Source organism: Pseudomonas sp. SMSB3 (assembly GCF_052041965.1).
Taxonomy (GTDB): domain Bacteria; phylum Pseudomonadota; class Gammaproteobacteria; order Pseudomonadales; family Pseudomonadaceae; genus Aquipseudomonas.
On sequence record NZ_JBKGGV010000010.1, the window covers coordinates 113,013 to 169,717 of the forward strand.

Genomic DNA, 56,705 nt, shown 5'->3' on the forward strand with positions numbered 1-56,705 from the left:
GTCGGCATACTGCTTGCCCCAGAACCCGGTCCAGGTCATGCCGCTGAGCAGCATCAGCAACAGCAGGGCCGAGCCCCAGAAACCGCTCACTGCATGCAGGTCACGCCAGAACAGCCGGCCCCGGGCCGCCAGGCGTGGCCATACGACTCCGGCGCCGCTGCGCCCGCGTGGCCACCACAGGTACAGCCCCGACACCACCAGCACGATGCCCCAACCGGCGGCCAGCTCCACCAGCCGATCGCCGACGCTGCCGACCATCAGTTCACCGTGCAGCGCGCGGGCGATGGCTTGCAGGTTCTGCTTGCCGTCCTGCTCGCCGAGCATTTTGCCGCTGTAGGGGTCGATGAACACATTCAGCTCACGGCCTGCGTCATGCACGACGAATTGCGCGCTGCGCTCGGCGTTGAGCGGCGGCAGGTACTGGCCGACATGGCCCTGCGGGTAGGCCTGGCGCACATTGGCCAGCAGCGTGTCGGCGCTTTGCCGGTGATCGCCGGCCTCGACCACCATCAGGTCGCGATACAGCAGCGGATCGAGCTGTGGCTTGAACAGGTAGATGATGCCGGTAAGTGCCAGCAGGATCATGAACGGGGCGACGAACAGCCCCGCGTAGAAATGCCAGCGCCAGGCCAGGTTGTAGAAGGAAACGCGTGTTCCACTCATGGGAACCTCCTTTGGACCCACATGAGGGCGCGGCCGCAACCGCGCCCATCGTTATTGTCAGAAGCTGAAATCGACTTTCGTCCACAGGGTCCGGCCTGGCTCGTTGACCGCCTGAGGGTCGCTGGCCGGATAGCCGAACCCGGCGTTGCCGGCCAGGTTCAGGTGCTCGGCGTAGGTCTTGTCGAACAGGTTGTCGACACCGGCGCTGAGCTTGAGGTTGCGGTTGATCTTGTAGGCGGCGTTGAGCGAGAACACGCCGAAGCCTGCGTTCTGGCCGAAGTCCTTGCCGACCACATTGCCCTGGTTCTGGCTGATGCGGTGCTGCGCCGCCACCAGGCGCCACAATGCGCCAGCGCTCCACTGCTCGCGCTGATAGGTCAGGCCCAGGCGGGTCTCCAACGGCGGCATCTGCGCCAGGGCGCGACCGTCGCTGCTGTTCTTGCCCCAGGCGTAGGCCATGGTCGCGTCGGCTTTCCAGCGCTCGCTCAGGGCGTAGGCTGCGCCCACCTCGCCACCCATGATGCGGGCGTCGATGTTGCGCGCTTGCGATGTGCTCATGCCCATCAGTGCGCTGCGGTAGTCGAACAGGATGTAGTCGCGGATCTGCCCGACATAACCCGAGGCCCAGGCCTCCAGACGCTCGCTGCGGTAGTGCAGACCAACGTCGAGCTGGGTGGTCTTCTCCGGCTTGATGCTGTCGAAGGCGTTGAGCGAACCTGCCGGTCCCCGGGTGGGGGAAAACAGCTCCCAGTAGTCCGGGAAGCGCTGGGCATGGCCCAGGCCCACGTAGGCGGTGGCGGGCACTGCCGCGAGATCGTGCTCGTAGCGCACGAAGCCGCTGGGCAGGGTGTCGGCGCGGGTATTGTCGCGGGTCAGGCTGCTGGCGCGGTAGTCCTTGGCCGACGCGCGATCAACGCGGGCGCCGGCGATCAGCCGGTCAACGCCTGTGGCGTACCAGGTGGCCTCGGCGAAGGCGCCGTAGTCGTGAAATGCGGCATCCTTGGTCCAGGGCAGGTGCTTGTAGGTGTCGATGCCCATGGCGCTGCGCGCACGGTGTTGATTGGTCTGTGCATCGAGGCCGCCGATCAGCTGCACGTCGGCCCAGCGCCAGGTCGCCTTGATGCGCCCGCCCATGGTGCGGCGTTCGACGGCGGCGGCCATGGGCCCGGCCATCATGCCGGTGCCCGAGGGCGTGCGCAGGCTGTAGTTGTCCATCACATGGTCGGCGTAGTTGTAGTAAACCTGCGCCTCGACCTTGTCGAGAACCTCGCCGAGGTTGGACTTTTCGACCCGCAGCCCCAGGCTTTCGCGCTTGAACTGCGCGCCGTCCATGCCGCGCCCGGCATAGCGGGCTTCACCGTCGCCCTTGCCTGCGCTGAGTTCGACCAAGGTGTCCTGGTCGGGCGTCCAGCCCAGCGCTACGTCGCCGTTCCACTTTTCCCAGCGCGAGGGCACGCTGTCACCGTGGCCGTCGTGGTAGTCGTCCGCGCGCGACTGGTTGCCGACAAATCGCGCGTAGCCCTGGCTGTTGCCAGCTGCGGCGTCCAGCACCTTGTCGAAACGGCCATTGGAGCCGGCCAGCAGACTGGCGTTGACCCGGCTGCCGAGGGTGCCGAAGGATTCCGGTTCGCGCTCGAACAGAACCGTCCCGGCCGACCCGCCCGGGCCCCAGATGACGCTCTGCGGGCCTTTGATCACGGTCAGGCGGTCATAGGTTTCCGGTGCGATGTAGGACGTCGGCGCATCCATGCGGTTGGGGCAGGCGCCGAGCATCAGCCCGCCATTGGTAAGGATGTTCAAGCGTGAGCCGAACATGCCCCGCAGCACCGGGTCGCCGTTGGTGCCACCGGCACGGATCGCGGCAAAACCCGGGATGGTTTTCAGGTAGTCGGCGCCATCACTGGCCGGTACGGGTTGGCGCGGTTCCTTGGGGTTGGTCACCACGGTCAGCGGAGAGCTTGGCGCGATGGCGGTGACGACGGTGGGGCTCAATTCAGCCTCTGGGTGAACATGGCCCGTTGGCGCGGCCACGGCCAGTGGGGCCAACAGCGATCCGCACAGCGCCGTGAGCGCAGCGCCTCGGTTGGATTTGGACACAAGGGTACAGCCGGACATAGTGATTCCAGTCGATCAGTCAGGAATGAACGCGAAGCCGTGTGGCTTCGAGCGTTAGCGATTGGCTCAAACGCTGATCGAAGAGGGCGGCGCGCGGCTGCGCGCCCCTGGAAATACGGCCTGTCGGGCATGGCCCTGGCGTGTCGGTCGACCGTTGAGGGTGGGCGGGACGCTGCTGGCCAGCGCGAGGGGGCTGTGGGTCTGCGGCAGGGCGGGGCAGTTGAACAGCAAGCTGCAATAGCCGCATTTTTCCCACATCACATGCAACTGGCCATCGTCGCCATGGCTTTGCTGCATGGCGCCTGAGGCGTGGTGGGCCTCGGGCATGGACATCGACATTGGCATGGACATGCCGGCGTGGTGATCCATCGGCATCGACTGAGCGATCAGTGGTCCGATGAAGATCATCCACATGGCGAACAGGCTCAGCCAGCCGCCACCGATGCGCCTGCGTTCAGGGCGGGTGGTTCGGCTGGAGCTGTTGCGAGGCAGGCTCATGCTCGCGAGTGCCGGTCAGCAGCTATCAGTGCGCGTGCTGGTGATCCTGCGTGGGCTGCGCTGGCGCCTGCTGCTGCACGGCAACCTGCACGGTGATGTCGCCGGCCCTTTGGAAATGCAGGGTCAGCGGGAAACGCTGGCCATCGCTGAGCAGGCTGCGGTCCTTGGGCTGCATGAGCATGACGTGATAAGCGCCGGGGGCGAAGGTCAAATCCTTGCCGGCTGGCACCACCACGCTCTGGACCTGTTGCATGCGCATGGCGCCGTCGCTGCCCTGGGCGTGTTCGTGCAGTTGCGCGTCGTCGCTGATCGGACTGTCGACGCTCAAGAGGCGGTCATCGACCTTGCCGTTGTTGTGCACGACGAAGTAGGCCGCGACATTGGGCGCGTTGGGCGGCAGTTGCAGTGACCACGGGTGGGCGATGTGCAGGTCGCCAACGCTGTATTCGTGGGCGCTGGCATAGGCACCGGGCAGCAGCAGGGCGGCCAGGATGAGGGCATGCTTGAACATGGTGAGTCTCCGATCGATTGAGGTTCAGGCTGACAGCTGAAAACTCAAGGCAACGGGAGAGGCGCGGGGGTTGAGCGCAGGCCATAACTGGCGCGGAGTGGGGCGATAATCGATGAGCGCGGCGACCTGCCCGGCGAACAGCGCGGGCGGGGTGTGCAGTTGCGCCGGATAGCCTGGCTGCGCCAGCAGCGGGGCCGCGCCCGAGCAGCACCAGCAGTGCTGCATGTTGGAATGCTGGTCGCCCTGGCTGCCGAGGTCGATCTTGGCCAGGGCCTGGATATCGACCTTGGCCTTGCCGGTCATGCTGGAACAGAACGCCCCCCACAGCAGCTGATCGGCCGGGCCTTTGGGCGCGGCAGAAGACAGCGGCATGGCCAGCAGGTTGAACAGCACTGCAAGGCAGGCTATCCAGGCAAGGTGCCGACGTGGGGGCATGGAGAGATCCGGTCAGGAATCGTGGGCGGTATTGTAAAACGGAGTATAGGGAAAAATGCCGGGGTGCGGTGAAGTGACGCAGATGGCCCCGGCTGCGCCTTACACCTTGCCACGGCCCATCAGGCCACGCACCGTCTCCTGCAGGTCCGCAGGCAGCACCACGACCTTGGCATTGTCGCTGCTGGCGAGGTTTTCCATGGCGCCGATGTAGCGCTCACCGAGCAGGTACATGGCCGGTACCGTCTCGTTGCCCACTGCGTCCTTGACCAGGGAAATGGCACGTGCCGACGCTTGCGCGAGGTTGATCTGCGCCTCGGCGTCGAGCTTGGCCGCCTGCAGACGGGCTTCGGCTTCGAGGATCGCCGCCTGCTTGGCTCCTTCGGCGCGCGTCACGTCGGCTTTTCGTTCACGCTCGGCGGCAGCCTGGCGCTCCATGGCCAGCTGCATGTTCTGCGAAGGCTTGATGTCCTGGATTTCCACCGAGCGTACGGTGACGCCCCAGTCCTCGGTCTGCTCGGACATGGCTTCGCGCAGACGCGCCTTGATCTGCTCGCGACTCGACAGGGCTTCGTCCAGGTCCATGGCGCCGACGATGGCGCGCAGCGAGGTCATGGTCAGGCTGGTGACGGCGAAAGAGAAGTTCTGCACGCCGTACGAGGCCTTCTGCGGATCGACCACCTTGGCGAAGCACAGCGCGTTGGCGACGATCACGGCGTTGTCTTTGGTGATGATTTCCTGCTCCTGGACATCGAGAATGATGTCCTTGGTCGGCAGCCGGTAGGCCACCACGTCCATGTAGGGAATGACGATGTTCAGGCCCGGCTTGAGCGTGTTGTGGTAGCGCCCGAGGCGCTCGACGATCCATTCCTCGCCCTGGGGCACGATACGCACGCCCTTGAACACGGTGATGAGGACGAACACGGCGAGGGCGCCAACGACGATGAGGCTGGTCATGGGAAACTTCCTTTTAAGTTGAGTCGATCAGGCGCGCACGACCCGCGCGGTGTTGCCTTCGACGGCGATCAATCGCACCCGCTCGCCGGCGGGGATGTCGGTGTCGGCGACGCAGGTCCATTCTTCGCTGCCCAGCAACGGCTTCTGGAAACGCACACGGCCTTTCTGGAACTGCGAAACGCTGGCGGTGAGCAGGCCGACTTCACCGATCACGCTGTCTGCGGTCCAGCGCACGTCTGGCTGCTTGGGCTTGAACAGCTTGAACCAGAGCAGCGTGGTCACCGAGGAGAACAGCACCCAACTCAGCACTTGCATGTCCAGCTGCAAGGTCGGCGCGGCCATGGCGATCAGCGCCACCAATACTGCGCCGATACCGAACCAGATGATGAAGAACGTGGGCAGGACCAGTTCGAGCAGAATCAGCGCGATGCCGAAGACCAGCCAGATCCACCATTGCATTTCCATTTGAGCCATACCCTGCGCAGTAGGAGGGGAAGTCTATCCTCGCATCGAGGCTAATGGCCATTTAGATCTGTCTGATCAGAGAGTGTCTTTTGCCGATTTGCGCTGTGGGAAATTTCTACAAGAATCTGGAAACCTGGGTATCAGATCCGCCAATCTTCGTCGATCGGTCAATGGCATATGCGTTCGAGCAAGGCCTGCACGTCATGAAACTCCCGGTCCGCGCTGGGCAGTTCAGGCCGCTTGAGCACCAGCACCGGAACCCGGCGCTCGCGGGCGACCTCGAGCTTGGGCTCGGTCGCCGCGCTGCCACTGTTCTTGCTGACCAGTACATCGATGCCGCGCCGCGCGAACAGGGCTCGCTCGTCGTCCAGGCGAAATGGCCCGCGGGCGCCGATCACTTCACAGCGGGCGTTGCCGGGGCAGGCCTCCAGGGCGCGCAAGGTCCAGAACTGTTCTGGCGGAATTTCCTCAAGGTGTTGCAGCGGCTCGCGCCCGAGGGTGAACAGCGGGCGGCGAAAGGGCTTGAGCGCTTCGATCAAGCCTGGCCAATCCTCTACCTCTCGCCAGTCGTCGCCGGCCTGCGCCTGCCAGGCTGGCCGGCGCAATGCCCAGTACGGTATACCGACGGCGCGTGCCGCGCTGGCGGCATTGCGGCTGATCTGCGCAGCATAAGGGTGGGTGGCGTCGATCAGCAGGCTGATGCCGGCTTCGCCGAGGTAAGTGGCAAGCCCCTCGGCGCCGCCGTAGCCGCCGACCCGTACCGTGCAGGCAAGGTCCTGCGGTACCCGGCCAATGCCGGCCAGGCTGTAGACATGCTCAGGGCCAAGCTGGCGCGCTACCGCCAGCGCTTCGGTGATACCGCCCAGCAGCAGGATGCGCTTCATTGCACACCCGCCGTGCCGACCACGCCACCCTGGCGGTCGATGGCGAACACCTCGACCTGGACCTGGTCCGGCACCACGCTACGGGCGAAGGCCAGGGCATGGCTACAGACGGCGTCGCCCAAGGCAATGCCGGCGGCGTGCGCCAAGGCCAAGGCCTGCTGGCTGGTGTTGGCGGCTACGATGGCCGCTTGCAACTGATCGTCGGCACCGAGCGCTGCGGCCCAGCCGGCCAACTGCGGCAGGTCGATGCTGGAATGACGGCTGTGCAGGTCCATGTGCCCGGCAGCCAGCTTGCTGATCTTGCCGAAGCCACCGCACAGGCTCAGGCGTGCCACCGGCACCTTGCGCAGGTGCTTGAGCACCGCACCGACGAAGTCGCCCATCTCGATCAAGGCGATTTCAGGCAGGCCGTAGACTCGGCGCATGGTGTCTTCGCTGGCGTTGCCGGTGCAGGCGGCGATGTGCCGGTAGCCATTGCTGTGGGCGACATCGATGCCCTGGTGGATGGAGGCGATGTACGCCGCACAGGAGAACGGCCGGACGATGCCGCTGGTGCCCAGAATCGACAAGCCGCCGAGGATGCCCAGGCGCGGGTTCATGGTCTTCAGCGCCAGCTGCTCGCCGCCCTGGACGTTGACCGTGACTTCGAAGCCCCCGGTATAGCCGCAGTCATTGGCCAGCTGCTGCAAATGCTCGCAGATCATGCGTCGCGGGACCGGGTTGATCGCCGGCTCGCCCACCGCCAGCACCAGACCGGGACGGGTCACGGTACCGACGCCTTGGCCCGCAACGAAGCGCACGCCCGCCTGCGCTTGCAGGCGGATCTGACTGTAGAGCAACGCGCCGTGGGTCACGTCCGGGTCATCGCCGGCGTCCTTGAGGGTGCCGGCCTCGGCCATGTCGTGGTCGAGCCGGCAGAATTCCAGACGCATCTGTACCACCTTGCCCTTGGGCAGGGTGATGCTGACCGCGTCATCGCACTGGCCGGTGAGCAGCAGTTTGGCCGCAGCCAGGCTGGTGGCGGTGGCGCAGCTGCCGGTGGTCAGGCCGCTGCGCAGTGGGGCGGGTTGTTCGCGGGTTTCCTCACGCATCGAGCGGTTTCACCACGTCGAGCAAAGTGATCGGCAACGCCTGGCGCCAGGTATCGAAGGCGCCCAGCGGCTGGGCGTGGGCTACATGGATGCGGGTCAGGTCGCCGCCCTGCTGCTGGCGAAACTGCGCCAAGGCCAGTTCGCTCTGCACGGTCACCGCGTTGGCGACCAGGCGTCCGCCGGGGCGCAACCGCTCCCAGCAGTGCGGCAACACCCCTTCAGCGGTCACGCCGCCGCCGATGAAGATGGCGTCTGGGCGTTCCAGGCCGGCCAGCGCCTGCGGCGCCTTGCCGCGCACCAGTTGCAAGCCGGGCACGCCGAGGGCGTCGCGGTTGTATTCGATGAAGGCCTGGCGGCCTGCGTCGGCCTCGATCGCCAGGGCGCGACAGGCCGGATGGGCGCGCATCCACTCGATGCCGATCGAGCCGCATCCGGCGCCCACGTCCCACAGCAGTTCGCCCGGCTGCGGCGCCAGGCGCGCCAGGGTGATGGCGCGCACGTCGCGCTTGGTCAATTGCCCGTCATGGCGAAAGGCGTCGTCGGCCAGGCCCGGCACCCGGGGCAGGCGCAGCGCATGGGGCTCAGCCAGGCATTCGATGGCCAGCACATTGAGCGCGGCGCTGTCGCCGTGGGGCCAGTCGTCGGCGCTGCCGCTCACCTGCCGCTCGGCTGGCCCGCCCAGGTGTTCGAGCACGTGCAGGCGGCTGGGGCCGTAGCCACGCTCGCGCAGCAGTGCAGCGATGGCCGCCGGGCTCTTGCCGTCGTTGCACAGCACCAGCAGGCGCTGGCCGCTGTACAAGTGAGCATTGAGCGCGGCAAGCGGGCGCGCCACCACCGACAGCACCTGCACGTCGTGCAGCGGCCAGCCCAGGCGCGCGGCAGCCAGGCTGCAACAGGACGGCATCGACAGCACCTGCATTTCTGCTGCTGCCACCTGGCGCGCAAGGCTTGCGCCGACGCCATAGAACATCGGGTCGCCGCTGGCCAGCACGCACACCGGTTGGCCACGCAGGGCCAACACCGGGGCGAGGGCGAACGGGGTCGGCCAGTCTTGCCGCTGCGCGCCGATGCAAGGCGGGAGCAGGGCCAGCTGGCGCGGGCTGCCGATGATCAGCGAGGCACCCAGCAGGGCGCGGCGGGCCTGTTTGCCCAGGCCGCCGTAACCGTCTTCGCCGATGCCTACTACTGTCAGCCAGGGGGTCATGTGTGTGCTTCCGCCATAATTTGGGGGCGCCTTGCCTGCGAAACGGGCGACGCGGTCGTGAAAATCGCGCGCGATCATCGTCGATGCGCGACCACCGGCTTTTCATGCTGCCGGACAAAGCAGGCATAATACCGCGCCTTCTACACTCAAGCGCATTTTCAGCGATTGCCGGACACTCCCTTGACCTCAGCCAAGCCCACCGCCGTTCCTCTGCGCCCCTCGGCCTGCCCGGGGTTGTGGCGCATCGTCAGTGCTCGCGACGGTGGCATCTGCCGGGTCAAGCTGCCGGGTGGCGTGCTGCTGGCCGATCAGGCCGAGGCGCTGGCCACGGCGGCCGAGCGCTTCGCCAGCGGTGTGATCGAGGCGACCAACCGGGGCAACCTGCAGATCCGCGGCATCGGCAGCGATCATGCGGCGCTGATCGACAGCTTGCTGGACGCAGGGCTCGGCCCGCGCGATGCCGCCAGCGACGATGTGCGCAACCTGATGCTCAGCCCCCTGGCCGGGCATGATCCGGCGATGTTGCTGGATGTGCGGCCGCTGGCCGGGCAGATTCTCGACCTGCTGCAAGGCACCCCACGCTTTCATCAGCTGTCGGCCAAGTTCGCCGTGCAACTTGATGGCGGCGAGGGCGTGGCGATGCTCGAGCACCCCCACGACCTGTGGCTCTCGCCGCTGCAACTGGACCATTGCGACTGGCTGGCATTCGGCCTGGCCAGCAGCCCGGCCGATGGCCAGGTGCTGGGCGCAGTCCCGCTGGCGCAGGGCCTGGCGTTGGTGCGCGCGGTGCTTGAGCGCTTTCTCGACCTGGCCAGCGCCGAGCAGTCACGTATGCGCCAATTGCTCCACGCAGGCACGGCGCAAGCGTTCATCGCTGGCCTCGGTCTGCCGCTTCGCCGCGATGCGGCGGTGCTGGGCTGGCGCCGAGCGGCTGCCAACCGCCCGTGGCTGGGCGTGGTCGAGCAGCAGCACGGGCTGGCCCTGGGCGTGGCCCCACCGCTGGGCCGGCTGTCGCCAGGCATGCTGCGCGGCGTGGCCAAGGTGGCCAGGCAGTGGGGTGATGGCAGCCTGCGCCTGAGCCCGTGGCAAAGCCTGATGCTGACCAATATAGAGGCGGCCGGCCTACAGCCTGCACGTGCCGAACTGTCTGCCCTGGGCCTGCTGTGCCAGGCCGATGAGCCGCTGGCGCGCCTGGTCGCCTGCACCGGCAGCCAGGGCTGCGCCAAGGGCCTGGCCGACACCAAGGCCGATGCCGTGCAACTGGCCGCAGTACTGGGCGGCGGCGCCCCTGGCAGCGTGCACCTGTCTGGTTGCTCACGCTCTTGCGCCGTGGCGCATGTCGCCGCGGCGACCTTGCTGGCCCGCGCGCCGGGCCGTTACGACCTGTATCTGCGTGACGCGCGTTTTTCGGGCTTCGGTGCCCTGCGCGCCACCGACCTTACCTTGAATGAAGCAGGCGCCATGCTCGCCCTGCCGACGGAGCACCTTGATGATTGACTACATCCGCGATGGTCAGGAGATCTATCGCAATTCCTTCCGCATCATCCGCGAGGAGGCCCGGCTGGAGCGGATCCCTGCCGATCTGGAAAAGCTCGCCGTGCGCGTGATCCATGCCTGCGGCATGGTCGAGGCCATCGATGGCCTGCAGTTCTCCACAGGCGCCGGTCGCGCCGGTCGCGAGGCCTTGGCCAAGGGCGCACCGATCCTGTGTGATGCGCACATGGTCGCCGAAGGCATCACCCGTGCTCGCCTGCCGGCCAACAACCCGGTGATCTGCACCTTGCGCGACCCCAGCGTGCCTGGGCTGGCCAAGGACGCCGGCAATACCCGTTCGGCGGTGGCCCTGGAATTGTGGCGCCCGCACCTGGAGGGCAGCGTGGTGGTCATCGGCAACGCCCCGACCGCGCTGTTCTATCTGTTGGAGATGCTCGATGCCGGTGCACCGAAGCCTGCGTTGATCCTCGGCTTCCCGGTCGGCTTCGTCGGCGCCGCCGAGTCCAAGGCGATGCTGGCGGCCGATAGCCGGGGCGTGCCGTTCGTGATCATGCAGGGCCGCCTGGGCGGTAGCGCGATGGCCGCGGCTGCGGTCAATGCGCTGGCCACGGAGGTGGAATGATGGCGCCGCGTGGACGTCTGCTGGGCCTGGGTGTCGGGCCTGGCGATCCTGAACTGATCACGGTCAAGGCGCTGCGCTTGCTGCGCGAGGCGCCGGTGGTCGCGTATTTCGTGGCCAAGGGCAAACGCGGCAACGCCTTCGGCATCATCGAAGCGCACCTGCAGGCTGAGCAGACGTTGCTGCCGCTGGTCTACCCGGTGACCACCGAGGTGCTCCCCGCGCCGCTGTCCTACGAGCAGGTGATCAGCGATTTCTATGACGAAGCCGCGGTGCAGGTCGCCGAGCACTTGGACGCAGGGCGCGACGTGGCGGTGATCTGCGAAGGCGATCCGTTTTTCTATGGCTCCTACATGTACCTGCATGATCGCCTGGCAGCGGCCTACCAGGCGCAAGTCATCCCCGGCGTATGCTCGATGCTTGGCGGTGCCTCGGTGCTCGGCGCGCCTCTGGTCTATCGCAACCAGAGCCTGTCGGTACTGTCGGGCGTGCTGCCTGCAGCCGAACTCAAGCGCCGCCTGGCCGACGCCGATGCGGCGGTGATCATGAAGCTTGGGCGTAACTTCCCCAAGGTGCGCGAAGTACTGGCCGAACTGGGCCTTGACCAGCGCGCCCTGTACGTCGAGCGGGCGACCATGGCCAACCAGAAGATCGTGTCGCTGGAGCAGGTCGATCCGCAGTCTTCGCCGTACTTTTCGCTGATCATCGTGCCGGGGGAAAAATGGCAGGGTTGAACATGCACAAGGCACCGGCAATCGTCGTGCTCGGTCCCGGTAGCCTCGCCACCGCCCAGCGCATCCAGCAGTGCTACCCGCAGGCGTCGATCCATGGCCTGCACGGGCGGGTCGCAGGTGCCGACCAGCTGTACAGCCAGTTTGGCGAACACCTGCGTGGGTTGTACCAGCAAGCCACGCCAATCATCGCGCTGTGCGCGGCCGGCATCGTCATCCGCAGCCTGGCCTGCGTGCTCGGCGAGAAGGGCGACGAGCCGCCGGTATTGGCGGTCGCCGAAGATGGCAGTGCCGTGGTGCCGCTGCTTGGTGGGCTGTCCGGAGTCAATGTGATGGCCCGCGAACTGGGCGCTGCGCTGGACGTGGCGGCTGCCATCACCACCAGTGGCGAACTGCGTTTTGGCACCTGCCTGTTGAATCCGCCGCAGGGCTACGCGCTGGCGGATCTGGAACAGGGCAAGCGTTTCGTTTCCGATCTGCTGGCAGGTGCAGCGGTGCGTATCGAAGGGGACGCGCCCTGGCTGCAGCAGGCGCAGTTACCGGCCAGCCAGGCGGCACAGCGCACCATTCATGTGGGTCCGCGCGCACGACCGGCGCACCGCGACGAGTTACTGATTCATCCCCGCTCGGTGGTGGTCGGCACGGCAGGCGGCGACCTGGCCAGTATCCGCCAGGCGCTGCAGCAAGCCGGCATTGCCGAGGCGGCACTGGCCTGTGTGCTGGCCGACGAGCAGGCCATGGCCGACAGCGTCCTGCACGAGGCTGCGCAAGCCTTGGCGGTGCCTCTGCGCTTTGCCGCCAAGCCGACGGATGTAGCGGACATGCTCGCCACGGCCTTGCCGACTGCGCAATTGATCGAGCAGACCGGCGTGGCCATCGCCGTGGCAGCGCAACCGGTGCAGGTACACAGCATCGGCCGGCGCCGCGGTCGTCTGGCAGTCGTTGGCTTGGGCCCGGGCGCGGCCGAGTTGATGGTGCCGGCCGTCAAGGCCGAGTTGGCGCGCGCCGATGACGTGCTCGGCTACGAAACCTACGTGCGCATGGCTGGCCCATTCCGTGACGAGCAGGTTTTGCATTGCACCGATAACCGTGAAGAAATGCAGCGCGCCCGCCACGCCTTTGAACTGGCCGCTCAGGGACGCCGGGTGGTGGTGGTGTCTTCCGGGGACCCTGGTGTCTTCGCCATGGCTGCGGCTGTACTGGAGGCGCTGGATGCGTCCAGCGACCCCGCCTGGCATCGCGTCGACCTGGAGATGCTGCCAGGGGTCTCCGCGTCCCTGGCTACCGCTGCGCAGGCTGGCGCACCGCTGGGCCACGATTTCTGCGTGATGTCGCTGTCGGACAACCTCAAACCCTGGTCGATCATCGAAAAGCGTCTCGCCCTGGCCGCGCAAGCTGACCTGGTGCTGGCGTTCTACAACCCGATCTCGCGTTCGCGGCCCCATCAGTTGGGGGTGGCGCTGGACGTGGTACGCCAGTACCGCGAGGGTTCGACCCCGGTGGTCCTTGGCCGCGATATCGGCAGACCCGGGCAGACGCTCAAGGTCGTCAGCTTGGCGCAGTTACGCCCGGACATGGTCGACATGCGCACCATGGTGCTGATTGGCTCCTCCACCACGCGCACCATCGAGCGGGTCGATGGCAGCCAGTGGGTGTACACACCGCGCTGGTACCCACAACCGCGCTAAGCGCTTGGGAACGCCTTCCTGCCAGCTTGCCGCAAGGGCATTGCGTAGGGTGCATGGACCTCGACGAACGGCGTCGGGGTCTACCTGCGAGGAAGCGTTGCATGACTATCGACACCACTTCCGCGGCCAATAAGTCGGCTGCGGTCATCGATCAATCCATCCTGGCCTTTGGCGTCGGCCTGGACCACGACGTTCGCTCCGACATCAAGAACGTCTATCAGTTTGCCTCTCGCGTGGCGTCCAAGCGCTACTCCCAGGAAGGGCAGACCGAAGCGTGGTTCAACCAATTCATCGAAACCATGCGCGACTGTGGCTGGGTCACCCTGCAGCGGGCTTACGAGCGCGAAAGCTCGCAGTCGCAGTCGTTGAAGTTGGGCGCGATCATGTTCAAGGGTATCAAGGTGGTGGGGCAGGCGGTGCTCAGCAACCCACTCACCGACGCCCTGGCGCAGTTGGCCAGCGATGCGCTCGAGGGCCTGGGCAAGGTCACCGAAGCCCAGGACATCTTCCAGCGCAATCTCAAGGAGCGAAAGGCCAGCACCGTTGGGCTGGGCGCCTGCATCCAGAACGATGCCGGCGAGATCTTCCTGGCCGTGAGCGCCGTGGATACCACGCCGTTCGATGACAACAACCTGAACACGGTGCTGTTCGAGTGGAAGAGCTCGGCATCGGCGCTCTATACCGGCAAGGCCTTGTTCGTGTTCAACCGCGATCTGTACGACACCGTACGCGCGACCATTCGCGACAAGCTCACGCAGAACACCATCAGCAAAGTCCTGGACTACGACATTTGAGCCACCTGGGGATGCCTCGGCATCCCTTGCTTTGTTGGTGTGAACAACAGGAGACGCCAGTATGGCCGATGAACGTTTCACCCTGTGGCTGGCAGGCAGTTCGGCACTTTTGATCGATAACGCGCTGACCCTGCAGCAACGTCAAGACGCCCTGGACTGTGTGCTCTACGCGCAATTGCTCGCCAGCAAACGCGCTGGCGAAGCGGCGGCAAATGCCGGGCACTGGTTCGAGCAATTTCGCCAGGGTTTGAGCGACCTGGGGTGGGTCGGTGTAATGAATCACGCCGAGCAATCCACTGTGGATGAACAATCCCCCACGCCGTTGCAGTGCATGGAGCAATGGTTACTCGAGCGCGATGCCTCCCTGGAGGATAGCTTGCCAGGTGTCGCCGGTGCATTAGGCTTGCCCTCTGCGCACAAGCACCTGACGCGCTTCGCGCGCTCGGCGGCCGGGATCGCCAGTGAGCTGGCGGTGGTATCCAGCGCACAGGTAATGGCGTTGTGCAGTGCGGTCGTCGATAGCGGGCCCGTCAGCCAGGAGCGGCGCATGGCGTTTCGCGGCTGGGTGGGCAGCCCTGTCGAGCAGTTGCTGGCGCTCAAGCGCAGCGATCTGCGCGAACTGCTCGAAAGCAAACATGAGCGTGACTACTTCACTTACCTGGGCAAGCTGGGGGCGGGAGGTATGCATGGAAGGAGTTAGTGCCTCGGTAGTGGGTGGCAGCCTGGTATCGTTTCTGCCAGGCATTACCGAACAGCAACGTGATGCCGTGCAACTGGCGGTGCTGCTGAGCGAGCGCATCACCCGGCGCGATCACGCAGACGGTCTGGTCGATGACTGGTACAGCTATTACCGCAAGCGTCTGCAGTACCTGGGCTGGGATGCGCTGGCATCCGAGCAGGTGCACTGGCCCAAACCGCAACGCAAAGCTATTACCGACAAGGCGCTGGAGTCGGTGGGCAAGCTCGCTGGCGAGCAACATGCCCGCAGTCTGGCGGTGGCGTTGCCCAAGTTGATGAGCACCGAGATGCCGTTGAGGCACATGGAACAACGCACCCGCGAACTGGGCCTGTTCCAGCTAGTGCCATGCGCCCCGAGCAAACAAGGCTATGTGGACGTGGTGATCTATCACGAGGCGGGAAATCGGGCGTCGTTCAGCGCAGGTTTTCTGAGCAGCACCCTGGAAAAAACCCAGGTCCGCGCTGAACTGGTGCGCTTCAATGTGCGGTTGTTCCAGCAGGAGTTCGAAGCCAAGGTGCGGCGCAACCTCGAGAGCGTGATGCGCCAGGAAATCTTCGCCCTGGATCTTTAAGGCAGCATGTAGCCTTGGATGCCTGTGAAAATGATCTGCGCCGCCAAGGCGCAGACAAACAGGCCCATCAGTCGACTGACGATCTGCAAGCCCTGGTCGCCCAGCAGCCGCTCGATGCCGTGAGACAGGTACAGCACCACGCCAACGGTGAGACTGGCCAAGGCAATGCTGATGATCGCCAGCAGCTTGTCGGCCACATGCGGCTGACTCACCCCCATCACCAAGAGCGCACCGATGGTCCCTGGGCCGACCGTCAACGGGATGGTCAGCGGCACGATGGTGACGTCCTGCTGTACGTTGTCGACCTGAAAAGCGGCCTTGCCCTGGGCCATGCCCAGCGCCGAGATGAACAGCACGCTGCCCGCGCCGATGCGAAACGCGTCGGCGGTGATTCCGAAGATACCGAAGATCACCCGCCCGAACAGATAGAGCAGCACGCTGGCCACCAGCGCAGCGAATGCGACTTTCCAGGCCAGTTGTTTACGCTCTTTGCTGGAGTAGCCACGCGTCAGGCCAATGAAGCACGACAGCACGAAGAACGGACTGTAGAGCACCAGCATCTTCAGGTAGACACTGAACAGGTCATGCAGCATGGGCGGGGTCCGGTCGGCTCAAATCGCGCCAGTGTAGCAGGGCGCCGAGCCCGCGGCTGCAAGTGCCAGGCTCAGGATGTCGGCGCAGGATTGGCCTGGGCCTGGCGCTGATCGGCCCAGTACTGGATCAATTCACGCAGCTGCGAGAGCTCGACCGGCTTGGCCATATGCCCATCCATCCCGGCGAGCCGTGCGCGTTCCTTGTGTTCGGCGAGAATGTGCGCGGTCAGCGCTACCACTGGCGTACGCTGGCGTCGTTGGGTGGATTCCCAGGCGCGCAACTGCTGGGTGGCAGAGAAGCCATCGAGCACCGGCATTTCGCAGTCCATCAACACCAGGTCGTAGCGCTGGGCTTTCATGGCTTGCAGCGCCTCTTCGCCATTGCTGGCAGTGTCGGGCTGCAGGTTGAGCTTGCCCAGCATGCCGCGGATCACCTTGGTCGAAATACTGTTGTCTTCGGCGACCAGCACCCGGAAGTCGCTGGGCAGCTCGAGCGCAGCCGGAGCGGCTGACAGCGCCGTTGGGATGGCCTGCTCGCGGCCGCGTTGGGCCAGTTCTTCGGCCAGGGTGGTTTTCAGCGTGTAGCCGGCCACCGGTTTGGCCAGGATGCGCTTGATGCCTGCGTTGCGGGCAATGACCTTGCTTGGCGCGTTGCTGATGCCGGTGAGCATGACCACCAGGATGTCGTGGTTCAGGCTCGGGTCTTCCTTGATCTTGGCGGCCAGCTGCATGCCGGTCATGCCGGGCATGTTCTGGTCCAGTAGCACGGCGTCGAAGTAGTCGCGCAGGTGCGCCTTGGTGCGCAGCAGCGCCAGGGCTTCCTTGCCTGAAGGCACCGCGCTGACGTTCATGCCCCACGCGCTGCATTGCTGCACCAGCACCTTGCGACAGGTGTCGTTGTCGTCCACCACCAGCACCCGCGCATCACGCAACGGCCCGTCGAGGTCGGCAGGGGGTTGCTCCAGGCGCGAAGGGTCAAGGGGCAGGGTCAGCCACAGGGTGTTGCCCATGCTGGTGCTGCTCTTGATGCCAAACTCACCTTGCATCAGGCCGATCAACTGCTTGGCGATGATCAGCCCCAGATGCCCGCCGAGCTTGTTGCTGGAGAGGAAGTGATGGCTATGCAGCTCGGCCTGCAGCAGCGCCTCGCGCTCAGCGGCGGGCAGTGGCTCGCCGCTGTCCTGCACGGCGATGCGCAGGCGCGGATTGTCGCCGCGCTGGTCCAGCGCCACGACCAGGAGGATCTCGCCGTGACCGGTGTTTTTCAGGGCGTTCTCCAGCAGGCTCGACAACGCCTGGCGCAGGCGCGTGGGATCGCCGCTGATGACCCGCGGTACCTGTGGCTGGGTGAAACTGATCAATTCGATGTTCTGCTGCTCGGCCTTGGCGCGGAAGATGTTGAGGCAATCTTCGATCAACGCATTGAGGTCGAACTGCACGTCATCGAGCTCGATCTGCCGAGATTCGAGCTTGGAGATGTCGAGAATCTCGTTGATCAGCGTCAGCAGCTCGTTGCCGGCGCTGTGAATGGTCTGCACGTAGTCACGCTGCTTGACCGACAGCGGCGTTCCGAGCAGCAATTCGGTCATGCCTAACACGCCGTTCATCGGCGTGCGGATTTCATGGCTGATCTTGGCCAGAAATTCTGCTTTTGCATTGATTTCCGCATCACTGGCGGCCAATGCGCGGCTGGCGCTGAAGCGCTCTTCGCTCATGCGCCGCAGGCGCTCGCTCACCGCCAGGTTGAGCAGCAGCCCGCTGGTGACCGTCAGGCCGAGCAGGATGCACAGCAGCCAGGGTGTCGAGGTACGGGTCAGGCCCAGCAGTGCCGGCAACAGCACCAAGCCGCCCAGGTTGAAGACCAGCATGGCCAGGGTGAACAGCCGTGCCGGGGCATAGCCCTTGTACCAGTGATAGCAGCTGGTCAGCAGCATGGTCACGCTGCCGATGGCCAACAGCGCGTAGGTCATCAGGTTCAGCGGCAAGGTGTCGACGAACAGCAGCACCAGCCCGCTCACGGCGGCGACCAGCATCTCCCCTTGCAGCAAACGGTTGAGCCGCGGTGCGCTGCAGGCTGCGAAGAAATGCTGGGTGAAATACAAACCCGACAGCCCAGCCAATACCAGGGTCAGGTAGGCCGCCGGGGTTTGCGCACTGTGCCACAGGTGCCACCACGGCCCGCTGAGGTTGAGCAGGATCAAACCGCTGAGCAACATCAGGCTGTGGTAGAGCGCCAGATACAGTGTGGTACCGGAGCGGGTGTAGAGAAAACGGATCAGGTTATGCAGGATGAGCATCACCAGGCCGCCGAACAGCATGCCGAACAGCAGCGGCTGGCTGCGATCGGAGGCAGCCACGGCGGCTGATTCCAAGGTGATCGCCGGGCGCAGTTGGTGCTCAGAGACCAATCGCAGGTAAATGTCCAGCGGTTGCTGGCTGTTGGGCAGGGGCAACACGTGATCGCTGCCGCGCAGCGTGGGGTCGGCCTTGCCGCCTTCACGCCCATGGTGCAGTTGGCGTACCAGGCGTTGGCCATCCAGGGCGTACAAGTCCAGGCGCGACAGGTCCGGGGCGAAGATGCGCAGCAACTGCTCCTGATCGCCCGGCTCCAGACGGTAATGCAACCACAGCGCCTGCTCGGCAGGGGCGGCGTCCAGCTCGCCCAGCGTAGTGGGGCTGAACTGACTGCGATAGCGGTCCGAACGTACGTCGGAGAGTTGCAGATTGGCCTGTTCATCGAGCAGCGCCGACCATCCCACGCCGTCGTCGGCCGAAGCCGCACGCAGGCAGAGCAGGGTCAGCAAGCTGACGATCAGAGCTGTGGCAATCCGAAGCCGACGCACTACGAGATCCCTTCCTAGCCGATGTGCCAGGCACTTACTATGCGCGGCGTGCCAACGCGAAGGCAAGGCCCTTCCGGAGCCCTGTCGACGAGCCGGATGCCGCAGGCACATGGCGCTGCGGCAAAACCGGTGAAATTTACTGCTGGTGCTCACCGCGTTCGCGGGCAATCGCCCGGTAGCCGATGTCGGTGCGATAGAAGCTGCCGTTCCAGCTCACTTGCTTGGCCAGACGGTAGGCTTGCTGCTGGGCATCGGCAACGCTGGCGCCCATGGCAGTGGCGCACAGCACGCGGCCGCCGCTGGTAACCACGTGACCATCCTTGAGCGAAGTGCCGGCATGGAACACCTTGCCTTCGATCGCGGCGGCGGCCTCCAGGCCCTGGATCACATCACCTTTGGTGTAGTCGCCTGGATAGCCACCAGCGGCCAGGACCACACCGAGGCTCGGCCGTGGGTCCCACTGCGCTTCGACCTTGTCCAGTGCCTTGGCGAAGGCGGCCTCGATCAGCAGCACCAGGCTCGACTCCAGGCGCAGCATGACGGGCTGGGTTTCAGGATCGCCGAAACGGCAGTTGAACTCGATGACCTTGGGGTTGCCCGCCTTGTCGATCATCAGGCCTGCATAGAGGAAACCGGTGTAGACGTTGCCTTCTTCGGCCATGCCGCGCACGGTCGGCCAGATCACCTGGTCCATCACGCGCTGGTGCACATCGGCGGTAACGACCGGGGCAGGGGAGTAGGCGCCCATGCCACCGGTGTTCGGCCCAGTGTCCTGATCGCCGACGCGCTTGTGGTCCTGGCTGGTGGCCATTGGCAACACGTTGTGGCCGTCGACCATGACGATGAAGCTGGCTTCCTCGCCGTCCAGGAACTCTTCGATGACCACCCGCGAACCGGCGTCGCCGAAGGCATTGCCGGCCAGCATGTCACGCACGGCAGCCTCGGCTTCTTCGAGAGTCATGGCGACGATCACGCCCTTGCCAGCGGCCAGGCCGTCGGCCTTGATCACGATCGGCGCGCCTTTTTCCTGCAGATAGGCCAGGGCTGGCTCGATTTCGGTGAAATTCTGGTAGTCGGCGGTCGGGATCTTGTGGCGCGCCAGGAAGTCCTTGGTGAAGGCTTTGGAGCCTTCCAATTGCGCAGCGCCCTGGGTTGGACCGAAGCAGTCCAGGCCGCGGCTGCGGAACAGGTCGACCACGCCAATCACCAGCGGCGCTTCCGGGCCGACGATGGTCAGGTCGACGTGCTTCTCGGCGAAGTCTGCCAGTTGTTCCAGGGCGCAGACGTCGATGGCGACGTTCTCGCACTTGGCCTCGGTGGCAGTACCGGCATTGCCCGGTGCCACGAAGACTTTCTCCACCCGTGGGTCCTGGGCGACTTTCCAGGCCAGGGCGTGCTCACGGCCGCCGCTGCCAATGATCAAAACTTTCATGTCAAAACCTCGAATTCTGGTTGGCGCCGATCCCGGTTCTGCTGTGCGAGCGAGGATCGGCGGCCATCTTGATTAGTGGCGGAAGTGGCGCATGCCGGTGAACACCATGGCGATGCCGGCTTCGTCAGCAGCAGCGATCACTTCGGCATCGCGCATCGAACCACCTGGCTGGATCACGGCGCTGATACCCGCCTTGGCAGCGTTGTCGATGCCATCACGGAACGGGAAGAAGGCATCCGAGGCCATCACGGCACCCTGAACCTGCAGGCCAGCGTGCTCAGCCTTGATCGCGGCGATGCGGGCCGAGTTGACGCGGCTCATCTGGCCGGCGCCGACACCGATGGTCTGGCGCTGCTTGGCGTAGACGATGGCGTTGGACTTGACGAACTTGGCCACTTTCCAGGCGAATACCAAGTCGTGGATTTCCTGCTCGGTCGGCGCGCGCTGGGTGACGATCTTCAGGTCATCGGCACCGATCATGCCGATGTCGCGGCTCTGCACCAGCAGCCCGCCATTGACGCGCTTGAAGTCCCACCCGGCGGCACGCTCGGCTGGCCACTCGCCGCACTCCAAAAGACGCACGTTCTGCTTGGCGGCGACCACGTCGCGGGCAGCCTGGGACACTTTCGGGGCGATGATCACCTCGACGAACTGACGCTCGACGATCGCCTTTGCGGTTTCGCCATCGAGCTCGCGGTTGAAGGCGATGATGCCGCCGAAGGCCGATTCGGTGTCGGTGGCATAGGCCAGGTCGTAGGCCTTGCGAATACCGCCTTCCTCTTCCGGTACCACCGCCACGCCGCACGGGTTGGCGTGCTTGACGATCACGCAGGCTGGCTTGACGAAGCTCTTGACGCATTCGAGCGCTGCGTCGGTGTCGGCCACGTTATTGAACGACAGCTCTTTGCCTTGCAGCTGCACGGCGGTGGAGATGCTGGCTTCGCCTTTTTTCGCTTCGACGTAGAACGCCGCGCTCTGGTGCGGGTTCTCGCCGTAGCGCATCTCCTGAGCCTTGACGAACTGGCTGTTGAAGGTACGTGGGAATTCGCTGCGCTCGGCGGTCGACAGGGTGTCTTGGCCTTGATCGATGGTGCCCATGTAGTTGGCGATCATGCCGTCGTAGGCGGCGGTGTGTTCGAACGCCTTGAGCATCAGGTCGAAGCGCTGGGCGTAGGTCAGGCCGCCGGCCTTGAGGCCGGCGAGCACGCTGGCGTAGTCGCCGGCGTTGACCACGATGGCGACATCCTTGTGGTTCTTGGCCGCCGAACGAACCATGGTCGGACCGCCGATGTCGATGTTCTCGATGGCGGTCGGCAGGTCGCAACCTGGCTTGGAAATGGTGGCTTCGAACGGGTACAGGTTCACCGCGACCAGATCGATCGGCTTGATCCCGTGTTCGTTCATGATGGCGTCGTCGGTGCCGCGACGACCGAGGATGCCGCCGTGGATTTTCGGGTGCAGGGTCTTGACCCGGCCGTCCATCATTTCGGCGAAGTCTGTGTAGTCGGCCACTTCCACCGCGTCGACGCCGTTGTCCTTGAGCAGCTTGTAGGTGCCGCCGGTGGACAGGATCTCGACACCGAGCTGTTGCAGCTCACGGGCGAATTCGAGGATACCGGTCTTGTCGGAGACGCTGATCAGGGCGCGGCGGACTGGCAGGCGGGTAGTCTGGTCGGTCATTTCGGATTCCAATAACGCGGTGGAGTCAGCAAAAAAGGCGTCTCTTCGCAGAGGCCGCCTTTTCTGATTGGGATTCTGGCTTTACAACAAGTCGTACTGCTTGAGCTTCTTGCGCAGGGTGCCACGGTTGAGACCGAGCATCTCGCTGGCCTTGGTCTGGTTGCCCTTCACGTAGTTCATCACGCTCTCGAGCAGGGGCGCCTCGACTTCGGAGAGCACCAGGTTGTACACGTCCGTGACGGTCGCGCCTTCCAGGTGTGCGAAGTAGTTGTGCAGCGCCTTCTCGACGCTGTCGCGAAGGGTCTGGCCCTCTTCGCTCGGCGTGTTGAGGTGCTGTTTGAGGTTGGCGTTGTCGCTCACGGGCGTTGTTCCACTCACTAATGTCTCGGTCATCATCGTCATGCGGCCACCCCTTGTCCGTCCTCTGTCTCAAGGCTCTGTCGACGCTCGCTGAAGTACTCGCGAACGTTGGCGCACTGCGCTTGTGTGTCTTCCAAAGCGTTGAACCGGGAGCGAAACTCCTTGCCGCCGGGTCGTGTTGCCAGATACCAGCCCACGTGCTTGCGGGCGATACGCACGCCCATCACATCGCCATAGAAGGCATGCAGCGCGGCCAGGTGCTCCAGCAGGATGCGTTCCACTTCGTCCAACTGCGGGGCTGGCAAATGCTGGCCGGTCCGCAAAAAATGCTCGATCTCGCGAAAGATCCACGGCCGCCCCTGGGCAGCCCGGCCAATCAGCAGGCCATCGACACCGGTGGCGTCCAGCACCGCCCGGGCCTTCTCCGGCGAGGTGATGTCGCCGTTGGCGAAAACCGGGATCGACACCGCCTGCTTGATGGCCGCGATGGTCTCGTATTCGGCGTCGCCGGTGTACAGGTCGGCGCGTGTACGGCCATGCACCGCCAGCGCCTGGATGCCAGCCTGTTCGGCAATCTTCGCCACGTTCAGGCCGTTCTTGTTCGCCCGGTCCCAGCCGGTGCGGATCTTCAAGGTCACCGGAACCTCCACTGCGCCGACCACGGCGTGGAGAATCTCGGCTACCAATGCTTCATCTCTCAATAAAGCAGAGCCTGCAGCTTTGTTGCAGACTTTTTTGGCCGGACAGCCCATGTTGATATCGATGATCTGGGCGCCAGCCTCGACATTGGCCCGTGCTGCCGCTGCCATCATCTGCGCGTCGCCACCGGCGATCTGTACCGAGCGCGGCTCGGGATCGCCTTCATGGATGCGGCGCAGGCTGGACTTGCGGCTGTTCCACAGGCTCATGTCGCTGCTGACCATCTCCGACACCACCATGCCAGCGCCGAGGCGCTGGCAAAGTGTACGGAAAGGCTGGTCCGTGACCCCGGCCATGGGCGCGAGGATCAGGTTGTTGCGTAGTGTGTAAGGGCCGATGCGTACCGCCGACATAGGTGTTCCCTGTTGTGGGGCCGAATCTTTGGAGTTCGAAAAAGGGATCGCATGATACCCGCTCTCGATGACCGGATAAAGATGGATTTGGATAAAATCTGAACAATTGGGGGCGCTGCAAGGGGCGAGCTTCAAGCTGCAGGAGCGAACAGACCGGCTATCGGCTCGTTCGTCCTGTGGCGTGCAGCTCGCCGCTTGTCGCTTATTCCGGCGAGCGGAAGCTCAAGCTGTAGTTCACCGCCTTCGGGCCTGGGTCGAGGATGTCGAGGGCGATGTGGATCGGTGTCTGGCTGGGCATTTCGCCGCGCCCTGCCAGCTCGCCGGACAGATACTCGCTGGGCTTGAAGCGGCGGCTGGCGATCAGCTGGCCGTTGAGATCTGCAAAGCGCAGCTCCAGCAGCGGAAAGGGTTGGGCGAACGGCGCGCGGTTGTAGATGATCGCATCGACGATCAGGGCGCCGTTGAAGTCCGGATGGCTGCGCACCACCAGGTTGCTGCTTTTGATGCGGCCGATATCGACCCGGGTGGGGACCTCGCAGCCCAGCACCGGGCACAGCTGCTGGAAGAGCGGCCGGTATTGGTCCTGACGGGCCATTTCGTCGAAGTGAAACCATACATACTGGAAGGCCAGCAGGGCTGCCGCCAGCAGGGTCAGCGTACCCCACAGCAAGCGCTTGCCCCAGTTCGGTGCAGGCTTTTCCCAACCCAGTTGCAGCGGATCGTCCACCACATCGACCAACGGCTCCTTGCGCGTCGGGCGCTCCGGCCGGGCAGCGAGGCCCGGTTCCAGGCGCTCGCCAGGCTCTGGCTGATGCAGTTCGTCATGATCGGCCGATAGATGCGAGTCGCTGTCGTCATCTCGAGCGCTCAGGCCTTTTCCGTGGACCATGTCATCGTCGTTGTCGTCGAAACGAGCCGTCGATGCGGCGTCGGTCCGGACGGGCGTGGGCGCAGGGTCGTCCAGGTCGAGGTCCAGGCGAGCGCCGAGGGTAGGTTCGGTGCGCGCGTCTGCCTGCACTTCAGGCGGCTGTTCGTCCAGCAGCAGCGGCATCGGCTCCTCGGGCGCTTCGGGCTCATGGGCATCGTCGCTAGCCGTGCCGAACGGCACGTCATGCTGCTGGTCGCTGACCGGTTCATCGCGCCGGGCCTGGAGGTTGTCGGCAAGGGCTTCGGCGCGTGGCTCGGTGCGCTCGCCGCGGCGTTCGAGACGGGCCAGCTCCTGATCCAGGTCCAGTTCATCCAGGGCTTGTGCGGTGAGGGTCCAGTCATCCTTGGCCACCGCTGGCGTTGCGCTGGGCGAAGGCTCAGGCGCGGTCGTCGGTGCGAGTGGCGCCGCGGCCGGCTGCTCGGCAGCGGGGCCGGGGGCGGCGCGGTTCTGCTCCAACAGCTGCTTGGCCGCATTGAACACCTGCAGGCAGTGACCGCAGCGCACGACGCCACGGGCCACGCTCAGTTGCTGGTGGGTGACGCGAAAGCTGGTCTGGCAATGCGGGCACTGGGTGACGAAACTGTCGGTCATGCGGCGATCCGGGAGCTGTACGAAAAAGGTAGTTTAGGCCCGCTTAGCGGCGCCGCCCACTGATGCGCACCCAGCCGTCGCGCACGACGATCGGGTCCAGCTCGAAGTCGGCAGCGTAGGCTGCGGCGACTTCCTCACCCTGTTCGGCGAGGATGCCTGACAATGCCAGCAAGCCACCAGGGCGAACCAGCCCGCGCAGCTGCGACGCCAGTGACACCAACGGCCCGGCCAGGATGTTGGCGACCAGCACGTCGGCCTGCATGGCCGGCAGCTGTTCCGGCAGGTAGAGCGCCAGCTTGTCATCGGCGATGCCGTTGCGCTGGGCGTTATCCCGCGAGGCTTCGATGGCCTGCACGTCGATGTCGGTACCGACCGCCTCGCGGGCACCGAGCAACAGCGCGGCGATGGCAAGGATGCCCGAGCCGCAGCCGAAGTCCAGAACCTGCGTGCCTTGCAGTGCCTGGCCATCCAGCCATTCCAGGCACAGCGCGGTGGTGGGGTGCGTACCGGTACCGAACGCCAGGCCCGGATCGAGCAGCAGGTTGACTGCGTCTTTCTCCGGCGCATCGTGCCAGCTCGGCACGATCCACAGGCGCTGGCCAAAGCGCATTGGCTGGAAACCGTCCATCCAGCTGCGTTCCCAGTCCTGGTCTTCGATCACCTCGGCCTGATGCTCGGGCAAGTCAGCGCCGGTCAGCAGTTGCAGATGGGCGAAGACGGCCTCGGGTTCGGCATCGGCTTCGAAAAGGGCCAGCAGATGGGTGTGCGACCACAGCGGGGTGGTATTGAGGTCGGGTTCGAAGATCGGCTGGTCTTCGGCGTCCATGAACGTGACCGAGACGGCGCCCACTTCAAGCAGGGCGTCTTCGTAGGTTTCGGCTTGTTCTGGGCTGATGGCCAGGCGTACTTGCAGCCAGGGCATGGCGGGCACCTTTGGAAAATCGACAGGGGCAGCCCTAGGCTGCGCGAAGGCTGGCAGTTTACGCGAGTGCAGGGGGTTTGTAGAGCAGGCTCGCTGCAGCTGACAGGCAATAAAAAACCCCGGAACACGTCCGGGGTCTTGGGGCATCACGCTAGCGCGATCACTCCTGGTTGGCCAGTTTGTGCTCGAGGTAGTGGATGTTCACGCCGCCTGCGCAGAAACCTTCATCACGCACCAGGTCGCGGTGCAGCGGGATGTTGGTCTTGATGCCGTCGACGACGATTTCGTCCAGCGCATTGCGCATGCGCGCCATGGCTTCGTCGCGGTCCTTGCCGTAGGTGATCAACTTGCCGATCAGCGAGTCGTAGTTCGGCGGTACCGAGTAACCGCTGTACAGGTGCGAATCGACGCGCACGCCGTTGCCGCCGGGGGCGTGGAAGTGCTTGACCTTGCCGGGGCTTGGAATGAACTTCTTCGGGTCTTCGGCGTTGATCCGGCATTCCAGCGAGTGACCACGGATGACCACGTCTTCCTGGCGGAACGACAGCTTGTTGCCAGCGGCGATGCTGAGCATCTCCTTGACGATGTCGATACCGGTGACCATCTCCGACACCGGGTGCTCGACCTGCACGCGGGTGTTCATCTCGATGAAGTAGAAACGGCCGTTCTCGTACAGGAACTCGAAGGTACCCGCACCGCGGTAGCCGATTTCGATACATGCATCGACGCAACGCTTGAAGACTTCCTGACGCGCCTTTTCGTCGATCCCTGGGGCCGGGGCCTCTTCCAGGACCTTCTGGTGACGGCGCTGCAGCGAGCAGTCACGGTCGCCCAGGTGGACGGCGTTGCCCTGGCCGTCGGACAGTACCTGGACTTCGACGTGGCGTGGGTTGGTCAGGAACTTCTCCAGGTACACCATCGGGTTGCCGAAGGCTGCACCGGCTTCGGTGCGGGTGAGCTTGGCCGAGGCGATCAGGTCCTCTTCCTTGTGCACCACGCGCATGCCGCGTCCACCGCCGCCGCCAGCGGCCTTGATGATCACCGGGTAGCCGACGTCACGGGCGATCGCCAGGGCGACCTCTTCGTCTTCGGGCAGCGGGCCATCGGAGCCTGGCACGGTCGGTACGCCGGACTTGATCATCGCGTCCTTGGCCGACACCTTGTCGCCCATCAGGCGGATGGTGTCGGCTTTCGGGCCGATGAAGGCGAAACCGGATTTTTCTACCTGCTCGGCGAAATCGGCGTTTTCCGCGAGGAAGCCGTAACCCGGGTGGATTGCCGTGGCGCCGGTGACTTCGGCGGCAGCGATGATCGCCGGGATCTTCAGGTAGGAATCCTTGGACGCTGCGGGGCCGATGCACACCGACTCGTCTGCCAGGCCCAGGTGCATCAGTTCCCGGTCAGCTGTGGAGTGCACGGCGACGGTCTTGATGCCCAGCTCTTTGCAGGCACGCAGGATCCGCAGGGCAATTTCCCCGCGGTTGGCGATCAGGACTTTTTCGAGCTTCCCAGACATCGTTGGCTCTCCGCGATTCAAACGATGGTGAACAGCGGCTGGTCGAACTCAACCGGCTGGCCGTCTTCCACCAGGATGGCGTCGATGACACCGCCAAACTCGGCTTCGATGTGGTTCATCATCTTCATGGCTTCGACGATGCACAGGGTGTCGCCTTTCTTCACGCTCTGGCCGACTTCAGCGAAGTTCGGCGAGGTCGGCGACGGCTTGCGGTAGAAGGTGCCGACCATGGGCGAGCGCACCACGTTGCCTTTCAGGGCCGGGGCAGCCGCTTCGGCAGCAGGTGCAGCAGCAGCCACTGGCGCTGGAGCGGCAGCAGGTGCGGCGGCCATTGGCGCCGGTGCGTAGAACTGCTGGGCAGCTGGGGTCTTGCTGTGACGGCTGATGCGGACCGACTCTTCGCCTTCCTTGATCTCCAGCTCGTCGATGCCAGACTCTTCCAGCAGCTCGATCAGTTTCTTGACTTTACGGATATCCATTAATCATCAACTCCCAAAGGTTCGGTCAGGGGGCGAAATTTAAAAACGTAACTGAACGTTTCTCTCGAACCCCGGCTCGCGTGAGCCAGGGTTTTCTTTATCAGGGCTGTGCGTTGGCAGCCAATTGTTCCAGAGCGGACTCCAGGGCCAGGCGATAACCGCTGGCGCCCAGGCCGCAGATCACTCCCACGGCTACGTCGGAAAAGTAGGAGTGATGACGGAACGGTTCGCGTTTGTGCACGTTGGACAGGTGCACTTCGATGAATGGGATGCTCACCGCAAGCAATGCGTCACGTAATGCGACGCTTGTGTGGGTGAAAGCCGCCGGATTGATCAGGATGAAGTCGACACCCTCGTTGCGTGCGGCGTGAATACGCTCGATCAACTCGTACTCAGCATTGCTCTGCAGGTACTGCAGATGGTGGCCTGCGGCGCGGGCGCGTTGCTCCAGGTCCTGGTTGATCTGGGCCAGGGTCACGGCGCCGTAGTGGCCCGGTTCGCGAGTCCCGAGCAAGTTCAGGTTGGGGCCGTGAAGCACCAGTAGGGTTGCCATCTGCGGATTCCTTGGATTTGTAGGGCAATTCGACACAGCGCGGCGAGTGTGCCGCAAAGCGGCGACAAGGTCCAGTTCCCGGCAATAGCCAGCACGTTGGCCGAGGTTTACGCGAAAGATGTGACCGAATTCTTTGTTCCGGTCACTCATCCGCCGAAATTTCCCCGGCGCTGGGGAGTTATAGCTGCAGTTGGCTGCGTACGCGCGTGAGAATCTGCGCGAAATCGGCGGCGTTTATCTCGCCAACCACCCGATCGGCGGTCATTTCGCTGCCATTGGCCGCGAAGAACAGCAACGCAGGCGGGCCGAACAGGCGATAGCGATCGAGCAAGGCCCGTTGCGCTGCATTGCTCTGGGTGACATCCAGGCGCAACAGCTTGAACCCGCTCAGCTGGGCATGCACGGCAGGTGCGCCGAGCACTTCACGCTCGATCACTTTGCAGCTGATGCACCAATCGGCGTACCAATCCAGCACCACCGGCTGGCCGGCAGCCTTGGCCTGGTCCAGCGCAGCCTGCAGCGCTGGCGCAGTCGTGATGGTCTGCCACGCATCCGCAGCCGCCGGCTGGCCCTGCCTGGCCTCGGCCAGCACGGGCGCAGGCAGCGGTCGCAGTGGATCGCCATTGCCGACCAAGGCGCCGTACCAGCAGGCCAGTGCGTAAACCAGCAGGGCCAGTCCCAGCAATTGTGCCAGGCGCTGCCGGGGCGTTTTCACGACAAATTCCAGCGCGCCGAGAAACAGCGCCACGCCGGCAGCCAGCAAGCCGACCAGCAGCAGCGTGGCCGGCCCTGGCAGAATGCGGCTGAGCAGGCCGATGGCCAGGCCGAGCAACAATACGCCGATAGCGTTTTTCACGGTGTCGAGCCACGGTCCGCTCTTGGGCAGCCAAGCGGCGCCACCGCTGGCGATCAACAGCAGCGGTGCGCCCATGCCCAGACCCAGGGCGAACAGCTTGAGGGCGCCGCCCAGGGCGTCACCGCTGGCACTGATGTACAGCAGTGCACCGGCCAGCGGGGCTGAAACGCAGGGTGAAACCAGCAGGCTGGAAAGCACACCGAGCACTGCGGCGCCGAGCAGCGAACCGCCTTTGGTGCGGCTCGCCACGCTGTCCAGGCGACTGCTCAAAGTTTGCGGCAGCTTGAGTTCGAACAGGCCGAACATGGCCAGGGCAAACGCCACGAAAAACAGCGCAAACGGCACCAGCACCCAGGCCGACTGCAGGCGCGCCTGTAGATTGAGGCCGGCGCCGAACAGTCCCATCAAGGCCCCGAGCACCGCGAAGCTGGCGGCCATCGGCAGCACGTAGGCCAATGACAAAGCGAGGCCCCGCAGCCCCCCGACCTGGCCGCGCAACACCACGCCCGAAAGAATCGGCAGCATGGGCAGCACGCACGGTGTGAAGGTCAGGCCGACACCTGCCAGGAAGAACAGCAGCAGCGACTTCCAGCGCCAGCCCTGGTCAGCGCCAGCGACGGGGGCCGAGCCAGCGGCAGCGTCACTGGCATCGATGTTCAGGCGTTGGGTCTGCGGCGGGTAGCACAAGCCTTTGTCGGCGCAGCCCTGATACCCCACCAGCAGGGTGAAGGCGCGGGCATCGGTGCGCGGGATGTCGATATCGAGCACACCGTGGTACACCTCGACGTCGCCGAAGAACTCGTCGTGCTTGGCCTCACCCTGGGGGATCGATGGCTTGCCCAAGGTCTGCTCGGCAGGTTCGCTGCTGAAGTTGAAGCGATGGCGGTACAGGTAATAGCCGTCGGTGGCGACGAAGCGTACCGTGATGGTTTGCGCATCGGCCTTGACCAGGCTCAGCTTGAACGCCTCCTGCACGGGCAGGAAATCGGCGTTGTTGGCCAGCGAAGCGGCGCCCAGGGTGGGGCTGGGGCGATTGTCGAGCAGGCCGCTGGCAAACACGGGGCTGGCCAGCAGCAGGAACAGCAGGAAAAACAGGCGGCGCATGGCGGACTCGCGAGGTAGAACGTGCCGGCATGATAACGAAGTTGACCGGCGTTGAAAGGGGCGCAGCCCCACGGGCGACACATGGCCGCTGATAGCGTCGCCATCGCTGGCCGTGTTCAGACCCTGAAGGCACCTACCGCCTTGCTCAGTGCTCCGCCAAGGCTCAGCAGCTGTTCACCTTGCGCGCGACCCTCACCGATGCGCTGCAGGTTGTCGGCCCCGAGTTCGTGAATGCGCTCGCTGTGGTCGCGGATTTCGCTCACCGCACCGCTTTGCTGGGCGGTGACCTCGGCGATGCGCACCGCGGTATCGGCAATGGTGCGAATCGCACCGACGATTTCGTCCAGCGCGCCATCGGCGGCCTGGGCCTGATTGGCCGTGGCCTCGGCGTGCTGCAGTTGCGCGCGCATGCCGGCCACCGACTGCCGCGCGGCCTGTTGCAACCGATCGATCAGCGCCTGGATCTCGCCGGTTGCGCCGGTGGTGCGCTGGGCCAGCGAGCGCACTTCGTCGGCCACCACGGCAAAGCCACGGCCCAGCTCACCAGCCCGCGCCGCCTCGATGGCGGCATTCAAGGCCAGCAGGTTGGTTTGTTCGGCGATCGCGCGAATCACAGTCAGCACCCCGCCGATGGTCGCCGATTCTTCGGCCAGTTGCTCGATTGCCCGGGCGTTGCCTTGCACTTCATCGACCAGCGCGCGCAGGCCAGAAAGGCTGTGGCCAATGACCGCCTGACCCTGCTCGACGGCGCGCCCGGCATCTCGACTGGCATCCGCCGCCGCACTGGCATCGCCCGCCACTTGCACGATGGTCGCCTCAAGCTCGCCCAAGGCATCCCGAATCTGCCCGGTATCGCCTGCCTGGCGCTCAGCGCCCTGGTGCAGCGCGGTACTCATGTCGGCCAAGGCATGGCTGCTGCTGGCCACCTGCTGGGCGTTGTCGCGCAGCGCGCCGACCAGCTGCACCAGGTAGTCACGCAGGCGGTTGAGCGAGGCCTGGATGTCATGCAACTCCCGGTAGCCCTTGCCCAACGCCACAGGCGCGGCGAAATCGCCCTGGGCCCAGCGTGACAGCGCCGGTGCCAGCTGGGTCAAGGTGCGTGCCAGGCGTCGCTGCAGGGTGTCGATGAGCAGGGCGATCAGCAGGATCAGGCCGATCATTGCGCCCTGCAGCAGACGCACTTCGCCGGCGATTTGCGCATGCTCGGCGCGTACCTGAGGCTCGAGGGCGGCAATGGCATCCTGCACCGCTTCCAGCTTCTGGCGCGCGCTGGTAGCCAGGGCCGCGCGTTGCTCGATCTGCTCGCGGGTGCGCTGCAGCTCGGCGGGGTAGCGGCTCAGCAGGCTTTGCAGCTCACGCTTGAGGCTCACGGCGACATCTTCCTGTGTCGCCTCGCCTTGCGCCTGCAAGCCCATGAGTGCGGCGAAGTCGTCGGCGCCGGATTCGCTGGTTCGGGTCACGCCCAGCAGCGGCAAGTTGTCGATACGCAGCGCCTCGGCCTGCATGGCCTGAAGCTCACGCTCGACCTGCTCGGCAAGTTCTGCGCGGCCACTGCTGACCAGTTTGTCGCGGCTGAGCGACAGCCTGGCCAGATGCACGCTGGCGTCGAGCACTGGCAGCAGGTAACGGCTGGCATCGGCGCTGGCGCTGTTGCGGGCGTAGACGGCCAGTTGCTCCAGGTTCGCCCCCAGCTCGCGTTCAGCCTGCAGTAACAAGGCCTGGGGGTCACCGGCCAGCTTGCCGGCGGCCAGCAGTTGGTTGCCGGTGAACGCTTGCAGCGCCGCAAGGCTGGGTCGCAACTGTTCAGCCAGCGGCGCCGGCCACTGCTCGATGGCTTGCAACAGCGCGCTGTTGGCGTCGACGGCGGCGGCATGGCGCAGGGCATCGCCGCCGTTCAGGTACGCCTGAATGTTGCCTGCCGCCTGGCGCTGAAACTGCTGCGACAAGGTCAGGTAGCGCTCCATCATCTGATAGGGCCGCTCCAGGGCGCGTTGCGACCACCACAGGGTCAGGCCCAAGGCGACACAGACGGTTACCAGTAACAGGGTATTGAGATTGGTCAGCCACTTCAGGCGCATAGCCGCTGATTTCCTGCGGGGCGGTGGAGGTAGGTGGCTGAAGCTATTGCGCTTGTGTGACTGGATGATGACGAGCGCTGGCTTGGTAGTAATTCGCCACGAATTTCCAGCGCCCTACCCACTGGTCGCTTATGCGTATGGCGGTGTCTGCTTTATAGTGCTGCGACGCGGGCTTGCCGTGGCACCCTGGCGCAGGCCTGTGGTCCAAGCCCCTGAACCGTCGTGACTGATTAAGGACAACGCCATGCTGGACTGGAAAAACCGCGAGGCCAAAGCCGAGCCCCGCGAACGTGTGGATGGCCGCGGCGCCGCAGCCCGCAGCTATTTTGGCGGCCTCTGGAGCCGTGCCCTGCTGACCGTGGTCGGGTTGTACCTGCTGGTCTGCATCGGCCTGGGCTGGTACTGGAGTCAGGAGCCGGATCTGTTCCCGGTCCAGCAGAATGCCAAGGCCGCGGCTGAACGCAACGGCCAGCAGATGGTAGTGGGTTACACCACCATCGAAACCCTCAAGAGCGTTGCCGATACCCTGCTCAGCAAGCCCGGCGGCTACATTTCCAATGACCGCTTCCCGCCTGGGCTGTGGATGGACAACATGCCGAGCTGGGAATATGGCGTGCTGGTCCAGGTGCGTGACCTGTCGCGGGCGTTGCGCAAGGACTTCGCGCGGTCGCAATCGCAGTCCACCGAAGACGCCGACCTGGCCAAGGCCGAGCCGCGCTTCAACTTCGACAACAAGAGCTGGATCCTGCCATCGAGCGAATCTGAGTTCGAGGAGGGCATCAAGTCGCTGAGCCGCTATCAGGCGCGCCTGGCGTCGGGCGACAAGGGTGCGATCTTCTACACCCGCGCCGACAACCTCAACAACTGGTTGGGCGACGTCGCCACCCGTCTGGGTTCGCTGTCCCAGCGCCTGTCGGCGAGCGTGGGTCGGGTCAAGCTCAACACCACCTTGAAGACCGAGTCGGTGGTCGCCGGTCAGGCGCCGCAGGTGGATGAAGAGGTGGTCGAGACTCCATGGCTGCAGATCGACAACGTCTTCTACGAAGCCCGTGGCCAGGCCTGGGCCCTGTCGCACCTGCTGCGCGCCATTGAAGTCGACTTCGCCGACGTGCTGGCGAAGAAGAACGCCACCGTCAGCGTGCGCCAGATCATTCGTGAGTTGGAAGCGTCGCAAGAGCCACTGTGGAGCCCGATGGTGCTCAACGGCAGCGGCTTCGGCATGTGGGCCAACCACTCGCTGGTCATGGCCAACTACATCTCCCGTGCCAACGCGGCAGTCATCGACCTGCGCCAGCTGCTGTCGCAAGGCTGAAAATGACCATCAGTGCCAAGGAGGCGGCTCATCGGGCCGCCTCTGATCGCGAGCAGGTCGCCTGGGTCGATGAGCGCGACCAGCTCCTGGGCGCACGGCCCAGGGCCGAATTGCGCAGCCGTGGCCTGATCGGCCGCTGCACTTTCATCTTGCTGTTCAACGCTGCCGGTGAACTCTGCGTGCATCGGCGGGCGCTGAGCAAGGCGCTGTATCCAGGGTTCTGGGATGTGGCCGCCGGCGGCATGGTGGCTGCGCACGAATCCTATGCCGAGTCGGCCGCGCGCGAGTTGGCCGAGGAGCTGGGCATCGTGGATGCCGAGTTGCGCTTTCACGAGCGGTTCTACTTCGATCAACCGGACAATCGGGTGTGGTGCGCGGTGTATTCTGCGGTATCCGATGCGCCGCTGCGCTTGCAGCCTGAAGAGGTGATCGAGGCGCGCTTTCTCAGCGTCGAACAGGTACTTGCCGCCAGCCGGCTCCAGCCGTATTGCCCGGACTCGCTGGCAGCGCTCGAGCGCTATCAGCGGCTGGTCGCAAAACCGTGAGAAAATGCCGCATTCCGGTACTTAGCAACGCCTGGATTTATCGTTACACTGCGCGCCCTTTTCGGGCTGCCGTGACACACCTGCGGCAGTAGCGCCGCCCCTGCCAGAGTGGGGCTTCGCGGTCGGTGCCTGTGCAAGGCGGTCGACCAGTTTTTGTCCTCAGCACCGAGGAACAAAAGTGGCCAAGAAAGCTTCTTCCTTCGCCGCCCTTGGCGGTCTCGTTTACTCCACCGATGCCGGCCGGCACTGTCCCGACTGCGCACAGCCGGTGGATGCCTGCACCTGCAAACAGTCGGTCATCGCCGAAGGCGACGGCATTGCTCGCGTACGCCGTGAAAGCAAAGGCCGTGGCGGCAAGACCGTCACCACCGTCAGCGGCGTGCCGTTGCCTCTCGATCAGCTCAAGGAGTTGGCCTCGACGCTCAAGCGGCGCTGCGGCACCGGCGGCGCCTTGAAAGACGGCGTCATCGAGATCCAGGGCGACCATGTCGAGCTGTTGATTGGTGAATTGACCAAGCAGGGCTTCAAGGCGAAAAAGTCCGGCGGCTGATGGCCACGGGCGTTTTCCCCAATCGCTTTCTAAACTCGTCGCCGTGAGCAGGGTCCTAACCCAAAGCACGGACGAATCGTCATTTTTGCCTTTTACACTGCGCCCGCAACGATGTGCAGCAGTGTCTCGACTTATCTATAGGGGACTTGAATGTCCGTACGACGCACACGCAAAGACGATGGCAGCCAATGGACCGTGGCCGACAGCCGCAGCGTTTATGGTATCCGCCATTGGGGTGCAGGCTATTTCGCCATCAATGAAGCCGGGCGCGTCGAAGTGCGCCCCAACGGCCCGGGCAGCGCTCCGATCGACCTCTACGAGCAGGTCGACGAGCTGCGCCAGAGCGGCTTGTCGCTGCCACTGCTGGTACGCTTCCCCGACATCCTGCAAGACCGCGTGCGCCAGCTGACCGGCGCCTTCGATGCCAACATCGCGCGCCTGGACTACCAGAGCCAGTACACCGCGTTGTACCCGATCAAGGTCAACCAGCAGGAAGCGGTGGTGGAGAACATCATCGCCACGCAGAACGTCTCGATCGGCCTGGAAGCAGGCTCCAAGCCCGAACTGCTGGCGGTACTGGCCCTGGCGCCCAAGGGCGGCACCATCGTCTGCAACGGTTACAAGGACCGCGAGTTCATCCGCCTGGCCCTGATGGGCCAGAAGCTCGGCCACAATGTCTTCATCGTCATCGAGAAAGAGTCGGAAGTGGCCTTGGTCATCGACGAAGCCGCCGAACTCAAGGTCAAGCCGCAGATCGGCTTGCGCGTGCGGCTGTCGTCACTGGCATCGAGCAAGTGGGCCGATACCGGTGGCGAGAAGTCCAAGTTCGGTCTGTCGGCGGCGCAGCTGATTTCCGTGGTGCAACGCTTCCGCGATGCCGGGCTGGATCAAGGCATCCGCTTGCTGCACTTCCACATGGGCTCGCAGATCGCCAACCTGGCCGACTACCAGCATGGTTTCAAGGAGGCGATTCGCTATTACGGCGAGCTGCGTGCGCTGGGCCTGCCGGTCGATCATATCGACGTGGGCGGTGGCCTGGGTGTGGACTACGACGGCACGCACTCGCGCAATGCCAGCTCGATCAACTACGACATGGACGACTACGCCGGCGTCGTGGTGGGTATGCTCAAGGAGTTCTGCGACGCGCAGGGCTTGCCGCATCCGCATATCTTCTCCGAAAGCGGCCGTTCCCTGACCGCGCACCACGCCATGCTGGTGATCCAGGTCACTGATGTCGAGAAGCACAACGACGATGTGCCGACCATCGAGAACAAGGAGGCCTTGCCGGAAACCGTGCAGTGGCTGGTCGACCTGCTTGGTCCGACCGACATCGAGATGGTCACCGAAACCTACTGGCGCGCCACGCACTACTTGGGCGACGTGGCCGCGCAGTATGCCGATGGCAAGATCAGCCTGGCGGAAAAGGCCCTGGCCGAGCAGTGTTACTTTGCCGTGTGCCGGCGCCTGCACAACTCGCTCAAGGCGCGTCAGCGCTCGCACCGCCAGGTGCTGGATGAGCTCAACGACAAGCTGGCCGACAAGTACATCTGCAACTTCTCGGTGTTCCAGAGCCTGCCGGACACCTGGGCCATCGGCCAGGTGCTGCCGATCATCCCGCTGCACCGCCTGGACGAAGAACCGATGCGACGCGCGGTGCTGCAGGACCTGACCTGCGACTCCGACGGCAAGATCAACCAGTACGTCGATGAGCAGAGCATCGAAACCAGCATGCCGGTGCATTCGGTCAACGAAGGCGAGGACTACCTGCTGGGCGTGTTCCTGGTCGGCGCTTACCAGGAAATTCTGGGCGACATGCACAACCTGTTCGGTGATACCGACTCGGTGAACATCTACCAGAACGCTGATGGCAGCGTGTACCACGCCGGTATCGAAACCCACGACACCATCGAAGACATGCTGCGCTATGTGCACCTGTCGCCCGAGGAGCTGATGACCCACTACCGCGACAAGGTGGCCAGCGCCAACATCAGTACCCGTGAGCGCACGCAGTTCCTCGATGCCTTGCGCCTGGGCCTGACCCGCTCTTCCTACCTGTCGTCCTGATCGCCACAGGCGCCTACCGTTGGCAACGGTGGGCGCTTCGCGCGGATGCTGTCAGGCCGATTGCTCGTCCAGGTGCAGGTACAAGTTGTCGATCAAGCGGGTAGTGCCTAGGTAAGCGGCGACCAGAATCACCAGGTCGCGGTCACCGAAGGTGGCCGGGCGCAGGTTCAGGGCGTGGCGGATTTCCAGATAATCCGGGCGCAATCCGGCTGCCGCCAGCTCGGCCTTGCCTTGGTCGGTCAAGGCGGTGAAATCCACCTGGCCGCGAGCCAGGGCCTGACCTAGCTGTTTCAGCGTGCGGTACACCACGGGCGCGGTGGCGCGTTGCTCGGGGGTGAGGTAGCCATTGCGTGAAGACAGGGCCAGGCCGTCGTCGGCGCGCACGGTCGGCTCGCCGATGATCTGGATCGGCAGGTTGAGGTCCCGCACCATGGCGCGGATCACCGCCAACTGCTGGTAGTCCTTCTCGCCGAACACAGCCAGATCGGGCTGAACCATGTTGAACAGCTTGCTCACCACCGTGGCCACACCTTCGAAATGCCCTGGGCGGCTCGCGCCACACAGGCCATCGGAGAGGCTGGGGACGCTGACGCGGGTCTGCACGGCCATGCCATCGGGGTACATCTCTTCGACGGTGGGGGCGAACAGCAGGTGGCAGCCGGCCTCGAGCAGGCGTTGCTGGTCGGCGGCAAGGGTGCGCGGGTATTTGTCGAGGTCTTCGTTGGCGCCAAACTGCAGCGGGTTGACGAAGATGCTGGCTACCACGAAATCGGCGCGCTGGGCAGCCTTGGTCACCAGCGCGGCATGGCCGCTGTGCAGGTTGCCCATGGTCGGCACGAAGCCGATGCGCTTGCCTTCCCCGCGCGCGCGGGCAACGGCGGCACGCAACTCGCGAACGGTCTTGACTGTGTTCATGCGCTGAATCCGTGCTCGGTGGCCGGGAAGGTGACCGCCTTGACCGCCGCGACGTAGGCGACCAGGGCGCTATGGATGTCGGGCTGACCGTCCATGAAGTTCTTGACGAATTTCGGCACCCGACCGCTCAGCGATAGCCCGAGCATGTCGTGCAGTACCAACACTTGGCCATCTGTGGCACTGCCGGCGCCAATGCCGATGACCGGAATGCTCACCGCCTGGCTGATTTCCGCGGCCAGCTCGCTGGGCACGCATTCGAGCAGCAGCATGGCCGCCCCGGCCTGTTCCAGGGCAATGGCGTCGGCGCGCATTTGCCGGGCCTGGGCTTCCTGGCGACCTTGCACCTTGTAACCGCCCAGCACGTTGACCGTCTGCGGGGTCAGCCCCATGTGCGCGCACACCGGGACGCCACGTTCGGCCAGCAGGCGGATGGTCTCGGCCAACCAGGCCGCACCTTCGAGCTTGATCATGTGAGCACCGGCCTGCATCAGCGTGGCGCAGTTGCTGAACGCCTGCTCCGGGGTGGCGTGAGCCATGAATGGCAGGTCGGCGAGGATCAGCGCGCCCTGGTTGCCGCGTTTGACGCAGGCGGTGTGGTAAGCCATGTCGGCGGTGCTCACGGGCAGGGTACTGTCATGGCCTTGCAGGACCATGCCCAGGGAGTCGCCCACCAGCAGCACTTCGACGCCGGCCTGGCTGCAGGCCTTGGCGAAGGTAGCGTCGTAGCAGGTCAGCATGGTGATCTTTTCACCCTTGGCCTTGAGGCCATGCAGGGTGGTCAGGGTTACTTCAGGCATGTAGAGAATCCTCGTTCAGGCGCTGTGAAAAACGACTGCAACCAACGCGTGTAGTCATCTTCCGGAGCGGCACATCATCGCGCGTGATGTTCGGGCACAGGTCCGTCCGGGCCTAAATACGGGTATGTGGCGGCGTGCGGCCACACGGGACGCCTATAGTCGTGAGCGAGGTGGGGGAAGTCAATCACCCTGTTACCGCATTGTTACTAACAGGGTGTTACTGGCGTTACCTGGCGCGGTTGTAACGTCTGCAAGCCGTGGCTTACAGGCGCTCCAGGCCGATGAACGGGCACGCCTGCAGAAGCTGCGCGAGGGGGCGGCCGTCGGCCAGGCGGAAATCGGCGGGCACCAGCTCAGCCAAGGGGTAGAGCACGAACGGGCGCGCGTGCATATGGTAGTGCGGCACTTGCAGGCGCGGCATGTCGATGACCTGGTCACCGAACAGCAGGATATCCAGGTCAAGGGTGCGCGGGCCCCAACGCTCCGTGCGCACGCGGCCATGCTCGTTCTCGACGGCCTGCAAGGCGTCGAGCAGTTCCAGTGGGCTCAATGAGGTGTCGAGCGCCGCCACGGCATTGGTGTAACGCGGCTGACCCGGCAGTAGCGAGTCACTGGTGTACAGGGCCGAGGCGCCGGCCAGGCGCGTGCCGGGCACCTGGTCCAGCGCCTGCAGGGCGCTGCGCAGCTGCTCGGCAGGTGCGTCCAGGTTGCTGCCCAGGCCAATGTAGGCGCAAGTGGTCACTCGTAGGCCTCGTCACCACCGCTGCGCTTGCGTTTGCTGCCGCTGCGCTTGCGTTTGCGCGGGCCGGCACTGCTGCCTTCGTCACGGCTGCCGAGTTCGCGAATCATCTCGCGACGCTCGCTGTCGTTGGCTTCCTGGTAGTCGGTCCACCATTGGCCGAGGTCGTCGGTTTCTTCACCGGCGCTCTCGCGCAGCAGGAGGAAATCGTAACCAGCACGGAAGCGCGGGTTGTCGAGCAGCACGTCGGCACGCTTGCCGCTGCGACGCGGCAGGCGCTCCTGCATGTCCCAGATCTCGCGGATCGGCAGGGTGAAGCGCTTGGGAATGGCGATGCGCGCGCATTGCTCGGCGATCAGGTCGTGCGCGGCGCCGTTCATGGCCGGGATCGGTGGCACGCCCTGGTTCTGCAAGTGCAGCACGCGGCTCGGCAAGGCCGGCCAGAGCAACGCGGCGAACAGGAAGGCAGGGGTCACCGGCTTGCCCTGTTTGACGCGCAGGTCGGTGTTGCTCAGCGCCTGGCTGATCAGGGTGTGGGTGTAGGTCGGGCGATCGATGAGCGCCTGGGCGCTGGCCGGGAACAATGGCTCGAACAGTTCGAGATCGACCAGCATTTCGAAGGCCATGGCACCTTGGCCGGAGAGGAACAGCTTGAGGCTCTCCTCGAACAGGCGCGCCGGCGGAATCTCGCGCAGCAGCGGAGCCAGCTGGCGAATCGGCTGGAACGTGTGCTTCTCGATACCGAAGTCGAGCTTGGCGGCGAAACGCACGGCCCGCAGCATGCGCACCGGGTCTTCCTGGTAGCGGTGCGTGGGGTCGCCGATCAGGCGCAGCAGGCGGTTGCGCACATCGTGCACGCCGTTGGCGTAATCGAGGATGCGTTCGCTGACTGGGTCGTAATACAGCGCATTGATGGTGAAGTCGCGGCGCTGCGCGTCCTCTTCCAAGGTGCCGTAGACGTTGTCGCGCAGGATACGACCACTGGCGTTGTGCGACGAACGGTGGCTATCGCCTTGGTCGTCTTCGCTGTGGTGGGCGCGGAAAGTGGCGACTTCGATGATTTCGCGACCGAAATGCACGTGGACCAGCTTGAAACGCCGGCCGATGATCCGGGCATTGCGAAACTCTGCGCGCACCTGTTCGGGCGTGGCGCTGGTGGCGACGTCGAAGTCCTTGGGCGTGATGCCCAGCATCAGGTCGCGGACACAGCCGCCGACCAGGTATGCCTGGTAGCCCGCACTCTGCAAGCGCTCGACGATGTTCACCGCATGGCGGCTGAACTGCTGGCGCTGCAGCGAGTGTTGGCTCTTGTTGATCACCTCAGGCGTGGTGCGCCGGTGGTGCTGGCCCGGTACGGGAGGGCGGAACGACTGGAACAGCTTCTTCAGCATGGGATGCACTGTTTGAAGGAATGTTCGGCCAACAATAGGAGAATGGCCGCATGATGGGCGGGGATTCTAGCATTTACTCGGGGAATGGTGTAGGCGGTCGCAGGTGGCCCTGCTGAAGGGTAGAAACGACAAGGGGAGCCTAAGCTCCCCAAGAAGTCGTTGCGTGCTCTTATTGTTTTTTTGCTGGGCTTCTTGTTTTTGTTGAGTGCCCTGCCCACAAATCTCGAAGCTTGTGGACGACCCCCAATCCAGGGGTAAAGAGCAAACGGATTGCTTTGGCCGCTGATGTCACGTTGATCCTTAGATCCAACCAGTACAGGTGCTGCTTTTAAGTGCAGTTTTTGTTGTTCTCTGCCTGATCGTGGGGCAAGCCCCAAACACGCATCCTCTCCAAAAGAATCAGTTAGCTGCGCCTCCGCCGTCTTGTTTTTATTGTGCGTGAGCCGTTTCGTCTTGTTCTTATTCTGAGTTGCTGTGCTTGTTATTGTTCTTGTACCAAAGATATAGCAGGTGCCGTGCCAACTTTGGCAAAGCCTTATAAATCAGGGGTTTGAGCGATTGGGTAGCGTGCTGCACAGTCTGAAATGTAGAAATTTCGTTACCGTACGCCTCGGGGATTGTTACGCCGGAAAGCTTGGGTAACAGATTTGTGCAGGGGGGAAGGTGTTACCGGAGGTACAAGGGGTGGCGTCACACGCTGCGCGAGGGCATTGAGCTGCCCCCGCTGTGCAGCGCGATCAGTTGTCGCTGGTGGCGTTGCTCTTGCGCCGTGGAATGCCCAGGCGCTGGCGGCGCTCCCACAGGCACTTGCGGCTGACCCCGAGCTTGCGCGCCAGCTCGGTTTCGGTCATGTGGTCCTGGTGTTCGAGCACGAAATGCTGGAAGTAATCTTCCAGTGACAAATCCTCGGTCGGCTCATGGCTGGCACTGCTGCCGCTGCTGGCCGCAACCAGGGCGCTGTCGAGGATGTCGTCTTCTTCCAGGTCGCTCAGCTCGATGTCGATGCCCAGCAACTCTGCGGAGATTTCCGCGCTCTCGCTGAGGATGACTGCGCGCTCCACAGCGTTTTCCAGTTCGCGCACGTTACCCGGCCAGCTGTAGTGACGGATCGCTTGCTCGGCCTCTGCCGAGAAATGCAGGTCGTCGCGGCCGATGCGGGCACTTTGGCGGGCGAGGAACGCATGGGCAATCTCGTTCACGTCGCTGCCGCGTTCGCGCAAGGCTGGCAATTTCAGGGCGATCACGTGCAGGCGGTAGTAAAGGTCTTCGCGGAACTGCCCGGCCTTGGCCAGGTTCTTCAGGTCGCGGTGGGTCGCGGCGATCAGGCGGACATCGACCTTCTGCGACTGCACCGAACCCACCCGGCGGATCTCGCCTTCCTGCAGCACCCGTAGCAGGCGCGCCTGGGCTTCAAGGGGCAGCTCGCCGATTTCGTCGAGGAACAGCGTGCCACCGTCGGCGGCTTCCACCAAGCCGGCACGGCCAGCGCTGGCACCGGTGAAGGCGCCTTTTTCATGGCCGAACAGCTCCGATTCGATCAGCGTTTCCGGGATGGCCGCACAGTTCACCGAGATCATTGGCGCCTTGGCGCGCCGCGACAAGTTGTGCAGGGCGCGGGCCACCAGCTCCTTGCCGGTGCCGGATTCGCCCTGGATCAACACATTGGAGTCGGTGGGCGCAACTTTGCGGATCTTGCTGAACATGTCGAGCATCGGCGGGCATGAGCCGATGATGCCAATGTCGCCATTGGCCGCATTGCTGGCCTTGTCGGCCGCGGCCGCCTTGGCACCGGCGCGCGGCTCGGCGACAGCTGGCGCTGCCGGTGCGGTAGGCGCGGTGCTCGGCCGGTCGCGCAGGATTCGCGCTACCGCCTGGAGCATCTCATCGTGGTCGAAAGGTTTGGCGATGTAGTCCACCGCGCCCATTTTCATCGAGTCCACCGCCGAGCGCAGACTGGCATAGCTGGTCATGATCAGCACTGGCGTGCCTTGCCCGAGCTTGATCAGCTCGGTGCCCGGCGCACCGGGCAGGCGCAGATCGCTGACGATCAGGTCGAAGGTGGCAATGCTGAAGCGTTCCTGGGCTTCCTGCACCGAGCCGGCTTCGCTGACCTGGTACTGGTTCCGCTCGAGCAGACGACGCAGCGCCGAGCGGATGATGGTTTCGTCTTCGACGATCAGAATATGCGGCATTGATTCAATTCTCTCGACGGTCTCGAATTTCAGGGGACGTCGCTACGACATGCCGGGGCAGGGTCACGCGGATCCGGGTGCCACGTTGCCGTTGGATGTCGGCCGGGCTGTCGATGGTGATTTGCCCATAATGCTCTTCCACGATGGAATAGACCAGAGCGAGCCCCAGTCCGGTTCCTTCGCCTGGGTCCTTGGTGGTGAAGAACGGTTCGAACAGGCGGTCCATGATGTTTTTCGGAATGCCACTGCCTTCGTCCTCGACGATCAGATCGACGGTGTGCTCGTTGGCTTCGCTGCGCACCCGCACGGCGCTGCCTGGAGGCGAGGCATCACGGGCGTTGGAGAGCAGGTTGATCAACACCTGGGCCAGACGCTGCGGGTCGCCTTCGGCCCAGTGCTCGGGTTCGCACAGGTTGAAGAACTGCACTTCGAAATTGCGCCGGTTCAAGGCCAGCAGACCGATGGCATCCTGGGCTACTTCGGCCAGGCACACCGGCTCTTCGCTGTTCTGGTGGCTGCCGCCGGCATGGGCGAAACTCATCAGCGATTGCACGATGCGCGACACACGCTTGGTTTGCTCGAGAATCTGGCTGGACAGCTCGATCAACTCGCCATCGCCTTCGCGCTCTTCGCGCAGGTTCTGCGCAAGGCAGGCGATGCCGGTGATCGGGTTGCCGATTTCGTGAGCCACCCCGGCGGCCAGGCGGCCGATGCTGGCCAGGCGTTCGGAGTGCACCAGCTTGTCTTCCAGGGCCTGGGTTTCGGTCAGGTCCTCGACCAGCAGCACCAGGCCACTGTTGCCCGGCGCCAAGGGCTCGTCGATCGCCGCCTTGTGCAGGTTCAGCCAGCGCGGCTGGCCGTCCAGCGCCAGGCGCTGCTTGTGCAAGTGCTCGTCAGGCACGTTGATGAAACCCTGCAACAGGCCGCGCCATGGCTCACCGATGGTGACCAGGCGCGAGCCGACCACATGCTTGGCGGCGATCCCGGTCAGCTCCTCCATGGCTTTGTTCCACATCAGGATCTCCTGATCCTTGGCCAGCGAGCACACGCCCATGGGCAATTCCTGCAGGGTCTGGCGGTGGTAGCGGCGCAGCGCGTCCAGCTCGGCGGCAAGGCCGGTAAGGCGCGAATGGTAGTCTTCCAGGCGGCTCTCGATGAAATGAATGTCCTCGGTGACGTAGTTTTCGTTACCGGATTTGTAGGGCAGGAAGGTCTCGACCATGTCCTGCGCCACGCTCGGGCCCATCAGGCCGGAGAGGTTGGCCTCGATGCGGTCGCGCAGGCGACGCAAGGCATAGGGACGGCGCTCGTCGAACGGCAGGTAAAGGTCGCGCAGCGCTTGCTCGACTTCCTTCTGCGCCGCTTTGGCGCCCAGTGGCTTGGCCAACTGGGTGGCGAATTCCTGGGGCGAGGCGGCATACAGCTCGCGGCGCTGCGGCCGACGCACGTTGTCCACAGCGCAGGCCTCGGCGGCGCTGACCTCTTCGGTACTGGCATTGGTGAACAGTGAAATCAGCGTGAACAGCAACACGTTGGCGGCCAGCGAGGCGATCGCTGCCATGTGCCAGCTGGTGTCGTCCAGCACATAGATCATGTCCAGCAGCGGGATATAGAAGCCCTGCAGGTTGCCCAGCAGCGGCAGCAGCATGGTCACCATCCACACCAGGGTGCCGGCGAGCAGGCCGGCGATGAAACCGCGGCGGTTGGCGGTCGGCCAGTACAGCACAGACAGCACCCCAGGCAAAAACTGCAGCGTGGCGACGAAGGCGACGATGCCCAGGTTGGCCAGGCTCTGGTGGTTGCTCTGGGTCAGGTAGAACATGAACCCTGCGGTGATGATCGCGACGATCAACGCGCGCCGCGTCCATTTCAGCCAGCGGTAGATGTTGCCTTCAGCGGGCGGCTGGTACAGCGGCAGCACCAGGTGATTGAGCGCCATGCCCGACAACGCCAGGGTGGTGACGATGATCAGCCCGCTGGCTGCCGACAGCCCGCCGACGTACGCCAGCAGCGCCAGTGCCTGGTTGTTGGCGGCGATGCCCAGGCCCAGGGTGAAGTATTCAGGGTTGGTGCTGGCGCCCAGGCGCAGCCCGGCCCAGAGCACCAGCGGCACGGCCAGGCTCATCAGCAGCAGGAACAACGGCAGGCCCCAGCTGGCGCTGACCAGGGCGCGCGGGTTGAGGTTTTCGGTGAAAGCCATGTGGTACATGTGCGGCATGACGATCGCCGAGGCGAAGAATACCAGCAGCAGGGTGCGCCACGGCCCCTCTTGCAGCGGGGTATGCAGCGCCGCAAGTGCCGTCTGGTTCTGCAACAGCCACACTTCCAGCTCGTGTGGGCCACCGAACACGCCGTACAGCGCATACAGGCCGATACCGCCCAGCGCCAGCAGCTTGATCACCGACTCGAAGGCGATGGCGAACACCAGCCCTTCGTGCTTCTCACGGGTGGCGATGTGCCGCGAGCCAAAGAAGATGGTGAACAGGATGATCAAGGTGCAAAAGGCGAATGCCACCCGTGCCTTGACCGGCTCACCCGTCAGGATACTGATGGAGTCGGCCACCGCCTGGATCTGCAGGGCCAACAGCGGCAACACGCCGATCAGCATGAAAATGGTCGTCAGCGCCCCGGCCCAGGTGCTGCGAAAGCGAAACGCGAGCAGGTCGGCCAGCGACGACAGCTGATAGGTACGGGTGATCTTGAGGATCGGGTAAAGCAGCACCGGGGCCAGCAGAAACGCCCCGGAAACCCCCAGGTAACAGGCCAGAAAGCCGTAGCCGTACTGATAGGCCAGGCCCACCGAGCCATAGAACGCCCAGGCGCTGGCATATACCCCCAGCGACAGGGTGTAGGTCAGCGGATGGCGGATGATCGAACGCGGGATCAACCCGCGCTCACTGATCCAGGCTACGCCGAACAGCACCATCAGGTAGCCGGCGCTGATCAGGATCATCTGGGTGAGGCTAAAGCTCATCGGCATCTCGTTGGCTCTGCAGGATGAAGGTCACGACGATCAGGATCAGCCAGAGCAGGTACGGGCGGTACCAGGCACCGGTTGGTTCGATCCACCAGTCCATGATGGCCGGGGAGAACAGGTAGATCCCCACGACCAGAAGCAGGACCAAACGATAGATGTACATGCTGGCCTCGATGGTTGGGCGCTGTGGGCTTGGAGTTATTATTGGCGCAAATGGCGGGGCGGATGCTAGCGGGAATCGGTGTTGTTGGCCAAGACTTTGAATTCAGGGGTTTTTGTTGGTGCGCAGACCCGGCTGTCAGCAGGGCAGTGAGGGTTGCGCCGGCCACAGGGGGCATTCAGTGCAAATCCGCCTCTGGCACGGTTGTGCGCTGGGCGATCGCTTCGGGTCGCCACTGCTGGCGAGCGATGTCGAGCACCTGCGCCGGTGTGGCCTGCAGCAGCGTTGGATCGCACGGCTGGCCCAGTGCCCGCAGCGCTCGCAATAACAGCGGCGTAGCTTGGTCGGCTTGCAGCGGCGGTGAGCGGTAGGTCTTGCCCAGCTTGTGTCCGTCGGGCTGGACGATCAGTGGAATGTGCAGGTACCGCGGCTGCGACAAGCCCAGCAGCTCTTGCAGGTACAGCTGGCGCGGCGTGTTGTCGAGCAGATCGGCGCCGCGCACCACATCGGTGACGCCTTGCCAGGCATCGTCGAGCACCACCGCCAGCTGATAGGCGTACAGCCCGTCGCGGCGCTGGATGACGAAATCGCCCACCTCTCGGCCCAGGTGCTGCTGAAACTCGCCCTGCACGCGGTCGGTGAAACGGTAGGTCAGTTCGGGTACCCGCAGGCGAATCGCCGCGCCTTCACGCCGGTGCCCGGCATCGCGGCAGAAACCTGGGTAGATGCCGTTGTAGCCTTCGAGCTGCTTGCGCGAACACGTGCAGGCGTAGGCCAGGCCCATGCTGAACAGGCGATCGACCACCGCGGCATACGCGCTGTGGCGCTGGCTCTGGAACACCACCTCGCCGTCCCAGTGCAGGCCGTAGCGCTCGAGCGTCTGCAGGATCGCATCGCGCGCACCGGGCATTTCCCGAGGCGGGTCGGTGTCTTCCATGCGCAGCAGCCAGCGACCGCCGACAGCGCGAGCATCGAGCCAGGAGGCGAGGGCGGCGACCAGCGAGCCGAAATGCAGAAAACCACTGGGGGTAGGGGCAAAGCGCCCGATATAGCGTGAGTCGTTCATGGTTGGGCAGGGCATATAAATGAAACGGGGCGCATGTGCGCCCCGTTCGGATGGAAGAACAATCAGCCTTTGCCGACTGTCTTTTCCTTTTTCTCGGCGATTTCCTTGCAGTCGAAGCACAGGTCGGCGGTTGGGCGGGCTTCCAGACGGCGCAGGCCGATCTCGATGCCGCACGATTCGCACCAGCCGTACTCTTCGTCCTGGATCTTCTGCAGGGTCTTGTCGATTTTCTTGATCAGCTTGCGCTCGCGATCGCGGTTGCGCAGCTCAAGGGCAAACTCTTCTTCCTGGCTGGCGCGGTCGGCCGGGTCCGGGAAGTTAGCGGCTTCGTCCTTCATGTGGTCTACGGTACGGTCGACACTCTGCATGAGCTCGCCCTTCCAAGCATTGAGAAGCTTGGTGAAGTGCTTCTTCATGGGCTCGCCCATGTACTCCTCGCCCTTGGTCTCTTTATAGGGCTCGACACCGTACATGGTTTGACCGATTTTTTGCTTTTCTACGGTGGACATGAATAGACCGCCTCTCACTCATCTGATCCAATGCGCAGGCTGCTCCATCTCCGGCACCCGCCGGCCCTGCGACTGCGAGCCGCCGAACTTACCAGATAGATCGGGGGTTGCGCTAGCCCGCCCGATCCAAGGTGTTGACAGCAGTGCGCGCCGCACGTTCGGTGCCGTGCAAAGGTAAAATACACAATCTAGTCCCGATTGAGAGAAGGTCATGGCCCACCCTTACAGCGCGCGCAGCCGCGCCATCGAACCCTTCCATGTCATGGCGTTGCTGGCGAGGGCCAATGAACTGCAAGCGGCCGGGCACGATGTGATCCACCTGGAGATCGGCGAGCCGGATTTCACCACGGCCGCCCCGATCGTCGCCGCCGGCCAGGCCGCCTTGGCCGCCGGGCATACCCGCTATACCGCTGCCCGTGGCTTGCCCGCACTGCGCGAGGCCATCGCGGGCTTTTATGCCCAGCGCTACGGCCTGGGCATCGACCCTGAACGGATTCTCATCACCCCGGGCGGCTCGGGCGCGCTGCTGTTGGCCAGCAGTTTGCTGGTCGATCCGGGCAAGCACTGGCTGCTGGCCGACCCAGGCTATCCGTGCAACCGCCATTTCCTGCGGCTGGTCGAAGGCGGCGCGCAGCTGGTACCGGTGGGGCCAGAGGTCAACTACCAGCTGACCGCCGAACTGGTCGCGCGGCACTGGGATGGCGATAGCGTCGGAGCGTTGGTCGCTTCGCCTGCGAACCCGACCGGTACGGTGCTGGATCGGCATCAGTTGGCCAGCCTGTCCCAGGCCACGCGGGAGCGACACGGTCACTTGGTCGTGGATGAGATCTACCATGGCCTGACCTACGGCATGGACGCGCCGAGCGTGCTTGAAGTGGATGACCAGGCGTTTGTCCTGAATAGTTTTTCAAAGTATTTCGGCATGACCGGATGGCGGCTCGGCTGGCTGGTGGCGCCACCTGGCGCCGTGGCCGATTTGGAGAAGCTGGCGCAGAACCTGTACATCAGTGCTCCGAGCATGGCGCAGCATGCCGCCTTGGCCTGCTTCCAGCCTGAGACATTGGCAATCTTGGAACAGCGCCGCGCCGAGTTCGCGCGTCGCCGCGACTACCTGTTACCCGCCTTGCGCGAGCTGGGCTTTGGCATTTCGGTCGAGCCTCAGGGGGCGTTCTACCTGTATGCCGATATCAGCGCCTTTGGCGGCGATGCGTTCAGTTTCTGCCGGCACTTCCTGGAAACCGAGCATGTGGCCTTCACCCCCGGGCTGGATTTCGGTCGCCACCTGGCCGGGCATCACGTGCGTTTCGCCTACACCCAGAGCCTGCCGCGCCTTGAACAGGCGGTCGAGCGCATCGCCCGCGGCCTGCGCAGCTGGCAGGAACAGCGATGATCTTTCCGGCACTTGAGCAAGGGCGCCTGCTGCGTCGCTACAAACGCTTCCTGGCGGATATCGAGCTGGCCAACGGCGAACAGCTGACCATCCACTGCCCCAACACCGGTTCCATGCTCAACTGCATGCGCGAAGGCGGGCAGGTGTGGTTCAGCCGTTCCAATGACCCCAAGCGCAAACTGCCCGGCACCTGGGAGATCAGCGAAACGCCCCAGGGCCGCCTGGCCTGCATCAACACCGGCAGGGCCAATGCCCTGGTAGAAGAGGCTTTGCGCGCCGGGGTGATCGAGGAGCTGGCCGGGTTTACCGCGCTCAAGCGTGAAGTCGCCTATGGCCAGGAGGGCAGCCGCGTGGACTTCCGTCTGGAGTATGCCGACGGCCCGGCCTATGTCGAGGTCAAGAGTGTCACCCTGGGTTACCCCGACAGCCCGGTCGCTGCCTTCCCTGATGCCGTGACTCAACGCGGCGCCAAGCACCTGCGCGAATTGGCAGCGCTGGCGCGCCAGGGCATCCGTGCTGTGCAGCTGTACTGTGTGAACCTGACCGGGGTCGATGCAGTGCGCCCGGCGGGCGAGATCGATGCTGCCTATGCCGATGCCCTGCGCGCAGCGGTGGCTGACGGCGTGCAGGTGCTGGCCTACGGCGTGCGCCTGGACGCGGCGCACATCATCATCGACCGGCCATTGCCGGTCATACTGGAGACGTGAGCCAGAGACCCTGGGCGTTTTCGTGACAGTCGAGCGGCTCAAGACTGTCGCCCTCGCAGGGCCCGGCCACGCATTCGCCGCTTTCGATCAGAAACTGCGCCCCATGGTGAGCGCAGTGGATCAGGCTGGCGCTGGGGTCGAGAAAGCCATCGTCCGCCCAGTTCAGCGCGATGCCTCGGTGCGGGCAACGGTTGCGGTACAGATAGGCGCGGCCGTGGCGGCGCACCCCGAACAGCTCGATGCCGGCTACGCTGAAGGCGCGGCTATGGCCCTCGGGCAGCGCCGCTGAAAGACAAACAAGGTGCATGACTGCAAAGGCCTATCGAACAAAGGGTAGCTTGACGCGTCAATGCGAACAATTATCAAATCTCCGCACGCGCTGCGCCAGCCGCCTATGCTGCGTAGTTTTGCCGCGCGCTACAAGGCGTGCGGCCCGCCTTCAGAAGGAATTCGATGATGCGCCGACCTGCCGCCTTGCTTGCCCTGTGTACTGCCCTGGCGCTATCTGCCCAGGCCGTGGCTGCCGACCTGCCGCAGCGCTGGGTCAGTGCCGGTGGAGCGTTGAGCGAGTGGATCAGCGCGTTGGGCGGTGAGTCTCGCCTGGTCGGTGTCGATACCACCAGCCAGTACCCGCAATCGCTGCGCGCCCTGCCGAGTGTCGGCTATCAGCGACAGCTCTCGGCCGAAGGCATTCTCAGCCTGCGCCCCGACCTGCTGGTGGGCAGCGATGAAATGGGCCCGCCCCCGGTGCTGGCGCAGGTGCGCAAGGCTGGCGTGCAGGTCGAGGTGTTGTCCAGCCAGGCGACGTTGACGGCGCTGGATCACAACCTTGAGCAGTTGGGAACCCTGCTGGGTGCGGCGGACACCGCTGCGCAACTGACGGCGCGTTACCATCAGCAAATCGAGGCCGTACAGCTGCAGGTCAGGCAGGCACAACAGCAGCACAAGGCGCCAGGGGTGGTGTTACTGGTAGGGCATGCCGGCACCAAGCCACTGATCGCCGGGCAGGGCACGGCGGGCGACTGGGTGTTGCGTCAGGCCGGCGCGCGCAACCTGGCCCAGCATCAAGGCTACAAGAACTTCTCCAGTGAGGCCCTGGCGGCCCTCGATCCGCAGGTGCTGGTGGTGTCCGACCGAGCGCTCGACGGTGAGCAGGCCTTGCCGGCGCTGCTCAAGGAAAACCCGGCGCTGGCGACATCGCGCGCGGTGCGGGACAAACGCGTCGTGGCATTGGACCCGACGCTGCTGGTGGGCGGGCTGGGTCCACGGCTACCGGCCACCCTGCAGGTGCTGGTCACGACGTTCTATCCGACCAGCGCTGCTCAATGAAGCAGCGGATTCGACCGCGCACGCTGTTTGTCATCCTTGGCGCGCTGTGCCTGCTTGCGGTCTGGCTGTCGCTGGCCCTCGGGCCTGTGAGCCTGCCGCTGATGGACACTTTGCGCGCCGGCTTGCGCCTGCTGGGGCTGCCGCTGGCGCCACAAGGCCTTGAACAGGCTGAAATGATCCTCGGGCAGATCCGTCTGCCGCGGACCCTGTTGGGCTTGGCGGTGGGCGCGGTGCTGGCGCTGTCGGGGGTGGCGATGCAGGGTTTGTTTCGTAACCCCCTGGCCGACCCAGGGCTGGTCGGCGTCGCCAGCGGCGCGGCATTGGGTGCTGCCGTGGCGATCGTCGGCGGCAGCTGGCTCGGCGGCGTGGCGCCCTGGTTCAGCCCGTATCTGTTGTCGGTGTGCGCGTTCATCGGCGGGCTTGGGGTGACCGCGCTGGTCTATCGCCTGGGCCGGCGCGACGGGCAGACCCATGTCGCCACCCTGTTGCTCGCCGGCATTTCCTTGACGGCATTGGGCGGCTCGGCGGTGGGGTTGTTCACCTACCTGGCTGACGATGCCACCCTGCGTACCCTGACATTCTGGAACCTGGGCAGCCTCAATGGCGCCAGCTACGAGCGCCTCTGGCCGTTGTTGCTGATCACTGCCGGCGTCGCCCTGTGGCTGCCGCGCCGCGCCCAGGCGCTCAATGCCCTGCTGCTTGGCGAGTCGGAAGCTCGGCACCTGGGCATCGAGGTCGAGCGGCTCAAGCGCGAGCTGGTGTTCTGCACGGCACTGGGCGTTGGCGCAGCGGTAGCGGCAGCGGGGCTGATCGGCTTCGTCGGCCTGGTGGTGCCGCACCTGGTTCGACTGCTGGCTGGACCGGATCATCGCGTATTGCTGCCGGCTTCGCTGCTGGCGGGCGGGGCGTTGCTGCTGTTCGCCGACCTGATCGCGCGGCTGGCGTTGGCACCGGCCGAACTGCCCATTGGCATCGTCACCGCTTTCATCGGCGCGCCGTTCTTTCTGTTGCTGTTGGTGCGAGGGCGTCATTGATGCTTGAAGTACAAGGTTTGCACCTGCGCCGCGGCAACAATGAGGTGCTGCAGGATATCAATCTGCAACTTGTGCCTGGCCAGGTGCTCGGCGTACTGGGGCCTAATGGCGCTGGCAAGAGCAGCCTGTTGAGTGTGCTGTGCGGCGAGCTGACGCCCGATCAGGGGCGGGTGACGTTGCAGGGCCAGGCGTTGGACGCCTGGCCCGGGCCAGCCCGCGCCCAGCGCCTGGCGGTGTTGCCGCAAATATCGAGCCTGGGCTTTGCCTTCAGTGTTCAGGAGGTGGTCGGCCTGGGCCGTCTGCCCCATGCCAGCGGCCAGCAGCGCGATCGCGAGATCGTCGAGGCGGCGCTGCGCGCGGCCGATGCCTGGCATTTGGTCGAGCGCAGTTACCTGGCGCTGTCCGGGGGCGAGCGCCAGCGGGTACACCTGGCCCGCGTCCTGGCTCAACTGTGGCCGGGCGAGCAGGGCAGCACGCTGCTGCTCGACGAACCGACCTCGATGCTCGATCCGCTGCATCAGCACACCACATTGCAGGCGGTGCGCAGCTTTGCTGACCGTGGCGCGGCGGTGCTGGTGATTCTGCATGACCTCAACCTGGCGGCGCGTTACTGCGACCGTATCCTGTTGCTGCACCAAGGCCGCTGTCACGCCCTGGCCACACCCCAGGCGGTGCTCACGCCTGGCGCACTCGAAGCGGTGTTCGGCATTGACGTATTGGTGCTGCCTCATCCTGAGCGGGCTCACCCGCTGATCATCACTCGCTGAAAGGTGCGGCCAGTAGCTCGGCTCGAGTGCTCAGTCGAGACACGGATCAAGCGCAAAACAATGCTGTTGCGCAGGCAAAAAAAGACCCGGCAAAAAGCCGGGTCAATAACCGTGATTAGCCTGATGAGGAGATAATCTAGCATCCGAACCAGGGACGCTTAGGTTACCCAACCAGTCTCGCGACCAGTTGTGATAATCATAACGATTCTCATTTCAGCGTCAATCCCTCTGACGCATTTATTTCGGATTTTTTTGCGCAGGGCTTTTCGCGTCCAGCTGTTGGTTCAGCGCCTGCTTGCGCTCGGCCGGCAAATCGTTCCAGTGCACGTCCAGCAACGCGCCTTCAATGGCGTACAACAACACCTTGGAAGCTCGGAACCCCCGGGTCTTCACGGCCTGGTAGGCACCTACCGCGCCCAGCCGGCGCAGGTCCGATGCGCTATGGATGCCAGCCGCATGCAGCCACTGCGCCGAGGTTTTGCCGAGGTTCTTCAGGTGCTGCAATTCATCGTTCATCGAGCCTCCTTGCGATGGCTGAACGGGTCGTAGGGATAAATCGCGAGCAGGTTTCACAGGAGTGTAGCGGGGGATGGAAATCGCGCGGCCTTTTGCCATCGACGACGACGAGCTGCCAGTGCCCGGCAAGCTGCAGGCACTGGCAGGCAAACCGCTTACAAACCCGGCAAGCGCTGGCGAATCTGCTCGATCACCTGGTCCATGCTGGCCGCTTCGTGGGTATCGACGCGGGTGCTGTGGCTCAGCTCGTCGGCAGTCAGCGGTTCGCGGCTGGCTTGTTGGGCTTTGACCACTTCCAGCGTGGCATCCGACGGGTCGGCGTTTTCGCCCTGGCGCTGCTCGAGCCAGCTGGCGATCACCGCGTCAGGGGCATGGCAGTCGAGGATCAGGAACGGCACGCCGGTCTCGCTGGCCACGGCTGCTGCTGCCTGGCGCTGTTCAGTCTTGAGGTAGGTGGCATCGAGCACCACCGGGAAGCCGGCGCGCAGGATCGTCGCGGCCAGTTCGTGCAAGCGCTGATAGGTCGCCACGCTGGCGTCACGGTCGTAGATGCCCGTGGCCAGTTGGCCGGCGTCCTGTTGCTGCTGCGCACCGAACAGGCGCTTGCGCTCGACGTCCGAACGCACCCGGATCGCTCCCAGTGCTTCGACCAGGCGCATGGCCACGTGGCTTTTGCCCACGGCGGAAACACCATGGGTGATGGCCAGCAGGCGCGATGGAATGGCGCTGTAGCTTTCTGCCAGGTTGGCGTAGTTGCGGTAGGTACGCAGGGTGGTAGCACGCTGTACGCCCTCGGCATCGGCCGGCAGGCTGAACAGGGCGACCTTGGCCCGTACCAGGGCGCGGTAGGCTTTGTAGAAGTTCAACAGCTCAAGGCCCGCGTAATCACCGGTCAGTTCCAGGTACTGGCTGATGAATCGGCGTGCCAGGCACTTCAGGCCGCGATCCTCGAGGTCCATGGCCAGGAAGCCGACGTCGGCGTAGACATCGGTCAGACGGAACGGCTCGTTGAACTCGATGCAGTCGAAGATCACCACCTTGCCGTCGATCAGCGTGGCGTTACCCAGGTGAATGTCGCCATGGCATTCGCGAATGAAGCCATTGGCCTTGCGCGTTTCGAGCAGACCGTGCAGGCGTTCGAAGCTGCTGCGCGCCCACGCTTGCAGGTTGTCCAGCTGTTGCAGGTCGGCTTTGTCAGTGAGGAACGGGCGGATCTGCTCGAAGTTCTGCTCCACCGGCGCCATGACGCTCTCAGGCGTGCCGAGTGGGTGCTCCGGCGAGACCTTTGGCGCTTGCAGGTGGAATTCGGCGATCTGCCTGGCCATCTGGTCGATATGCCCGGTGTGCAGCTCGCCATTGGCTTGCAAGGTGCTGAGCATCTGGCCTTGCGGGAACTGACGCATCTTCAGCGCATACTCGATCGGCGCGCCGTCACCGCCCAGTTGCGGCGCTTCGACGCTCCCGGTGATCGGCAGTACTTCGAGGTACAGGCCCTCGGTGAGCCGCTGGTTCAGGCGCAATTCTTCGTTACAGAAATGCTGGCGTTGGTCCAGGCCGGTGAAGTCGAGAAAGCCGAAATTCATCGGTTTCTTGACCTTGTAGGCGTATTCGCCGGTGAGCAGAACCCAGGAGATATGCGTCTCGATGAGTTGGAACCCGTCCACGGGATGGGGATAGAGGGCAGGGTTCTGCAACGCGTTGATCAGGGTTTGGCTCACGGGCAATCCTTCCGGGCAGGGAATTCGAATGCGCCATTATGGTCAATGGTGCCGTCCCTGCCTACCGCCAGAGGGCGCCTGCCTCCCCTTTATAAAGTGCGTATAATCCGCGGCCATGACTCGAACTCGAAATTCCCGTACCCCCAAGAAACGCCCGACCAGCCGCTCCCGCGCCTGGCTGGGCTGGGCCTTGAAGCTCAGCCTGGTCGGTTTGGTGATCATCGCTGGCTTCGCGGTTTACCTAGATGCCGTCGTCCAGGAAAAGTTCTCTGGCAAGCGCTGGACCATCCCGGCCAAGGTGTATGCCCGGCCGCTGGAGCTGTTCACCGGCCAGAAACTGAGCAAGGCCGACTTCCTCACTGAGCTGGACGCCCTTGGCTATCGCCGTGAAAGCGCCGCCAATGGCCCGGGCGCTGCGGCGGTCAATGGCAACACGGTCGACCTCAATACCCGCGGTTTCCAGTTCTACGAGGGCATGGAACCGGCGCAGTTCGTGCGCGTGCGCTTCTCTGGCGACTACGTGGCAGGCCTTGCCGGGGCCAATGACAAGAAGCTCGACGTGGTGCGCCTCGAGCCATTGATGATTGGTGGCATCTATCCGAAAAACCTCGAAGACCGCATTCTGATCAAGATCGACCAGGTGCCACCGTATCTGCTGGAAACCCTGGTAGCCACCGAGGACCGGGACTTCTACAGCCACTTCGGCGTGTCGCCCAAGTCCATCGCCCGTGCCATGTGGGTCAACACCTCATCGGGCTCGATGCGCCAGGGCGGCAGTACCTTGACCCAACAGCTGGTGAAGAATTTCTACCTGACCAGCGAACGTAGCCTCACGCGCAAGTTGACCGAAGCGATGATGGCCATGTTGTTGGAGATGCACTACGACAAGCGCGAGATTCTCGAGGCCTACCTCAACGAAGTGTTCGTCGGCCAAGACGGTCAGCGCGCGGTGCACGGCTTCGGTCTGGCCAGCCAGTTCTTCTTCAGCCAGCCGCTGGCAGAACTCAAGCTGCACCAGATCGCCTTGCTGGTGGGCATGGTCAAGGGGCCTTCCTACTACAACCCACGGCGCTACCCGGAACGCGCGCTGGCGCGGCGTAACCTGGTGCTCGACCTGGTTGCCGAACAAGGCGTAGCGAGCCAGGCCGAGGTCGATGCAGCGAAGAAGATGCCGCTTGGCGTGACCAAGCGCGGCAGCCTTGCCGACAGCTCGTTCCCGGCCTTCCTCGACCTGGTCAAGCGGCAGCTGCGCCAGGACTACCGTGATGAAGACTTGACCGAAGAAGGCCTGCGCATTTTCACCAGTTTCGACCCAATCCTGCAGATGAAGGCCGAGACGTCCATGAGCGAAACCTTCAAGCGCCTGGCGGGGCGCAAGGGTGCCGACGAGGTGGAATCGGCGATGGTCGTGACCAATCCGGAAACCGGTGAGGTGCAGGCCCTGATCGGCAGCCGTCAGTCGGGCTTCGCCGGGTTCAACCGGGCCATCGATGCGGTGCGTCCCATTGGCTCGCTGGTCAAGCCGGCCGTGTACCTGACGGCCTTGGAGCAGCCGAGCAAGTACACCCTGACCAGCTGGGTTCA

The 56,705-nt window shown here is 64.4% G+C and carries 51 protein-coding genes and 1 pseudogene (2 of these 52 cut by a window edge); 17 read left to right on the plus strand and 35 right to left on the minus strand.

Annotation, left to right across the window (positions count from 1 at the left end; translation table 11 throughout):
* The 10 genes from ACLEJW_RS17215 to cbiE form a co-directional block, all read right to left on the minus strand.
* Positions 1 to 663: the beginning of a PepSY-associated TM helix domain-containing protein gene (locus ACLEJW_RS17215; RefSeq protein ID WP_313295793.1), read on the minus strand. The gene continues 705 nt to the left of window position 1, outside the view; 663 of the gene's 1,368 nt are visible here — the first part of the coding sequence; its start codon is at positions 661 to 663; its stop codon lies off the left edge, out of view.
* Between the two features lie 57 nt (positions 664 to 720).
* Positions 721 to 2,778, minus strand: coding sequence for a TonB-dependent copper receptor (locus ACLEJW_RS17220; RefSeq protein ID WP_313295795.1), 2,058 nt, complete (start codon positions 2,776 to 2,778; stop codon positions 721 to 723).
* Positions 2,779 to 2,844: 66 nt separating this feature from the next.
* Positions 2,845 to 3,276, minus strand: coding sequence for a DUF2946 domain-containing protein (locus tag ACLEJW_RS17225; RefSeq protein WP_313645129.1), 432 nt, complete (start codon positions 3,274 to 3,276; stop codon positions 2,845 to 2,847).
* Between the two features lie 25 nt (positions 3,277 to 3,301).
* Positions 3,302 to 3,787 carry a copper chaperone PCu(A)C gene (locus ACLEJW_RS17230; RefSeq protein WP_145190119.1) on the minus strand — a complete coding sequence of 162 codons (486 nt, stop codon included), beginning with the start codon at positions 3,785 to 3,787 and terminating at the stop codon, positions 3,302 to 3,304.
* A gap of 24 nt (positions 3,788 to 3,811) precedes the next feature.
* Entirely contained in the window at positions 3,812 to 4,222 is a 411-nt protein-coding gene (locus ACLEJW_RS17235; RefSeq protein ID WP_440777940.1) for a DUF2946 domain-containing protein, read from the minus strand.
* 99 nt (positions 4,223 to 4,321) lie between these two features.
* On the minus strand, positions 4,322 to 5,176 hold the full coding sequence (locus tag ACLEJW_RS17240; RefSeq protein ID WP_145190125.1) for an SPFH domain-containing protein: 855 nt from the start codon (positions 5,174 to 5,176) through the stop codon (positions 4,322 to 4,324).
* 27 nt (positions 5,177 to 5,203) lie between these two features.
* Entirely contained in the window at positions 5,204 to 5,641 is a 438-nt protein-coding gene (locus tag ACLEJW_RS17245; RefSeq protein ID WP_313295802.1) for an NfeD family protein, read from the minus strand.
* A 167-nt stretch (positions 5,642 to 5,808) separates the two neighbouring features.
* Entirely contained in the window at positions 5,809 to 6,525 is a 717-nt protein-coding gene (locus ACLEJW_RS17250) for a cobalt-precorrin-6A reductase (RefSeq protein WP_313295803.1), read from the minus strand.
* Positions 6,522 to 7,616: a cobalt-precorrin-5B (C(1))-methyltransferase gene (locus tag ACLEJW_RS17255; RefSeq protein ID WP_145190134.1), complete on the minus strand. Its 1,095-nt coding sequence runs from the start codon at positions 7,614 to 7,616 to the stop codon at positions 6,522 to 6,524. Before ACLEJW_RS17255 ends, ACLEJW_RS17250 begins: the two co-directional genes overlap by 4 nt.
* Positions 7,609 to 8,820 carry a precorrin-6y C5,15-methyltransferase (decarboxylating) subunit CbiE gene (gene cbiE / locus ACLEJW_RS17260; protein ID WP_440777941.1) on the minus strand — a complete coding sequence of 404 codons (1,212 nt, stop codon included), beginning with the start codon at positions 8,818 to 8,820 and terminating at the stop codon, positions 7,609 to 7,611. The genes ACLEJW_RS17255 and cbiE overlap by 8 nt, the downstream gene beginning before the upstream one ends.
* 165 nt (positions 8,821 to 8,985) lie before the next feature.
* On the opposite strand from cbiE, the gene cobG reads away from it, so the two are divergent.
* From cobG to ACLEJW_RS17295, 7 genes are all read left to right on the plus strand, one after another.
* A complete protein-coding gene (cobG, locus tag ACLEJW_RS17265) occupies positions 8,986 to 10,317 on the plus strand; it encodes a precorrin-3B synthase (RefSeq protein WP_409520663.1) in 1,332 nt (443 codons plus the stop codon).
* Positions 10,310 to 10,936, plus strand: coding sequence for a precorrin-8X methylmutase (locus ACLEJW_RS17270; RefSeq protein ID WP_145190142.1), 627 nt, complete (start codon positions 10,310 to 10,312; stop codon positions 10,934 to 10,936). Before cobG ends, ACLEJW_RS17270 begins: the two co-directional genes overlap by 8 nt.
* Complete coding sequence (locus ACLEJW_RS17275) at positions 10,933 to 11,667, plus strand: precorrin-2 C(20)-methyltransferase (protein ID WP_178108353.1); 735 nt, start codon at positions 10,933 to 10,935, stop codon at positions 11,665 to 11,667. The genes ACLEJW_RS17270 and ACLEJW_RS17275 overlap by 4 nt, the downstream gene beginning before the upstream one ends.
* Complete coding sequence (cobJ, locus tag ACLEJW_RS17280) at positions 11,655 to 13,352, plus strand: precorrin-3B C(17)-methyltransferase (RefSeq protein WP_440777942.1); 1,698 nt, start codon at positions 11,655 to 11,657, stop codon at positions 13,350 to 13,352. Before ACLEJW_RS17275 ends, cobJ begins: the two co-directional genes overlap by 13 nt.
* 101 nt (positions 13,353 to 13,453) lie before the next feature.
* On the plus strand, positions 13,454 to 14,146 hold the full coding sequence (locus tag ACLEJW_RS17285; RefSeq protein WP_313295808.1) for a hypothetical protein: 693 nt from the start codon (positions 13,454 to 13,456) through the stop codon (positions 14,144 to 14,146).
* Between the two features lie 61 nt (positions 14,147 to 14,207).
* Positions 14,208 to 14,846, plus strand: coding sequence for a hypothetical protein (locus ACLEJW_RS17290; RefSeq protein WP_440777943.1), 639 nt, complete (start codon positions 14,208 to 14,210; stop codon positions 14,844 to 14,846).
* A complete protein-coding gene (locus ACLEJW_RS17295; RefSeq protein WP_440777944.1) occupies positions 14,833 to 15,456 on the plus strand; it encodes a hypothetical protein in 624 nt (207 codons plus the stop codon). Before ACLEJW_RS17290 ends, ACLEJW_RS17295 begins: the two co-directional genes overlap by 14 nt.
* Here the strand turns inward: ACLEJW_RS17295 and ACLEJW_RS17300 are convergent.
* The 13 genes and pseudogenes from ACLEJW_RS17300 to ACLEJW_RS17360 form a co-directional block, all read right to left on the minus strand.
* Positions 15,453 to 16,046 (minus strand): MarC family protein, encoded by a 594-nt coding sequence (locus ACLEJW_RS17300; protein WP_178108357.1) that lies wholly within the window; start codon positions 16,044 to 16,046, stop codon positions 15,453 to 15,455. The genes ACLEJW_RS17295 and ACLEJW_RS17300 overlap by 4 nt on opposite strands.
* A gap of 74 nt (positions 16,047 to 16,120) precedes the next feature.
* Entirely contained in the window at positions 16,121 to 18,892 is a 2,772-nt protein-coding gene (locus ACLEJW_RS17305) for a response regulator (protein ID WP_440777945.1), read from the minus strand.
* Between the two features lie 136 nt (positions 18,893 to 19,028).
* Positions 19,029 to 20,324: a phosphoribosylamine--glycine ligase gene (purD, locus tag ACLEJW_RS17310; RefSeq protein WP_440777946.1), complete on the minus strand. Its 1,296-nt coding sequence runs from the start codon at positions 20,322 to 20,324 to the stop codon at positions 19,029 to 19,031.
* A gap of 72 nt (positions 20,325 to 20,396) precedes the next feature.
* Positions 20,397 to 22,004 (minus strand): bifunctional phosphoribosylaminoimidazolecarboxamide formyltransferase/IMP cyclohydrolase, encoded by a 1,608-nt coding sequence (gene purH / locus ACLEJW_RS17315; RefSeq protein ID WP_440777947.1) that lies wholly within the window; start codon positions 22,002 to 22,004, stop codon positions 20,397 to 20,399.
* A gap of 81 nt (positions 22,005 to 22,085) precedes the next feature.
* Positions 22,086 to 22,406 carry a DNA-binding transcriptional regulator Fis gene (gene fis, locus ACLEJW_RS17320; protein WP_008093076.1) on the minus strand — a complete coding sequence of 107 codons (321 nt, stop codon included), beginning with the start codon at positions 22,404 to 22,406 and terminating at the stop codon, positions 22,086 to 22,088.
* Positions 22,403 to 23,416, minus strand: coding sequence for a tRNA dihydrouridine synthase DusB (gene dusB, locus ACLEJW_RS17325; protein WP_145190166.1), 1,014 nt, complete (start codon positions 23,414 to 23,416; stop codon positions 22,403 to 22,405). The genes fis and dusB overlap by 4 nt, the downstream gene beginning before the upstream one ends.
* A 202-nt stretch (positions 23,417 to 23,618) precedes the next feature.
* Positions 23,619 to 24,935, minus strand: a complete 1,317-nt coding sequence (locus ACLEJW_RS17330) for a DUF3426 domain-containing protein (RefSeq protein WP_440777948.1) — start codon at positions 24,933 to 24,935, stop codon at positions 23,619 to 23,621.
* A 43-nt stretch (positions 24,936 to 24,978) separates the two neighbouring features.
* A complete protein-coding gene (gene prmA / locus ACLEJW_RS17335; RefSeq protein WP_313295821.1) occupies positions 24,979 to 25,857 on the minus strand; it encodes a 50S ribosomal protein L11 methyltransferase in 879 nt (292 codons plus the stop codon).
* 160 nt (positions 25,858 to 26,017) lie between these two features.
* Positions 26,018 to 27,373, minus strand: coding sequence for an acetyl-CoA carboxylase biotin carboxylase subunit (accC, locus tag ACLEJW_RS17340; RefSeq protein WP_145190174.1), 1,356 nt, complete (start codon positions 27,371 to 27,373; stop codon positions 26,018 to 26,020).
* A gap of 17 nt (positions 27,374 to 27,390) precedes the next feature.
* On the minus strand, positions 27,391 to 27,852 hold the full coding sequence (gene accB / locus ACLEJW_RS17345) for an acetyl-CoA carboxylase biotin carboxyl carrier protein (RefSeq protein ID WP_313295823.1): 462 nt from the start codon (positions 27,850 to 27,852) through the stop codon (positions 27,391 to 27,393).
* A 100-nt stretch (positions 27,853 to 27,952) separates the two neighbouring features.
* Positions 27,953 to 28,405, minus strand: coding sequence for a type II 3-dehydroquinate dehydratase (gene aroQ / locus ACLEJW_RS17350; RefSeq protein ID WP_027920816.1), 453 nt, complete (start codon positions 28,403 to 28,405; stop codon positions 27,953 to 27,955).
* 178 nt (positions 28,406 to 28,583) lie between these two features.
* Positions 28,584 to 30,365, minus strand: coding sequence for a protein-disulfide reductase DsbD (locus tag ACLEJW_RS17355; RefSeq protein ID WP_440777949.1), 1,782 nt, complete (start codon positions 30,363 to 30,365; stop codon positions 28,584 to 28,586).
* A 116-nt stretch (positions 30,366 to 30,481) separates the two neighbouring features.
* Positions 30,482 to 30,997, minus strand: a pseudogene (locus ACLEJW_RS17360) (methyl-accepting chemotaxis protein); the annotation flags it as partial.
* Positions 30,998 to 32,687: 1,690 nt separating this feature from the next.
* Between ACLEJW_RS17360 and ACLEJW_RS17365 the strand changes: the two are divergent.
* The 4 genes from ACLEJW_RS17365 (at position 32,688) to speA (ending at position 36,914) form a co-directional block, all read left to right on the plus strand.
* Positions 32,688 to 33,755 carry a DUF2333 family protein gene (locus tag ACLEJW_RS17365; RefSeq protein ID WP_145190187.1) on the plus strand — a complete coding sequence of 356 codons (1,068 nt, stop codon included), beginning with the start codon at positions 32,688 to 32,690 and terminating at the stop codon, positions 33,753 to 33,755.
* A 2-nt stretch (positions 33,756 to 33,757) separates the two neighbouring features.
* Positions 33,758 to 34,300: an NUDIX hydrolase gene (locus ACLEJW_RS17370; protein ID WP_313458514.1), complete on the plus strand. Its 543-nt coding sequence runs from the start codon at positions 33,758 to 33,760 to the stop codon at positions 34,298 to 34,300.
* A gap of 178 nt (positions 34,301 to 34,478) precedes the next feature.
* Entirely contained in the window at positions 34,479 to 34,850 is a 372-nt protein-coding gene (locus tag ACLEJW_RS17375) for a translation initiation factor Sui1 (RefSeq protein ID WP_313301167.1), read from the plus strand.
* A gap of 150 nt (positions 34,851 to 35,000) precedes the next feature.
* A complete protein-coding gene (gene speA, locus ACLEJW_RS17380; protein WP_145190196.1) occupies positions 35,001 to 36,914 on the plus strand; it encodes an arginine decarboxylase in 1,914 nt (637 codons plus the stop codon).
* 51 nt (positions 36,915 to 36,965) lie between these two features.
* Here speA and panC read toward each other — a convergent pair whose 3' ends face one another.
* The 9 genes from panC to dksA form a co-directional block, all read right to left on the minus strand.
* A complete protein-coding gene (gene panC, locus ACLEJW_RS17385) occupies positions 36,966 to 37,829 on the minus strand; it encodes a pantoate--beta-alanine ligase (RefSeq protein ID WP_313301161.1) in 864 nt (287 codons plus the stop codon).
* Positions 37,826 to 38,626, minus strand: coding sequence for a 3-methyl-2-oxobutanoate hydroxymethyltransferase (panB, locus tag ACLEJW_RS17390; RefSeq protein WP_145190202.1), 801 nt, complete (start codon positions 38,624 to 38,626; stop codon positions 37,826 to 37,828). Before panB ends, panC begins: the two co-directional genes overlap by 4 nt.
* A gap of 262 nt (positions 38,627 to 38,888) precedes the next feature.
* A complete protein-coding gene (gene folK, locus ACLEJW_RS17395) occupies positions 38,889 to 39,368 on the minus strand; it encodes a 2-amino-4-hydroxy-6-hydroxymethyldihydropteridine diphosphokinase (RefSeq protein WP_440777950.1) in 480 nt (159 codons plus the stop codon).
* Entirely contained in the window at positions 39,365 to 40,756 is a 1,392-nt protein-coding gene (locus tag ACLEJW_RS17400; protein WP_313301154.1) for a polynucleotide adenylyltransferase PcnB, read from the minus strand. Before ACLEJW_RS17400 ends, folK begins: the two co-directional genes overlap by 4 nt.
* A 737-nt stretch (positions 40,757 to 41,493) precedes the next feature.
* Positions 41,494 to 42,948 (minus strand): sigma-54-dependent transcriptional regulator, encoded by a 1,455-nt coding sequence (locus tag ACLEJW_RS17405; protein ID WP_145190214.1) that lies wholly within the window; start codon positions 42,946 to 42,948, stop codon positions 41,494 to 41,496.
* Between the two features lie 4 nt (positions 42,949 to 42,952).
* Positions 42,953 to 45,928: a sensor histidine kinase gene (locus ACLEJW_RS17410; RefSeq protein WP_178108354.1), complete on the minus strand. Its 2,976-nt coding sequence runs from the start codon at positions 45,926 to 45,928 to the stop codon at positions 42,953 to 42,955.
* A complete protein-coding gene (locus ACLEJW_RS17415) occupies positions 45,912 to 46,088 on the minus strand; it encodes a hypothetical protein (protein WP_003250005.1) in 177 nt (58 codons plus the stop codon). Before ACLEJW_RS17415 ends, ACLEJW_RS17410 begins: the two co-directional genes overlap by 17 nt.
* Positions 46,089 to 46,263: 175 nt before the next feature.
* Complete coding sequence (gene gluQRS, locus ACLEJW_RS17420; protein ID WP_145190220.1) at positions 46,264 to 47,151, minus strand: tRNA glutamyl-Q(34) synthetase GluQRS; 888 nt, start codon at positions 47,149 to 47,151, stop codon at positions 46,264 to 46,266.
* Between the two features lie 62 nt (positions 47,152 to 47,213).
* Entirely contained in the window at positions 47,214 to 47,660 is a 447-nt protein-coding gene (dksA, locus tag ACLEJW_RS17425) for an RNA polymerase-binding protein DksA (RefSeq protein ID WP_145190223.1), read from the minus strand.
* Positions 47,661 to 47,871: 211 nt separating this feature from the next.
* Between dksA and ACLEJW_RS17430 the strand changes: the two genes are divergently transcribed.
* Positions 47,872 to 49,050 (plus strand): pyridoxal phosphate-dependent aminotransferase, encoded by a 1,179-nt coding sequence (locus ACLEJW_RS17430; protein ID WP_440777951.1) that lies wholly within the window; start codon positions 47,872 to 47,874, stop codon positions 49,048 to 49,050.
* Entirely contained in the window at positions 49,047 to 49,757 is a 711-nt protein-coding gene (gene sfsA / locus ACLEJW_RS17435; RefSeq protein ID WP_313301138.1) for a DNA/RNA nuclease SfsA, read from the plus strand. Before ACLEJW_RS17430 ends, sfsA begins: the two co-directional genes overlap by 4 nt.
* Here sfsA and ACLEJW_RS17440 read toward each other — a convergent pair.
* Positions 49,741 to 50,064 carry a Rieske (2Fe-2S) protein gene (locus ACLEJW_RS17440; RefSeq protein ID WP_145190233.1) on the minus strand — a complete coding sequence of 108 codons (324 nt, stop codon included), beginning with the start codon at positions 50,062 to 50,064 and terminating at the stop codon, positions 49,741 to 49,743. The genes sfsA and ACLEJW_RS17440 overlap by 17 nt on opposite strands.
* 146 nt (positions 50,065 to 50,210) lie before the next feature.
* Between ACLEJW_RS17440 and ACLEJW_RS17445 the strand changes: the two genes are divergently transcribed.
* Genes ACLEJW_RS17445 through ACLEJW_RS17455 form a run of 3 tightly spaced genes read left to right on the plus strand, consistent with a single transcriptional unit; the run spans position 50,211 to position 52,887 of the window.
* Positions 50,211 to 51,086 carry a heme/hemin ABC transporter substrate-binding protein gene (locus ACLEJW_RS17445; RefSeq protein ID WP_313458494.1) on the plus strand — a complete coding sequence of 292 codons (876 nt, stop codon included), beginning with the start codon at positions 50,211 to 50,213 and terminating at the stop codon, positions 51,084 to 51,086.
* A 50-nt stretch (positions 51,087 to 51,136) separates the two neighbouring features.
* A complete protein-coding gene (locus ACLEJW_RS17450) occupies positions 51,137 to 52,120 on the plus strand; it encodes a FecCD family ABC transporter permease (RefSeq protein WP_440777958.1) in 984 nt (327 codons plus the stop codon).
* 44 nt (positions 52,121 to 52,164) lie between these two features.
* Positions 52,165 to 52,887, plus strand: a complete 723-nt coding sequence (locus tag ACLEJW_RS17455; protein WP_440777959.1) for a heme ABC transporter ATP-binding protein — start codon at positions 52,165 to 52,167, stop codon at positions 52,885 to 52,887.
* Between the two features lie 237 nt (positions 52,888 to 53,124).
* Here the strand turns inward: ACLEJW_RS17455 and ACLEJW_RS17460 are convergent, their stop codons facing one another.
* On the minus strand, positions 53,125 to 53,403 hold the full coding sequence (locus tag ACLEJW_RS17460) for a TfoX/Sxy family protein (RefSeq protein ID WP_145190244.1): 279 nt from the start codon (positions 53,401 to 53,403) through the stop codon (positions 53,125 to 53,127).
* A gap of 155 nt (positions 53,404 to 53,558) precedes the next feature.
* On the minus strand, positions 53,559 to 55,121 hold the full coding sequence (locus tag ACLEJW_RS17465; RefSeq protein WP_313458489.1) for an AAA family ATPase: 1,563 nt from the start codon (positions 55,119 to 55,121) through the stop codon (positions 53,559 to 53,561).
* Positions 55,122 to 55,236: 115 nt separating this feature from the next.
* Here ACLEJW_RS17465 and mrcB point away from each other — a divergent pair, with 115 nt between their 5' ends.
* Positions 55,237 to 56,705, plus strand: the 5' portion of a protein-coding gene (mrcB, locus tag ACLEJW_RS17470) for a penicillin-binding protein 1B (RefSeq protein WP_440777952.1). Its footprint extends 853 nt past the window's final position; 1,469 of the gene's 2,322 nt are visible here — the first part of the coding sequence; it begins with the start codon at positions 55,237 to 55,239; its stop codon lies off the right edge, out of view.

Excerpts from the sequence above, each read along its gene's own strand:
- ACLEJW_RS17220 (WP_313295795.1), bottom strand. The coding sequence starts at position 2,778 with ATGTCCGGCTGTACCCTTGTGTCCAAATCCAACCGAGGCGCTGCGCTC.
- ACLEJW_RS17225 (WP_313645129.1), bottom strand. The coding sequence starts at position 3,276 with ATGAGCCTGCCTCGCAACAGCTCCAGCCGAACCACCCGCCCTGAACGC.
- ACLEJW_RS17230 (WP_145190119.1), bottom strand. The coding sequence starts at position 3,787 with ATGTTCAAGCATGCCCTCATCCTGGCCGCCCTGCTGCTGCCCGGTGCC.
- ACLEJW_RS17235 (WP_440777940.1), bottom strand. The coding sequence starts at position 4,222 with ATGCCCCCACGTCGGCACCTTGCCTGGATAGCCTGCCTTGCAGTGCTG.
- ACLEJW_RS17240 (WP_145190125.1), bottom strand. The coding sequence starts at position 5,176 with ATGACCAGCCTCATCGTCGTTGGCGCCCTCGCCGTGTTCGTCCTCATC.
- ACLEJW_RS17245 (WP_313295802.1), bottom strand. The coding sequence starts at position 5,641 with ATGGAAATGCAATGGTGGATCTGGCTGGTCTTCGGCATCGCGCTGATT.
- ACLEJW_RS17250 (WP_313295803.1), bottom strand. The coding sequence starts at position 6,525 with ATGAAGCGCATCCTGCTGCTGGGCGGTATCACCGAAGCGCTGGCGGTA.
- ACLEJW_RS17255 (WP_145190134.1), bottom strand. The coding sequence starts at position 7,616 with ATGCGTGAGGAAACCCGCGAACAACCCGCCCCACTGCGCAGCGGCCTG.
- cbiE (WP_440777941.1), bottom strand. The coding sequence starts at position 8,820 with ATGACCCCCTGGCTGACAGTAGTAGGCATCGGCGAAGACGGTTACGGC.
- ACLEJW_RS17270 (WP_145190142.1), top strand. The coding sequence starts at position 10,310 with ATGATTGACTACATCCGCGATGGTCAGGAGATCTATCGCAATTCCTTC.
- ACLEJW_RS17275 (WP_178108353.1), top strand. The coding sequence starts at position 10,933 with ATGATGGCGCCGCGTGGACGTCTGCTGGGCCTGGGTGTCGGGCCTGGC.
- cobJ (WP_440777942.1), top strand. The coding sequence starts at position 11,655 with ATGGCAGGGTTGAACATGCACAAGGCACCGGCAATCGTCGTGCTCGGT.
- ACLEJW_RS17285 (WP_313295808.1), top strand. The coding sequence starts at position 13,454 with ATGACTATCGACACCACTTCCGCGGCCAATAAGTCGGCTGCGGTCATC.
- ACLEJW_RS17290 (WP_440777943.1), top strand. The coding sequence starts at position 14,208 with ATGGCCGATGAACGTTTCACCCTGTGGCTGGCAGGCAGTTCGGCACTT.
- ACLEJW_RS17295 (WP_440777944.1), top strand. The coding sequence starts at position 14,833 with ATGGAAGGAGTTAGTGCCTCGGTAGTGGGTGGCAGCCTGGTATCGTTT.
- purD (WP_440777946.1), bottom strand. The coding sequence starts at position 20,324 with ATGAAAGTTTTGATCATTGGCAGCGGCGGCCGTGAGCACGCCCTGGCC.
- purH (WP_440777947.1), bottom strand. The coding sequence starts at position 22,004 with ATGACCGACCAGACTACCCGCCTGCCAGTCCGCCGCGCCCTGATCAGC.
- fis (WP_008093076.1), bottom strand. The coding sequence starts at position 22,406 with ATGACGATGATGACCGAGACATTAGTGAGTGGAACAACGCCCGTGAGC.
- dusB (WP_145190166.1), bottom strand. The coding sequence starts at position 23,416 with ATGTCGGCGGTACGCATCGGCCCTTACACACTACGCAACAACCTGATC.
- ACLEJW_RS17330 (WP_440777948.1), bottom strand. The coding sequence starts at position 24,935 with ATGACCGACAGTTTCGTCACCCAGTGCCCGCATTGCCAGACCAGCTTT.
- prmA (WP_313295821.1), bottom strand. The coding sequence starts at position 25,857 with ATGCCCTGGCTGCAAGTACGCCTGGCCATCAGCCCAGAACAAGCCGAA.
- accC (WP_145190174.1), bottom strand. The coding sequence starts at position 27,373 with ATGTCTGGGAAGCTCGAAAAAGTCCTGATCGCCAACCGCGGGGAAATT.
- accB (WP_313295823.1), bottom strand. The coding sequence starts at position 27,852 with ATGGATATCCGTAAAGTCAAGAAACTGATCGAGCTGCTGGAAGAGTCT.
- aroQ (WP_027920816.1), bottom strand. The coding sequence starts at position 28,405 with ATGGCAACCCTACTGGTGCTTCACGGCCCCAACCTGAACTTGCTCGGG.
- ACLEJW_RS17355 (WP_440777949.1), bottom strand. The coding sequence starts at position 30,365 with ATGCGCCGCCTGTTTTTCCTGCTGTTCCTGCTGCTGGCCAGCCCCGTG.
- ACLEJW_RS17365 (WP_145190187.1), top strand. The coding sequence starts at position 32,688 with ATGCTGGACTGGAAAAACCGCGAGGCCAAAGCCGAGCCCCGCGAACGT.
- ACLEJW_RS17370 (WP_313458514.1), top strand. The coding sequence starts at position 33,758 with ATGACCATCAGTGCCAAGGAGGCGGCTCATCGGGCCGCCTCTGATCGC.
- speA (WP_145190196.1), top strand. The coding sequence starts at position 35,001 with ATGTCCGTACGACGCACACGCAAAGACGATGGCAGCCAATGGACCGTG.
- panC (WP_313301161.1), bottom strand. The coding sequence starts at position 37,829 with ATGAACACAGTCAAGACCGTTCGCGAGTTGCGTGCCGCCGTTGCCCGC.
- panB (WP_145190202.1), bottom strand. The coding sequence starts at position 38,626 with ATGCCTGAAGTAACCCTGACCACCCTGCATGGCCTCAAGGCCAAGGGT.
- ACLEJW_RS17400 (WP_313301154.1), bottom strand. The coding sequence starts at position 40,756 with ATGCTGAAGAAGCTGTTCCAGTCGTTCCGCCCTCCCGTACCGGGCCAG.
- ACLEJW_RS17405 (WP_145190214.1), bottom strand. The coding sequence starts at position 42,948 with ATGCCGCATATTCTGATCGTCGAAGACGAAACCATCATCCGCTCGGCG.
- ACLEJW_RS17410 (WP_178108354.1), bottom strand. The coding sequence starts at position 45,928 with ATGCCGATGAGCTTTAGCCTCACCCAGATGATCCTGATCAGCGCCGGC.
- ACLEJW_RS17415 (WP_003250005.1), bottom strand. The coding sequence starts at position 46,088 with ATGTACATCTATCGTTTGGTCCTGCTTCTGGTCGTGGGGATCTACCTG.
- gluQRS (WP_145190220.1), bottom strand. The coding sequence starts at position 47,151 with ATGAACGACTCACGCTATATCGGGCGCTTTGCCCCTACCCCCAGTGGT.
- dksA (WP_145190223.1), bottom strand. The coding sequence starts at position 47,660 with ATGTCCACCGTAGAAAAGCAAAAAATCGGTCAAACCATGTACGGTGTC.
- ACLEJW_RS17430 (WP_440777951.1), top strand. The coding sequence starts at position 47,872 with ATGGCCCACCCTTACAGCGCGCGCAGCCGCGCCATCGAACCCTTCCAT.
- sfsA (WP_313301138.1), top strand. The coding sequence starts at position 49,047 with ATGATCTTTCCGGCACTTGAGCAAGGGCGCCTGCTGCGTCGCTACAAA.
- ACLEJW_RS17440 (WP_145190233.1), bottom strand. The coding sequence starts at position 50,064 with ATGCACCTTGTTTGTCTTTCAGCGGCGCTGCCCGAGGGCCATAGCCGC.
- ACLEJW_RS17445 (WP_313458494.1), top strand. The coding sequence starts at position 50,211 with ATGATGCGCCGACCTGCCGCCTTGCTTGCCCTGTGTACTGCCCTGGCG.
- ACLEJW_RS17460 (WP_145190244.1), bottom strand. The coding sequence starts at position 53,403 with ATGAACGATGAATTGCAGCACCTGAAGAACCTCGGCAAAACCTCGGCG.